General features: G+C 50.1%; 39 protein-coding genes (2 of these 39 running past the window's edge). 20 read left to right on the top strand and 19 right to left on the bottom strand.

The genetic code is table 11. From position 1 onward, the window contains the following. The 8 genes from D0C36_RS15800 to D0C36_RS15765 form a co-directional block, all read right to left on the bottom strand. Window positions 1-3,366, bottom strand: partial view of an FG-GAP-like repeat-containing protein gene (locus tag D0C36_RS15800; protein WP_117392564.1) — the 5' portion only. It extends 1,347 nt beyond the left edge of the window; the window shows 3,366 of its 4,713 coding nt (coding positions 1-3,366); the start codon lies at window positions 3,364-3,366; its stop codon lies off the left edge, out of view. 175 nt (window positions 3,367-3,541) lie between these two features. After that, window positions 3,542-4,117: an imm11 family protein gene (locus tag D0C36_RS15795; protein ID WP_117392563.1), complete on the bottom strand. Its 576-nt coding sequence runs from the start codon at window positions 4,115-4,117 to the stop codon at window positions 3,542-3,544. 5 nt (window positions 4,118-4,122) lie between these two features. Then, a complete protein-coding gene (locus D0C36_RS15790) occupies window positions 4,123-12,561 on the bottom strand; it encodes an AHH domain-containing protein (protein WP_117392562.1) in 8,439 nt (2,812 codons plus the stop codon). 1 nt (window position 12,562) lies between these two features. After that, window positions 12,563-13,315: a hypothetical protein gene (locus D0C36_RS15785; RefSeq protein ID WP_147322019.1), complete on the bottom strand. Its 753-nt coding sequence runs from the start codon at window positions 13,313-13,315 to the stop codon at window positions 12,563-12,565. Between the two features lie 34 nt (window positions 13,316-13,349). Then, window positions 13,350-19,976 (bottom strand): hypothetical protein, encoded by a 6,627-nt coding sequence (locus D0C36_RS15780; RefSeq protein ID WP_117392560.1) that lies wholly within the window; start codon window positions 19,974-19,976, stop codon window positions 13,350-13,352. Between the two features lie 7 nt (window positions 19,977-19,983). Then, window positions 19,984-20,295: a hypothetical protein gene (locus tag D0C36_RS15775; protein WP_147322018.1), complete on the bottom strand. Its 312-nt coding sequence runs from the start codon at window positions 20,293-20,295 to the stop codon at window positions 19,984-19,986. A gap of 100 nt (window positions 20,296-20,395) precedes the next feature. Next, the gene (locus D0C36_RS15770) at window positions 20,396-21,487 is read right to left on the bottom strand and encodes a DUF928 domain-containing protein (RefSeq protein ID WP_147322017.1); all 1,092 of its coding nucleotides are present in this window, start codon (window positions 21,485-21,487) and stop codon (window positions 20,396-20,398) included. Next, the gene (locus D0C36_RS15765) at window positions 21,487-24,498 is read right to left on the bottom strand and encodes a hypothetical protein (RefSeq protein ID WP_117392557.1); all 3,012 of its coding nucleotides are present in this window, start codon (window positions 24,496-24,498) and stop codon (window positions 21,487-21,489) included. The genes D0C36_RS15770 and D0C36_RS15765 overlap by 1 nt, the downstream gene beginning before the upstream one ends. Window positions 24,499-24,751: 253 nt before the next feature. On the opposite strand from D0C36_RS15765, the gene D0C36_RS15760 reads away from it, so the two are divergent. From D0C36_RS15760 to D0C36_RS15670, 18 genes are all read left to right on the top strand, one after another. After that, window positions 24,752-28,300, top strand: a complete 3,549-nt coding sequence (locus tag D0C36_RS15760) for a PKD domain-containing protein (protein ID WP_158557126.1) — start codon at window positions 24,752-24,754, stop codon at window positions 28,298-28,300. A 268-nt stretch (window positions 28,301-28,568) separates the two neighbouring features. Continuing rightward, complete coding sequence (locus D0C36_RS15755) at window positions 28,569-29,063, top strand: hypothetical protein (RefSeq protein WP_117392555.1); 495 nt, start codon at window positions 28,569-28,571, stop codon at window positions 29,061-29,063. 254 nt (window positions 29,064-29,317) lie between these two features. Continuing rightward, a complete protein-coding gene (locus tag D0C36_RS15750) occupies window positions 29,318-29,647 on the top strand; it encodes a DUF4134 domain-containing protein (protein ID WP_117392554.1) in 330 nt (109 codons plus the stop codon). 11 nt (window positions 29,648-29,658) lie between these two features. Then, window positions 29,659-30,105 carry a hypothetical protein gene (locus tag D0C36_RS15745; RefSeq protein WP_147322016.1) on the top strand — a complete coding sequence of 149 codons (447 nt, stop codon included), beginning with the start codon at window positions 29,659-29,661 and terminating at the stop codon, window positions 30,103-30,105. Window positions 30,106-30,111: 6 nt separating this feature from the next. Continuing rightward, window positions 30,112-35,700, top strand: a complete 5,589-nt coding sequence (locus D0C36_RS15740; RefSeq protein ID WP_117392552.1) for a helicase-related protein — start codon at window positions 30,112-30,114, stop codon at window positions 35,698-35,700. After that, on the top strand, window positions 35,697-36,188 hold the full coding sequence (locus tag D0C36_RS15735) for a hypothetical protein (RefSeq protein ID WP_233524497.1): 492 nt from the start codon (window positions 35,697-35,699) through the stop codon (window positions 36,186-36,188). The genes D0C36_RS15740 and D0C36_RS15735 overlap by 4 nt, the downstream gene beginning before the upstream one ends. A 65-nt stretch (window positions 36,189-36,253) precedes the next feature. Further along, window positions 36,254-36,598, top strand: coding sequence for a DUF4133 domain-containing protein (locus D0C36_RS15730; protein ID WP_117392551.1), 345 nt, complete (start codon window positions 36,254-36,256; stop codon window positions 36,596-36,598). Further along, window positions 36,585-37,379, top strand: a complete 795-nt coding sequence (locus tag D0C36_RS15725; RefSeq protein ID WP_147322015.1) for a hypothetical protein — start codon at window positions 36,585-36,587, stop codon at window positions 37,377-37,379. Before D0C36_RS15730 ends, D0C36_RS15725 begins: the two co-directional genes overlap by 14 nt. A 45-nt stretch (window positions 37,380-37,424) precedes the next feature. Further along, the gene (locus tag D0C36_RS15720) at window positions 37,425-39,875 is read left to right on the top strand and encodes a TraG family conjugative transposon ATPase (RefSeq protein ID WP_117392549.1); all 2,451 of its coding nucleotides are present in this window, start codon (window positions 37,425-37,427) and stop codon (window positions 39,873-39,875) included. A 1-nt stretch (window position 39,876) separates the two neighbouring features. Next, complete coding sequence (locus D0C36_RS15715; protein WP_147322014.1) at window positions 39,877-40,263, top strand: hypothetical protein; 387 nt, start codon at window positions 39,877-39,879, stop codon at window positions 40,261-40,263. Between the two features lie 8 nt (window positions 40,264-40,271). Continuing rightward, window positions 40,272-40,949 carry a conjugal transfer protein TraI gene (locus tag D0C36_RS15710; protein WP_117392547.1) on the top strand — a complete coding sequence of 226 codons (678 nt, stop codon included), beginning with the start codon at window positions 40,272-40,274 and terminating at the stop codon, window positions 40,947-40,949. 17 nt (window positions 40,950-40,966) lie between these two features. Next, complete coding sequence (locus D0C36_RS15705) at window positions 40,967-41,632, top strand: hypothetical protein (protein ID WP_147322013.1); 666 nt, start codon at window positions 40,967-40,969, stop codon at window positions 41,630-41,632. Further along, window positions 41,629-42,276 (top strand): TerB family tellurite resistance protein, encoded by a 648-nt coding sequence (locus D0C36_RS15700; protein ID WP_117392545.1) that lies wholly within the window; start codon window positions 41,629-41,631, stop codon window positions 42,274-42,276. Before D0C36_RS15705 ends, D0C36_RS15700 begins: the two co-directional genes overlap by 4 nt. Before the next feature lie 2 nt (window positions 42,277-42,278). Beyond that, window positions 42,279-43,406, top strand: a complete 1,128-nt coding sequence (traJ, locus tag D0C36_RS15695; protein ID WP_117392786.1) for a conjugative transposon protein TraJ — start codon at window positions 42,279-42,281, stop codon at window positions 43,404-43,406. Between the two features lie 2 nt (window positions 43,407-43,408). Then, window positions 43,409-44,026 carry a conjugative transposon protein TraK gene (traK, locus tag D0C36_RS15690; protein WP_117392544.1) on the top strand — a complete coding sequence of 206 codons (618 nt, stop codon included), beginning with the start codon at window positions 43,409-43,411 and terminating at the stop codon, window positions 44,024-44,026. A 40-nt stretch (window positions 44,027-44,066) separates the two neighbouring features. Continuing rightward, window positions 44,067-45,197, top strand: coding sequence for a conjugative transposon protein TraM (locus D0C36_RS15685; RefSeq protein ID WP_117392543.1), 1,131 nt, complete (start codon window positions 44,067-44,069; stop codon window positions 45,195-45,197). Between the two features lie 120 nt (window positions 45,198-45,317). Continuing rightward, window positions 45,318-46,118 carry a hypothetical protein gene (locus D0C36_RS15680; protein ID WP_158557125.1) on the top strand — a complete coding sequence of 267 codons (801 nt, stop codon included), beginning with the start codon at window positions 45,318-45,320 and terminating at the stop codon, window positions 46,116-46,118. Between the two features lie 297 nt (window positions 46,119-46,415). Further along, entirely contained in the window at window positions 46,416-46,724 is a 309-nt protein-coding gene (locus D0C36_RS15670; protein ID WP_233524496.1) for a MerR family transcriptional regulator, read from the top strand. Window positions 46,725-46,739: 15 nt separating this feature from the next. On the opposite strand, the gene D0C36_RS15665 is transcribed toward D0C36_RS15670, so the two are convergent. Next, on the bottom strand, window positions 46,740-48,005 hold the full coding sequence (locus D0C36_RS15665; protein WP_117392540.1) for a site-specific integrase: 1,266 nt from the start codon (window positions 48,003-48,005) through the stop codon (window positions 46,740-46,742). A gap of 424 nt (window positions 48,006-48,429) precedes the next feature. Between D0C36_RS15665 and D0C36_RS15660 the strand changes: the two genes are divergently transcribed. Then, complete coding sequence (locus D0C36_RS15660; protein ID WP_317126777.1) at window positions 48,430-48,654, top strand: GIY-YIG nuclease family protein; 225 nt, start codon at window positions 48,430-48,432, stop codon at window positions 48,652-48,654. Window positions 48,655-48,706: 52 nt separating this feature from the next. On the opposite strand, the gene D0C36_RS15655 is transcribed toward D0C36_RS15660, so the two are convergent. The 8 genes from D0C36_RS15655 to D0C36_RS15620 form a co-directional block, all read right to left on the bottom strand. Then, a complete protein-coding gene (locus tag D0C36_RS15655) occupies window positions 48,707-49,423 on the bottom strand; it encodes a LytR/AlgR family response regulator transcription factor (RefSeq protein ID WP_117392539.1) in 717 nt (238 codons plus the stop codon). After that, window positions 49,402-50,463 (bottom strand): sensor histidine kinase, encoded by a 1,062-nt coding sequence (locus tag D0C36_RS15650; protein WP_158557124.1) that lies wholly within the window; start codon window positions 50,461-50,463, stop codon window positions 49,402-49,404. The genes D0C36_RS15655 and D0C36_RS15650 overlap by 22 nt, the downstream gene beginning before the upstream one ends. Before the next feature lie 246 nt (window positions 50,464-50,709). Continuing rightward, window positions 50,710-51,186, bottom strand: a complete 477-nt coding sequence (locus D0C36_RS15645) for a hypothetical protein (protein WP_117392537.1) — start codon at window positions 51,184-51,186, stop codon at window positions 50,710-50,712. Then, on the bottom strand, window positions 51,176-51,436 hold the full coding sequence (locus tag D0C36_RS15640) for a hypothetical protein (protein ID WP_147322012.1): 261 nt from the start codon (window positions 51,434-51,436) through the stop codon (window positions 51,176-51,178). The genes D0C36_RS15645 and D0C36_RS15640 overlap by 11 nt, the downstream gene beginning before the upstream one ends. A gap of 176 nt (window positions 51,437-51,612) precedes the next feature. Next, window positions 51,613-52,923, bottom strand: a complete 1,311-nt coding sequence (locus D0C36_RS15635; protein ID WP_117392784.1) for an OmpA family protein — start codon at window positions 52,921-52,923, stop codon at window positions 51,613-51,615. Between the two features lie 73 nt (window positions 52,924-52,996). Next, window positions 52,997-53,842: a sugar transferase gene (locus D0C36_RS15630; protein ID WP_117392535.1), complete on the bottom strand. Its 846-nt coding sequence runs from the start codon at window positions 53,840-53,842 to the stop codon at window positions 52,997-52,999. Window positions 53,843-53,886: 44 nt separating this feature from the next. After that, on the bottom strand, window positions 53,887-54,690 hold the full coding sequence (locus tag D0C36_RS15625; protein ID WP_117392534.1) for a polysaccharide biosynthesis/export family protein: 804 nt from the start codon (window positions 54,688-54,690) through the stop codon (window positions 53,887-53,889). A 4-nt stretch (window positions 54,691-54,694) separates the two neighbouring features. Further along, window positions 54,695-55,855 carry a DUF1972 domain-containing protein gene (locus D0C36_RS15620; RefSeq protein WP_117392533.1) on the bottom strand — a complete coding sequence of 387 codons (1,161 nt, stop codon included), beginning with the start codon at window positions 55,853-55,855 and terminating at the stop codon, window positions 54,695-54,697. 308 nt (window positions 55,856-56,163) lie between these two features. On the opposite strand from D0C36_RS15620, the gene D0C36_RS15615 reads away from it, so the two are divergent. After that, window positions 56,164-56,829 carry an acyltransferase gene (locus tag D0C36_RS15615; RefSeq protein ID WP_117392532.1) on the top strand — a complete coding sequence of 222 codons (666 nt, stop codon included), beginning with the start codon at window positions 56,164-56,166 and terminating at the stop codon, window positions 56,827-56,829. Here D0C36_RS15615 and D0C36_RS24920 read toward each other — a convergent pair. Together D0C36_RS24920 and D0C36_RS15605 are read right to left on the bottom strand one after the other, a co-directional pair. Next, window positions 56,826-57,368: an acyltransferase gene (locus D0C36_RS24920; protein ID WP_117392531.1), complete on the bottom strand. Its 543-nt coding sequence runs from the start codon at window positions 57,366-57,368 to the stop codon at window positions 56,826-56,828. The two genes, D0C36_RS15615 and D0C36_RS24920, sit on opposite strands and share 4 nt — an antisense overlap. A gap of 9 nt (window positions 57,369-57,377) precedes the next feature. After that, window positions 57,378-57,671 carry the final stretch of an acyltransferase gene (locus tag D0C36_RS15605; RefSeq protein ID WP_117392530.1) on the bottom strand. Its footprint extends 453 nt past the window's final position, so the window shows 294 of its 747 coding nt (coding positions 454-747); its start codon lies beyond the right edge, outside the window; its stop codon occupies window positions 57,378-57,380.

The following is a 57,671-nucleotide window of genomic DNA, read 5'->3' as shown; positions in this document are numbered from 1 at the left end:
CCGGCAGTAAGCATGCCCCGGTGCCGTCGCCACCGCCCGCTGCACATCCCTGAAATCATTCGTCGTTGGTCCTGTAGTGCTCAATTCATCATCCGCATAGGTCTCTGCATTCGGCCCTTCATAATTTACCGGGCCGATACCCTGGATATAGATCACCGCGTTCGGGCGCAGCACCTTCAGCCGCTCCACCAGCGTGTTCAGCTCATTGTAAAAAGCCGGCAATGAAACATAATTCGCATAATCGTTCACCCCCGTCTGGAACCAGAACTTATCGACATTGTAAGCAGCCAGTTTTTGTGCAAAAGCCTCCAGCGCCGACGCATTATAAGTATCCGAATGCAGGATACGCCCGGCATATCCCTCCGAATACACATCCCCCGTAAAACCATAGGTCGAATCCCGCATGATCTTCATCATCCAGACATTGTTCTGTGCATCCGAGGAGATATTGAAGCCCGAAAGGATCGAATCATGGATGAACAGCATACTGCCCGCCGCCACCGTGGTGGCAGGCACCACCGTCGTTGATGAGGCAGGGAAATAGACCGCCCGCAGATAAGTGCCGCTGCGCCGCACATGCGGGTCCAGCAACACATTGTTCTGCGTGTAGGTACCCTGTCCCGGCATCATCACCTCCACCGTCTTCATCCCAGGCGGCAGCGCATCCGACACGTATTGCACATTCTTGGATACATCATTACCCTCTACCTGATAATAATTATAGAGTTTACCATTCACAAACACCGCAGGCCCCGAGATACGCGACCCGAGGCTTCCCGAGAACGGCACATAAGCCGTCGGGATGTTCCCCGCCCCCGGCACCGCCGTACCATAGGTTCCCTCCTCGATCATCGTATAGGCATGCACCAGATACGTATCATTCACCGGGTTGAAGAAGTTGACCGTATCCGTAATCCGCATCACCACCAGTCCCAGCGTGGCCGCACCCGCAGGCGCCGTTACACTATAGACCGTATCGGGACCGCTGCCCGTTCCCTTTGTCAGCGTCAGCAGACCGCTTACCGGCTGCCCCGAGGCATTGTACCAGACATATTTCGGGCTGGTCGTGTTCAGCCTCGAGATCGTATAGGTACGGCCCGGCTTCACCTTCGTGGACAGGTTGATGCCCTGCCAGCCTTTCGTGGTATCACCACTCGTCTTAAAATCTTTATTGTACAGCGTCTGCGAAAAAGCATACAGGTTACGCACCGTCTTGTCATACGTATCGCGCACATATTCGATCGCGATCTGGTTCGCATCCGTCTGGAATTTCATCCGCGAGAAAGCCGAATGCTGCAGGTATTTTTTCCGGTCTGATGAAAACTGGTCACTGTATCCCGCCCAAAGTGTTTCCTTGTTCCCGATGAGGGAGGCCGCATCCGCACGGTAACGCGTATAATTTCCCGTCATCCCCGCCTGCTGCAGGTTCAGACTGATGTTCTTTTTAAAAGTACCGCTGGCATTCGCCGAAGAATTCCCCCCGTTGAACACGAAGGCCAGGATATATTCATTCTGCGGATAGATACTACCCAGGTTCCAGCTGAAATCCTGGTAATTCGCCCCCAGCGTAAAGGTCTTGCGCTGATTGATCCCCGCGTTCCAGGTCGTGATCAGCTGCACCTCTATCGTACCCGATCCCTTTGCGCTGAAGGTCAGCGTCCCTTTCACCGGTACCAGAGGGTTCACACTTCCCTGTGAGGAAAAATACACAAAACGCCCCGCGTTCGCCGTCGTACCCGTCACCGTTCCGCTGCTCACGCCCGCGATCGTATAACCCGGGGGCGCTTCCTGCCCCCATTCCGCATCCGTGATGTCCGTATTCACAAAACTACCCAGACTGGCCGCAGCCGTCGATTCCGGTAATGCAGCAGGCACCTGCACCGCATTATAATTATGCAGTACCGACACCGTGTTCTCCATATCGTTCGCCGTGATCATATCCGGCTTACCGTCCAGATCAAGGTCTGCCACCACCAGAGACAGCGGCGTATTACCTGAAGGAAAATCCACCTTCGCTGTGATCGTCGAGGTAGAGATCGTGGTCCCCGTAGAAGTGTTCCGGTAGACCGAGACCGTTTTATTGTTATAGTTCGCCGCAGCGATATCCGCCGTGCCGTCCCCGTCGATATCCCCCATCCCGATGGCCACCGGCTGGCTGCCCGTCGCTACCGTTACCGCCGCGCTGAAAGAAGATTGTGAAAGTGAGTTAGGTGCCGTCATCGCATTGCGCCTGATCAGGATGGTGTGCGTACTTACCGCCGCATCATAACAACCGATGATCAGATCTGGCCGTGCGTCATTATCGATCTGGCTCAGGAACACCGTTCCCGGCTCTCCGGGGACTGCAAGATCCACCTTTGCGGCAAAAACAGAGGCCACAAATGCCCCTCCTGTGGATGCCGTACAGCGCACAAGCGATACCGTGTTCTTTGCAAAACTCCCCGCAACGATATCCCGCTTGCCATCCCCGTCGATATCGCCCAAAGCCACCGAGGCCGGATTCGCATTAACGGCCACATCATATTTGGCGACAAAACTCAGCGTACCCGCAGCCGCCACCGTATTACGGATCACCGATACCGTACCCGCAAAATAATTTGCCACCACAATATCCCGCTTACCGTCATTGTTCATATCCGCCGCCGCCAGCGCCAGTGAACCGCTGCCCGTGGCATAATTCACTTTCGTGCCGAAAGAAAGCACGCCGCCCGTCGTCGTGTTCGGAATCACCGACACCCAGGCGTTGTTATGATAGACTACCGCCAGATCGATCAGGCCGTCCTCGTTAAAATCCCCCGCCACCAGCGCCGAAGGATTATTATCCACCGCGATATCCTGCCGGGTAAAAGAAGATGCCCCCACCCCGTTCAACGCATTGGAATTATTCAGCAGAATCGTCACCGAATTCCCTGTCGCATTCACCACCGCGATATCCGGCGTACCGTTCCCGTCAAAATCCCCCACCGCAGCCGATACCGGATTATTACCCACCCCGAAATCGATATTCGCATCGATATCTGAGGCCACGATACTGTTCTTGGAGGTAAAGGTCTGCCTGAACGGCAGCGGAGAATAGCCCGTCAGCTTCAGCGCCGTGTTCGTCACGCTCACCGGCGCATAAGCCGCCCCGGCAGGTACCGTCACCGATAATGACGTCGCCGTGGCCGAAGACACGGTCGCCCGCACCGGCCCGAAATAAACTGCGTTGTTCGCAGCAGTGGTATTAAAGTTACTGCCCGTTATCGTCACCGCCGAACCCACCTGCCCCGTATAAGAAGACAGCGAGGTCAACGTGGGCACCTGGGCCATGCCCAGCCCTGAAACCAACAACAGCGATAAACATAAATTTATCTTTTTTAAGATCATGACAAGGTGGTTAGGTATAATCTTTAGGTTAATTATTATTTTTACGGGAACTATTCGTTATACCGAAACTTATACTTAGTACTCATTTTTAACTTGTTTAAGGCTGCAACAGGCACAAGTATTCATTAGCATAATCCTTCCCTACATATACTCGCGCTGGTGAGGTAGGCAAATTTCAACTAATGTTAGTCAGCTTTTTATATTTCACCCCAGTAATGTTATTTGTTTCAAAAGCAAGCTTTATTTTTTCACTTACTATGACTAGTCGGTCGAACTTTTTAAGTCGAAAGATATTTGCGTCAAAAGGAATCTTGTCATTATTCAAAATCAGCCTTTCGAAAGATTTATATTTCCCAGCTTTATCAGGACGGACTGGGTCATCTTCCGCCCACTTTGTAAAAATTGATTTGCTTTCATCTACACAGTCTATATCTTTATTCACCACCATCAGGTAGTGATCATTATTTACTTTTGCTTGTTCATCAAATCTGACGGGAATAAATTGCGCTTCCTTATCGCTCAACAACGCTTTTACTCTTTCATTTATGACAAGCAACTCAAAATCCGCCATTGTAAAATCTAATGAAATTCCCTTACTTCGAACAGTTACAAAAAGTTCCTTATCTGGAATATTGACCGTTCCAGGCTGAACGTATTTCCAAAAGTCCCATTTATCGTCGAAGTTAATACTTCCCAAAAACCATCTTTTCTTTGGGACATACAACTCATCCACCAGTTCATAATATTCCATAACTATTATCCGCCTGTAATTAATTTATTTAATCGTGTTCCTTGTTTTGACACTTCCTCACTCAATTGATTTAAAGTTGCTTCAAATGCTTTTAAATATTTTTCACCTTTCAAACCTTCGACGGCGTCAATCAAACGATTATAAATCTCTTTGTGATATTCATCAGGGTGTGGACCTCTATGTCCCAATACTTTAACTTTATTAATCGCATCATTTAACTTATAACCAGCTTCTTGAAATAAAGGTTCGAATTTTTTTGACCACTGCTCACCTCTCTTATAGTTTTTATTTGTAAAAATATGATGTATTGCTTCTTTTAAAGCCTGATACTCGCCAGGCGCTTTGTTGAATAAGCCAGCTGAATTTTTGTAACCTCCAAGAATATTGCTTAAATCTAATACGTCTTCCGTTGATTCTTTTATTCCTGACCAGCCTTTACCAGTCTGCTCGTTCGATGATTCTTGGTAAAAGGTTATTCCATATTCACTTTTATCATATACTAATGTAGTTCTTCTGTATGTATTTTCTCCTTTTGCATTCGCGACAGCTTTACGCCATAAATTTCCCAGACCATTAGCTGCCTGCTTTAAAGGATATGCGGCATCACCTTCATTTATCACATCAAGCATGTTTGGGCTAACATTCTTTCCATATTTCAACGACTCCAAACCATCTAAATCTACATTTTCAATAGGGCTATCACTCGCGAATTGATAAGGCGTTAACTCTGGATATTGAGCACTTATCGGATCCAAACTCAAGAATTTCCCCACTCTCGGATCATAGATCCTCATTCCGTAATCCTGCTGTGCTCCGGCGATCTCATTCCCGCTTGCGTCCAGCTTCACCTCATTATCGTTCTCCTTCCCGTTAAAACCATAACGGTACTTGGACGCATTCGTTGCGGTGTACTGCCTTGCCGGCTGCACCATACCGAAACTGTAATAATCCTGTGCACTGATCACATCCGGGAGATAAGTCACCGGTAGCCCCGTCCCCGTCTGCAAACGCTTATCGCTCACTGTAGCGATCACATTGCCCAGATGATTGCTCAGCTCATAAAAACGCTTGCCCACCACACCCGACTCATTCACCGGATCTGTCGAACTGCCCGTTGCCACACTGATCTGCGGCGTCCACATACCGATACGGCTGCTGCCATACAAATGCTGCTCCTTCCAGTTCGTTGTGCCTCCGGCATTATCGTAAACCGCCAGCGTATTGCCCTGCGCATCGCGTACATACCAGGTCGTCACATTGGTACCCGCCAGCAATTTGCTTACCCGGTTACCCGAAGGATCGTAGGTATAGGTCAGGTTACCCGATGCTTTGGATACCGTCAGGATCTTTCCATACACACTCCAAGTGATCCCCGTCAGCTTTTCCGAGGTCGCCTTCGTCATGTTACCGATCGCATCGTAAGCGTAATTGGTTGAGGCCTGCGTCACCAGATCGCCCGCGTAATTGCTGGAAGCAATCCTGTCCGTGATGTAGTTCAGCCTGTTATTCGTCAGCCTGCCGTTCCCGTCCCTCGAATAATTATAGGTCAGCGAGTCGATCGTCGGTGCCGTCGCAGCCGAACCGTGACGGTTCAGCGTCAGGATATTGCCGTTACCATCATACGTATAGGTCTCCCCGAACAACTGCGTGATACTCGTTTTATCCCAGCTGCCGCTGATCCCCGGATGCTGACGCGTGGTCTTCAGACGGTTCAGCTGGTCATAATGATAGGTATAACCCGTCATCGCTCCCCCGCCCAGATTCGCCTGCCTTACCGCCAGCGTAGAACTGCTGATATTCCCGTTATACAGGTTCTGCCCCGTGTACTCACCGGCAGAAGGCACATAACCCGCACCGAAAGCCATTGCCCCCGCCTGACCGATCGCGGCATAATCACCGCCGTAATAACCCAGCGCGAAACCCATCGCATCCTTCGCCACGGAGATATGGTCGCCCGCCGCGCCGTCCGCACCGATATCGCCCGCCGGACCCGCCGCATTCAGGTCCTGGTTGTTGATGCCCTTCATCCATCCCTGCAAAGTATAGGCATAATCGATACCCTGTACCCGCCCGCTGTCAGAACCCAGTTCCAGCCTGGCCAGCGGCCCGTGCAGATAATAGTCATAATGCGCATCGGCAATTTTCGTCTCTTTGAACAGATCGCTGGTCCCGAACGAACGCAGCATCGCCTTCGGCCCGCTGTAGGCATCCGTCAGCCGGTTCTCCGCATCATAGATATATTTATAATAATACTGGTCCTTCTGCCCTTCCTGGTAGCGCACAAAGTTCACCTTCCCGCTGATCAGGTCGTACTCGTAACCGATCTGTTTTACCCCCAGCGTACCGATCTGCTGGTAAAGATTAGCAACGTTACCGTCCAGGTCATAGTCGTAATACGTCGCGTTCTGCACAGCGCCCGTCTGCGTCGCACGGTAAACCGAGGCCACTACCCGTTTACGCAGATTCCGCTGCAGCGGTTTATTGTCTTTTTTAAGAATGGTCAGACCTGAGATACCCGTCAGGTTTTTCTGATCATCGTAAAAAGTACTCGTGATCTGCACGTTGGCCGTCGCACTGTTAAAGGCCGTCAGATCGGTCACATAACCCGGCGCAGGCAGGCCTGCCGCAGCGTTCTTTTTCTGCCCGACCTCCGTGATTCTCCCGAGGTCATCATATTTCGTGTAACTGTAATCCGTCGTAGCCAGTTGCTTATCGTTCTGCGATACCAGCAACCGGCTCAGCTGATCATACCAGAAACGGTTGGTACCGCCGTCGGGTGAGTTCTGCAGCACCACCTGATTGGTCGCATTATACTGGTAATCCGTCACCAGCGTATGTTCCGGATAAATACCCGTGATACGCGTTTCCTGCGTACTGCTGCCCCCCACCGTGGTCTCCGACCCCGCCGCAGGCACATTGAAGCGTGCCCAGTAGGCATCCGTATTCAGCGGCATAAAACAATCATTGCCCGCATTGTTCAGGATCTCCGCCGGATACAGCAGGTGATTATAGATCCGCATGTGCTTCAGCGTCGTCAGCTTGTCCGGATAAACAGCCGGCAGCGCATTATTCACCACCGCCGCTTTAAAGCCGTTGATATACACGCTCAGTTTACCCTTCTGCAGATCGGTGGACTGCACCACCAGATGCGTCCAGGCCTGCAGCGCCGGCAGACCCGAAAGACTTACAGTTACCCTGTTGGCATTATTGAACTGACCGGATGACGGATTGCTGAAAATATCCACCCCAATCGTATTGTTGAGGATACTGACCTGGAACAGGTATTTACCGTCCTGTGTGGTCTTTGCCAGCTGGTTACCACTGCTGCCCGTATTGTACAGCCACAGCTCCACGGCCGTATTGGCACCCGAAGCGATACGTGTTCCCAGATTGCTGAAAGCCGTATTCACATCCGCATTGGCGGTCGGGCCCGTGTATGGCGTTCCGCACACAGCAGCATCACCCGAACGCAGTTGCTGTACCTGCGCGATCTGCGCATCCGTCAGCAGTTTTACCCCCTCAGGCGGAACAGTACGCACCAGGTTATCGGCCTGGTCATAATAATATAAAGTAAAGTGATAGATCGTAGCCAGCGCCTTGTTGGTTACCGTCGGCTGCGCACCCGAACAGGTGCTGATGTAACCACTTCTTATCAGGTTCTTCTGATCGGTAACGTAAGCTGCATATAAAGAAAGGCCATCCGAAGCCGCCGCTTCAATACGGCTCTGTATCTCCGCATACGGACTTACAGGCACCTCAAAGCTCACTGACTGGTTACATAACAGACCCGTATGACTGGCCTCATAAGCCAGATATGCCGAATAACTGAGCGAGAAACCGAATTTCTGGTTCATGTAATTCGTCAGGATCAGATCGTAATTGGTGCTGGCACTCGTCAGCCCGGGGATCTCACCTAACATCGCCGTTTTCGCGGAACTGTAAGCCGTCCAGTCCAGACACGCGCCGTTCCCCGGCAGCAGAAAGTACGGCAGTGTGATCCCTTGTGGCAAGACCCAGTTACAGGAAGCAGAGGCCGACTCCAGCATGCCCAGTTCCGCCTGGGTCAGCGTCATCGCGCTGCCGTATTTGCCCTGCAGATAGGCGAACTTCGCAGCAGTACCCGTATTGCTTGTCCCCGCCTCTTCTGTCGCCAGCTTACCCGCTATCTCCGCACTGCTGTTGTAAATGGTGGTTGGTACAGCACCTGTCACCGGCTTTGCATAGGTTTCCGCACCTTCCAGCAGCCAGGGGTTGAGCGTTGGTGTGAATGCGCCGTTACTTAGTGCGATCGATTTAATAATCGCCGCAAAATCAGTATACGTATTGGATACATTCGGCTTTGCCGTGCTGGAACCATAGATGTGGTCTTTATCACCGTTAGCCGCGCAATAAGTGATTAGCGCATTTCTCAGGTTATCTATCGTTGCTTGCGGTTTGCCGGCAAGGCCCGGTGCCAGCATCGCCATCCAGCGTTCGGCATTGGCTTCGCAGTTCGCACGTATCACCGTGTCCAGTTTCAGTTTGGCCTTTGCATATGCAGCAGCTGTATCTAACGGCATACCTGCATAATTCTCAGGATCGAACCGTGATATTTTTGACTGATAAGCCAGTGAGCAGCCAGGTACAACCGGAGGCGTTGTTGGTGTTGAACAGGTTGGCACAACACCTTGAATCCGAGATGTCCATCCAAGACGATTGTCAACCCCATCAGTTACTTTCAAGCGGGTGCCGTTCACAGGATCCAGTACAAAAACTTTATCAAAAGTTTGCGTGCCGCCTCCGTAGTCTTTCCAGAAGGTAAACCGGCCATATAGTGTTGTACCCGGACAAACTTTCAACCCTGGTCTCATTCTGATCCAAAAAACTTCCCCGAGGGCGCCCTGCAGAGCACTTTCATCGTAAATAAAAAAATCTGTCGTACCGCCATAGCCGCCTGTCCCGCCTGTACCTTGCTCAGCATCCTGTATAGGCGGCGGAGTCACATTCTGACTCAGTGGAATGTACGATGGCGTAGTGGCTGTTGTGTCGACACCTAAAATGTAATAAGCTGCCGGCAAAGAATATTTCGGTGTGCATATAAAGGTTCTGTCGGATCCTGCAGGAATCTCAAATCTGGGAAGAGTTGTGAGTCCGAACTCACTAAAACCAACATAGCCATAAACTTTGCGGGTTACCGGACCGGTAAGGCAGCGTATGGTCATGAATTTTTTCGCTGTGTCGGTACATGTACCGGTGGCTTGCGCAGTTGGGATATCCGCCGCAGAAATATTTTCAACAACAAACGATCTGATGAAATCTGCCGGCAACGTTGTCCTTGGTGCAGGAGACATCCCCACCGGACATTTACCCGCACAAGTACCTGCATTACGGACGATCTTCAGATAATTTTTCTTCAGATCAAGATACAGATCGCGATATCTGATCCAGTCCCTGTCCGGGACACGGCAACTTACCGGGGCAGAATTATCCCACTGTCCTTCTCCCTGGTAAAGATTAAAATCAACAAATCCCGTCAGGCTTTTAACAGATGCCGAGGTAAGACCTAATACGTTCACACTATAGCTGTTCAGGTCTGCCTGCATATTACCGGCCTGTGCATAGCCTAATCCACCGGACTTAAAGAACGGATCACCCGCAAGCAACCAGGCAGCATTTGTATAGTTGTAAGACAGCCCCGGCTGTATCGTTCCGATATCCGTTGCTTTGCCCACTCCTGCAACCTTCTGGTCCCATTTCTCAGACACGATATTTAATTCGCAGAAATCCAGCTTGCATTTTTCGGGGTGATAGCTAATGAACAACCCCGCCCATTCGTCCTTCCAGTATTTCACGAGCATTTTCAGCGTAAATGCAGCGTCATTCACCGAAATTTTTGACCCGTTCTCCAAAACGACGATCTTGCAGGGCGGCGGATTGCCCACACCCGTGTATGGACTACAACTGCTTAAAGTATCCGGGTTACTCATGACCGGGAATACCGTCCGCCAGTTGACCGCAATCACGTTAAGTGCTGGTTCCAGCGCCACGCCCGCCGTGTCAAACAAAGCGTATTGGCCGCCGGGCGAAACATCCTTCAGCATTTGCTGACGGATCTCCTCACAGGGTGAAATATCACAGTTCAGTGCGCTTACGCGGGCATCAATCAAATTGTAGGTATTCTGAACAACGTTCTGATAATCGCTTAATTCCGCAGCTGATAATTTTGCCGTATCGATACCCATAGCGGTCACTTTTGTGCCGTACATTGCCCTGAATGCCGCAAAAGTCCCTAACTGTGCACGGGCTGTTTTACAGTCACTGAACATTCCTGAAAAATCAAGCGCCCCGAGTCTCGCCCGCACAAAGCTCCATTTACTGCTGAGCACACCGGCACGCTGCCCTCTGTTGAAAAGCGTATCCGTGTAAGCCTCCACATCCTGCCTGTTCAGCGCAAATTCGAAGGTGATGTTATATTCACCCACCGTCGCAAAATTCAGTCCTATTGTATTGGTATAAGCCGCTTCAGGCGTACATCCGGTGGCAATATTCGATTTGACCCCCACCGGATAGTTCTGATTAGCCAGAGGAACACCCGGACTGCAGGGATCCGTCACCTTTACATTCAGGTCGTAATAGCATTTCCCGCACAACTGCCCCGCCTGAGAAAAGGCATATACCAGCTGCGGCAGGTTAAAGCGGATAGTATCCTTACCTGTCACCGTAGCCGTATAAGTTGTACTGGCTGTCAGTTTAAGCGTACCGCCGTCAAAACTGAACTGATCCGGCTTCAGCAGCGTACTCGTCTGCCATTTCTGCGGCGTCTTCGAGGCAAGGGAATCCATACCTTCAGGTGCTGCACCTGTAAGTGCGGTTGCAATCGTCTTACCGCTGGCATTCAGATAACTTACACTGATCTGGTAGTTAGGGTCGATGACCGTATTCTTTATATAGTGTTCGGCATAACCTACGTCACTGCCGAAGATCTGATCCAGTTCCCACTGTTCAGGCTTTCCGTAAAAGTATTTCGTTGTTCTGCTCTTCAGACCGGTACCCGGCTGGAAAGCCGGGCCAACGCCGCCCTGAAGACGGGTGCGTCCGGTATTATCCGGCGTGTACTGGGTTACTGCCAGCGGATATCCCTGCGCATCAGGGGTATAAACCTGAAAAGGTCTGCTGAGTTTGAAGGCACTTCCCGGCGAGTAATATTTCGAGGCACCCGAATCGGCAGACAGGGCTCCCGGAAGAAATTCGCAACCTGCAGCAGAAGGGTCATTGATGTCAAGGTAGCTGTATACCGCGCCATTGATGTTCCTGTTCAGCCCCGGGAAATAATGAAGCACCGGTGACGGTCCCGAGGCTACCGGTGCAGGCAGCACCGTTGCCACGGGACGGCCGAACAGGTCGTATACTTTTTCCGCCACTACGGCCACATTATCGCTGTTGTTGATGGTAACGGTCTGGCGGTCCCGCAGTGTACCGTCAAAATAACTGATCACTTCTTTCTTTTTACCTTCTTCCGCAAAAGCCGCCGAATACTGCCAGTTAAGGTCAGAAGAATGCCAGCCGGCCGTGATATTCCAGGCAGCGTAAGCACTGGTCCCCTGCCGGTAAGACCATGCACCGGTCTGCCGGATGCCTTCTTTGGTATACTGTACCCCTCTTATCCTCGCAGCCAGATAATCATCATTGGAGATCAGCGTGACCACATGCGACTGTCCCGCAGTGGTAACCCTCGTTGCATTGTTCCTGAACAACTGATCTGCCTGCGAATCCGCACCGGCGGAACCTGCGATCATAGCTGTCGCAATGCTCTGATTTACATCGCCTGCTGAAAGCGTTGTCCATTCCACGTCATATTCTTCCGCCCCGGATATTACGTCCCAGTTCAGCGCAAGTTTGCGGCTGTTAGCCGTCAGCGATACCGCAGCAAATTTTGACTGTGCCGTCAGACTGAACGGATAGATACGGTCAACCGTGACGGTATTTCTCAGGATCACACCGTTAGCGGGCGGCAGAGCATCGCCGGAACTGGCCACCCCCTGACTGTTAATGGTTACTTTAAGTCTGTAAAAGCCATTAAAAGCCACAGCTGCTATTCCTTTATAGGTCACCCCCTGATTAACATCATAGGTAACGGTCAGATCTCTGGTAAAACTGGAATCCGCGGAAGCGCTTGCCGGGTTTTTAAAGCAGTCAACCGTCACGTTTATCTTATAACTGAAATTGGAAGTGATCCGGACCTTATCGTTAACCCGCAAGACCACTTCGTCTGACACATTACGGAACTGATAGCTGCCCCATGTACCATTATTCAGGAAAAGCGGATCTGCATTGTCCAGTTGTTTAGGCAGTGAAAAAGGTCCGTACAGCGATTTGGAATACGGTTCTATACCAGCCATCAGCTTTCCGGCAAAAAGCAGGCAGCACATCATTAAGATCCTGAAAAATTGTAGATATCCGCGCATATCAGTCGATATTGATCAGTTGATAATTCCTGAACCCGGCAGCCGGAACCGTAATGCCGTTCCGGACGGCTATTACGCGATCCTGCTGTAAATAATCCGACGGCTTCGCTTTCGGATCATAACCATTCAGCTTCAGGTCCACCGTTTTTGTGGCCTGCCCTCCGTTGCCGTCTGCATCTTTGACCCGCGCGAAAACACGCACCACCTGCGAAAGCACCGGATCAAAGGTCAGCGCATATTCCTGACAGGAAGCGTGGCGCGGATTGAGCAGACGGAGGGTCCTGACCTTACCTTCCTGAGAAGTTGTAAGGCTATATCCTTCACCGGTCATTGCACCGTCAAGCATTTCCTGACTGATCACCGAAGGCGTTTCGATGGCTTTTTGCCTGCCCCATACGATCTTCTGCTGTGCATGGTCGATGTAGATATATATCCCCCGGGCGTTAAGGGTTTCCGTGCTTCCGTAACGGAAGTAACAATCCTGCCCTTTCCTGCAGATCAGATAATCAACCATTGGGCCCTGCTCAGGCGAAATGCTGCTGTCCTGTACGGAAAATCTCCCTTTTAAAGCGCCGTTCAGCGAACTGAGGTCAATCGTTTTTGCCCAGGCCCGTAAAGTATCCAGTTGGGCAACGTCATAAGACGGCTTTGCCTTAACTTTAGCCTGATCTGTATTTTTTATCGCTTTTTTTAACGGTAAAGCCGTTCTGTATGCTGCTGCCGCCGCTACCGCCAGCGCCAGTACAGCTGTCATCACCAGACGTTTTCTCAGGATATTCTTTTTCATATTACAATGTCTTTTTTTGTGAAGAGCGGGTCTCCTTAACGGTCATCACCCCGCGTTCCGTTTCCTTTTTTACACGGATCAGCGTACCCTGTGTATCATATTCATAAAGGGTGGCGAAACCGTTCTCATCCAGTTCAGCCATCAGGCGCATGGTCGACGGGTCATAGCTGTATGTTTTCATCATCGCCGCCACCGGATGAATCCGGATATCATCCAGATATACCGTTGAACTTACTGACGGATAAAAGGCGACCTGCAGCGCCTGTCCTGAGGAAGAAGGCGTTGTGAAAGACCCTTCGAGTAACTTCCATCCCTCTACGAGGGCTTTAGTGCCGAGTGTCCTTTGCTGACCGTTGACAAACATCTTCACCTTAGCAGTGGTATCAAAAGGCGCATCATCCTTTACCCAGAGGTTGACCATATAATTCTTCGCCGGTAACGGCTGAAAGCCCGTAGTGTAAGCGGCCTTGTCAGTGCTCTTAACAAATTGTTTATCCCCGTTAATATCAAGGTAAATGTCCCGTTTCTCATCCGACAGATGTACAAGGGTATTCATGACCAGCGAATCCTGTGTCAGCGCTGCGCTCATCATACCGGTATGAGAATAGCTGTTCTGCGCTCCCGACTGGATATAGCCACCCGTTTTAGCGTACACAAATTCCGTTTTTTCCGGCGCTACTATATATCGCGGGGTACCCGGCCGGAACCAGCTGTCTTCCAGACTATTGCTATATATCTCGCGATACCGCGCATTGCAGGCTACGGCAGCCGGCATTTCACCGTTAAAGTCAAATTCAGCGGCACTGTTTCGGCCCAGGGCATCCTTATTCTGCAACTCCTGCCCGAACTTATCATAGAGTGTTACCGTATTGGCGGTCACCCAGTTTGACATTTCGGGGCTGTTGTTCTGACCCCACACACCGGTACCATCCGCCGGCCTCGCATAATAATTATAAAACCCTGACAGATAACCCGCCTCTTTTATATTGAGGGCGTTGGCCGATCCCGGAACGGCGTTGGTATAAACACGGTTCTTTTGAAAAACCTTTGTTTTGTAGGGCCTCCAGTTACCCTTAAAACCATATACATACGGATTGATCCCCACTGGCGGTAGCTGGCATGGAGACAATGGCGTTCTCAAAAGGTCTGAATACCTGTATTTCCAGTAAGTAGAACCATTCTGAAGGGTATATACAATGGCGCTGTTGTTCAGCTCGGTAAGATTGTTTGTGGAAAACAGCACCTTCAGCGGCGGACTGGCAGCTTCTATTTCAGTATTTGTGTTATCATAAACCTCCACGCCGGCGCCGTTCGGATTTCCTGAACCATACCCGGTTATTTCCATTCTGACCGTCACCCATCCTTTTGGAAGTGTTACAGAGGTTATATGCCATGCCCTCGGGCTGTCATGTACATTCTGGGCAAACCAATAACCGTTGGTTCCGGGGCACATACTGCTGAAAGAGAAGGCAAGTGTTGCCGAAGCGCCATATCCGACATAATAAGACCCTGCCCTTGGCGCGTAAAATCTGGTATAGATGCCCATGTTCCCGTTACCTCCCTGGGAATATAAAGCGCCCGGACCACCTGACTTATCCCCTATCAGTGAATAAGTTTCTCTCTGCGCCCAAAAACTCACCCTGCCCTGATCGTTAGAACCGCCTGGTGTCAATAACTGGCTGTTCAGATAAATATTTGGCGTTGTGGTGTTATGCCCGCCCACATATATATTGAAATCATACGGATCATCCGAAGGCCCCGGCTGAATGACCGGCGGTTCGGAATTCCAGTTCTCATCATAGGTTTTTGCCGATGCATTGATCACCCGCATATCCGTCATATCGCCCTGATCAAGCGCCAGCCGGTATCCGCCGTCAGCCGGGATGACCGGGTTTCTGAGCATGACCAGTTCATTCATCGTTGCATCCAGCTGGTTATGAGAGCTGCGGATAACCTTTATATGATTACAACTCCATGAGAGCATGGGGTTACCATAGCGGTCCACGATCGTCCTGATGTCGAAGTCCGTATACTGCGTGGTCTGCCTGCGCGGCACGACCCAGTAGCTTTTGCCGCTCTGCAGGTCAATGAACTGGTCACCGTAAGCGAGGTACGGATCCATATTTGAACTCAGCTGCCCCGAAGCCGAGGTCGTCAAACCGGCAAGCACCATCCCGTTACCGCGGGAGCCCGGCCCCATGCCCGGATATCCCCAGTACGCAGGTATCTTTACCGAATATATGTCCTTTTTGAATTCGTTTCGTGTTGCGGTAACCAGCGGCTGCCCTGTTTTGGCATCATATACCAGATTCGCCGTGCGGATACTTGATCCGTTATTTTTTACTACCACACTGTCCACCACACCGTAATACTGGCTGACCTTTACCGCACAGGCAGAACGGAACAGCTTATACTCTGAGTTGTTGCCCTTTGGCCAGTGAGGAATAGGAATAGGAAATCCGAATGCCGGAATGATGTCCACACCGATATTGATGCTCTGACCATCGTTGATATTTTCCTGCTCCCTGAAATCCGTAAAAAAGTCGATATCTCTTCCCACCACCTGATTTTGTTTAACGATACCCGTTTCCGGGTCAGCCACACTCACCTGATTACGCAGCCTCATGGAAGAACCGTTCAGCGGCAAAGTATTATAGTAAGTGACCGTAGAGGCGATCTCAGCCCCTGCCTGATTATACGTCCGTACAGCCTTTGGCTTACCGTGCATATCATTCAGCTCAATGCTGTATCCTTGTGACATGGTCATCTGCTGTACACTGGTCGTGTAAACGATGCCGTAACTGTTGGATGGTTTATCCTGAATAGACTGTAATTCCGTGGAACGGACCTGCACCGGAAAGTCCCTGGCTGTATAAAATTCATTCAGGGTATAACCCGTCGGACCGGCCGGAAAAGCATTACCTGCGGCATCCAGATCAGAAACGCTCACCCTGCTGTATACCACAGACGGCGACGGGAAAAAAGATTCTCCGAAAGGCTCCTCAATATCCAGCAAATTGCTGATCGCGCCTTTATTGCGCTGCATGTAGAACAAGGGCTGGCGCAGCGGGTTCTCGTCATTACCGACAGCCGGTTCGTAACTGGCCACACCGCTGCTGATCAGCTGCCCGTCCTCTGTTACGGTATAATCATAAGCCTGCCCGTAAGTTCGCCCGCCTGCCCAGCCGTCACTTATGGATATCTTTTTGACCCTTACGCCGCCACCCAGCTTATGACCGTCTGCTTTAACGATGCGAACGAAACTTTTGGCCTTGATGAAGGTTGAGGCAAAAGGTTTGGGACTGGCTGTATTAGCCCTTTGATAGAAATTTTTATTGAGTTCTGAAAGATTGGATATGGCCGTTTTTATTGCAGCGATAATACCATTTCCATCCTGGTTCGCCGCGTCGCCCCCCACTCTCCTGTCAAAGCCCGGGTAAGCATAGCGCGGGTATTCTTCCTTGATCTTTTGCCATGCAGCAAGAATGACCGGATTTATAGTGATCCCTGATTCTGTACGGTCCTTAAAAATGATATTCGCCTTATGTGCAGTGGTAATACTGACTTTCTGCACTTCAGCAAAACAGCTTACATAATCATCTGTACGGCTTTTTGCATTGCTCAGCCCTGTAGCGAGCGTAACCAGAAACTTGGTATATATATAAGGCGACCCGTTGAGGTAATTCTTTTTGAACCACTCTGTTCCTTCAGTCATTGCTCCCTGGTCCCATGGCAGGCTGATCTGTATACCCTTTGCCAGATGCAGGCTGGCATCCGCGACCGCGTTGCCATTCTCTGCGATAAGTGAACCAACCGGCGTCATCACCATAGCCTTCCTGTCCTGCACGTAGGCATAATCATCGGCCTCGTAGCCCACATCGATGCCCCCTCCCGTAGGCAGGTCGATATGACTCAGATGCCAGAGCGAAGCAGCCTCTCCCGCCCTCGGGACCACATCGGCATTGGTGCCGCTCAGATTCTGAACCGAGTACGGGAACTCATCATTACCCAAAGCATTGAAAAACGGATTATCCAGGTTCTGGCGGTAAATGCCCCAGCGGTCGGTACTTTGTGTGGCATAACCCGCACCGGTCACTGCGGCACCGGTATATTTGGTCACACTAGTACGATAACTGAACTTATAAGGGAACAACTGGCCTTTGGTCACCCCGCGGTATTCGAACCATACCTTTTTGAGGGTCAGTTTACCGTTATTAGGCGAGACCCCCACAGTATTCGGGACCCCGGGGCAAAGCGAATAATCATAATCGAACTTCACCACCTTGATCGGCCGGCTCTGGTCTGATTTGGCATAAAGCCTGATCTCTACCAGCTTTTTCTGCTTTACCGTACCCTTGTTACCGCTGAGCAGGTCAAGTGCGCCCAAAGCGTCATCCCTGTCCGCCGTAATGAAATAGGCGATTTTTGTTTTCGACTCGATCGAATGCACATAATAAAGCTCTTTTTCTCCGTAAATAATACTGGCCTTGTCGTCATCCGCATCGGCCATCAGCCCTTTGTTCAGCGTCGCATTTTTATAAGGGGTACGCCAGCAGAATTTCGGGATATAAGAGTAATTGAATTTGATAGCTGTTCCCTGATCATCATCGGTGATCCCATCGCCTGATATATCCATATAATCGGGAGACAATATTCCGGATAACAGGTAACTGGTCGCATAAGCCGGCGTTGTACTTTTATGGTAATAATTATCGATACCCTTATTTTTTCCTAACTGCGCCTCTGTGAGTCCGGCTGCGAGAGAGACCTGATCACGAGATCCCGAGAGAAGGGTATATGCTCCGTCTGTTGCCGCTCCTATCGCAAAGGTATATTCCGCCTGTTTGGTATTGTATACCGGAATGCCGTAGACCATCCTTCCGCCGCCGGGATCGGTGATCGTCATCTCAGAAAAATGATGCCCTTTCCGGTAATCGCCAACCCTGTTTATCACATGTTCTGTTTTCCCCATATCCGAGCCGGCCTGCAGGAAATCGTAATATTTTATTTTTTTGTCCAGACCTGATGTTGCACATTCCGCTGCGGTCAGATAACTGATATTGGTCCGCTGCGGCTCTCTTTCTGTTTTTTCCAGTTTCGAAAGCGATGCATCCTCCACAAATGCCTTATTGGCGGTCGCACTTTCGATCTTTACCGCCACCGGCGTGGAACTTTTCACCGGATTTGCCAGAGAAGGGCTCTCTGCCGTCCGCTGACCGATCTCTTTAAAGAAAACATGCTGGCTGCGCGGGCTGGCATCAGAAGGCGACTGAAAATCGCCGGCGGCCAGATAATTGTTCTGACGGGTCCACTTCCGGGAACGCGTCTTTGATTTCTGGTCATAAAGAGAGGCACCGCCGTGAAAATAAGAGCCGAAACCTGCCTCAAAACCAAAATTCTTTGAGCTGACCGTGTTCTCGTTAGCGGGGTCAAAGAACACGCCCGACCCGCCGCGGAAAAGCCGGAACTGGCCGCTGCCCGTCTGACTGGTGAAGGAAAAAAGATCAGGCAACGCCACCGGCAACGCCAGCTTGGGCAGTTCCGGTGTCACCGGCACATCTTTCTCGCGGGTAAAGTCCATTAGCGCATTGGGTATATTTTTACCGGCTTCCGCATAAAGGAAACCATAGGCCGGATTTTTGATGCTTGGTGCCGCTGGCTGGCTGATCGTACGATAACCCATCCCGCCCCCGCCGAGGTAACCGATACCTATTGCCCCGCCCAGGTCAACGCTGACCGCAAGATAATCGGTCTTATAGGGTACCTGTATCGCCGGCTGGACCGGCTCCGTGTTATAAGAAATACTGGAACCGGCAACATCCATCATATCAGATATGGAATTATTCTTATTCGGGTCGGTATTCTTCGTATCCTTGGTAACAGAATAGCCGTAGGAAGTACCCAGCGTGAAATTTTTCATGCCACCACGCGTGTTGTAACCCAGGGATGCACTAAGCCCCATCGTGGTGCTCATCGCATCATCCACTTTGTTCTTGATGCTGAAGTTCATATAAGGAGAAACGTCCACACCGGATGCGGTACTCGACATCAGCCCCACGCCCAGACCTGCGGTCAGGGCACCGTCACTTTGTTTACCCAGCGAGATACCTGGATTTATACCGATCTCAGCACCTATACCGGTATAGTTATCGTTGAAGATACCGAGCGTAAATGTCCCTTCACCTTTTACGAAGGACTCTTTGCCGCCGATCTCTGCCTTCGCGCGCAAACGCCCCCCGATGGTAATATGGGGTTTGGTATAATGTGCCGTTTCCGCTTCATCTCCCTTCATGTCATCGGGCAGCCCGCGTAACTGGCGGTTGATACTGCCGACGTTAAGGTTCCAGCCAAGCCCTACCCAGGTGGCCTCGTCATCCATACCCGTGCCCGACTGATAATTCAGGTTCACCGGATAACCGTCGATATCAAGTAGCGGGATGTTATATTTAAAATCACCTGTCGAAAGATCGACCATATCGCTGACACCTGCCGGCTGGAAACCCTGCATTTCCGGCTGCGCCGGACCCGAGGTCAGTGCCAGTGCGGCCTGCGGCAAAAACAGCTCGGTGGTCACCAGGCCCAGTAAAAATAGTGCGATCGTTCTCTGCCTTTTGTAAAGTAAGGTCATCTGGTTATCAATAAGCTAGTTTAAACTTGTATGTTGCTGTTCCGGCCGCCCTGTCACTGTAAACAAGCTCCGCAGAGTCTGTCTGCATCTCACGCCCGAACTGAAGTATATATTCAAAATTATCTTTCGCCCCGTTGGCCACCGGCTGCACAAGCAAAGGGTAGCGCGGCCTTCCTTTCTCATTCAGGTAAAAGCAGCTGTCCATCCGGTACCAGAAATGATCCGCACCCAGGTCAGGATGGATCGTCCGGAAGGTTGCCGAAGGCACCAGCCTCAGCCGGTAGGCAACTATGGCGGTGTCTGCCGGGTCACTTTTCATCCGTGTCACCTGTACCCGCATATTCGCGTCCTGCTGCTCCCTGAAATCGTGGTCAGAACGGCCACAGGCCGTCAGAGAAAATAACAGCATCGTCAATAATTTAATTTTTGACCTCTTCATACCTGAATCTTAAAGTTCTGATCACCCCGTTCGGCAGGGTGATCTCCATGATATAATATTTCCCGTCGCGGAAACGGCCGTTCTCCGCCAGATCGATGATCACATAGTTGTAACCGTTCTTCAGCTGATGTTCCCCCATTCCCTTTATATTTCCGGAAGGATCATCAGCCGGATGTACACGGAACTTCATCGGCTGTTCACCGTAGGGGTTACCGATCCCGAAGCGCAAAACCCCTCTCGCCACATACAGATTACCCCGCGCCAAATCCTCTACATCGCGGTAGCTCTCCCCTGAATCAGGTGCTTTCTTCACGGAATCACGGCAGTTCATCACAAAAGACCACACCTCTGAACGCGACAGGATGGTCTGCTCTTTATAAGCCGTTACCTGCCAGGCGTATTTTTTCCCCGTAACGAGTTCCGGCGCAATGGCAGGGTAAGGCAGGACCGGTGCGAACAGGTCCCGCTGGTTCAGTACCGGCAGGTTATAGTTCAGCGCCTCGGTCGGGCTCTGCCCTTTTTTGACCTCGCTCAGCACTAGCTGGTAACTTGCACCCGGTACGGCAGGCAGCAGTGGCTGCCAGGTCATCACGGGTCTTTTATCACAAATCGTATCCCTGTTATAGGGCTCTATCAGGTTCATATCCGCAAAGGGTTCAAGCGTGTAGGCAAAGCACTGGTCCTCTGCGGGCATATCGCTGTTCACTGAACGGATATTATAACAATAATCGTAATCGCCCTGCGGCAGCATGCGGGTACGGGCGATCATGTTGCCGGTCTTATCCGCTGAGAACTCCACCGAAGCACCCGTGACCGCTGCCTCAGGTATCGTATTGTTTCCGGGAGCAGCCGTAAATTCCGGTGTCCGGATACGGATCACTGTACCCGCGACCCGTTCGGAAACGATGATCGTCGCCCTCACCCGCACCGGACCGTTCGGATTGATCAGCTGGAAACCGAGCAGGCCCTGTACGTTCCGCCCATTCAGTTCCGGAATAAAATTGACCGTTACCTGAGCGGATACAGACAGACAAAAACACAGCGACAAAAAAGTAAAGAATGCTCTCATCATCAGTAATTGATACGGTATTGTAAACTTAGTTCGGCACGACATGCAGCGTACAGATCAGGATACAGCGGCCTGATCAGGTTCTTTCGCGCGTCAACAAATGCTGAGATATTAAATCGCTCATTCGCCCTGTAGGTCAGGTTCTGCCGGATCCCCGCCTGCCTTGCCGTATTTGAATTACTGAGATAGGTCAGCCCGGACGAAAGCCCCAGCCGCTTGCTCAGTTTGTATTGTAAAGATGCATCTGCATTCAGCATATCCCCGATCAGGCTGGCCGTCGCCAGTTCCTTATTATAAAACACGTTTGCCGTCAGCACATTCTGGTCGAGCACAACGCTCTGCATATAATTCATCATAAACATTTTTGTGCCCGGTGTAACCGCTGCCCCGCCGCTGTTCAGGCTTTGTCCTGAAAGTAACAGACGGCTCACGGACAGGTATTTGCCTATTTTATAATTGGCATTTGCGCCAAACTGTAACTTATTAAAGCCGTACACGCGGTCCGACACGCCGTCGATCCGCTTGTCTGTGTTGTTCATGGTATATTTTGCGGTAAAGTTCAGTTTGCGGCTCATCTGGTAACGGCCGTCGAACTGGAACTGCCTGGTCTTCCACCTGTCATCAGAGGTAAAACTGATAGGCTGGTTATTGAAATCGGAACGCAGGGTCACCTGCAGCTTTCTGTCCATAAAAGCTTTCCGGAAATTGCCGCCGAATTTCGTCCTCGCACCACCCGGCCCGCTGGTACCCGGATTCTGGTAGCCCGTACCTGAATAACTCACATAGACATCCTCGGAAAGCCCCTGCCCGGGCAGATCGAGATGATGGGCCGCCCCGAAAGACATGGCGCTGAAAAGGTCTGCAGCGGCATCATAGTTCATGCCGGCCTTCCGGTCCAGCAAAAGATCGGTACCGATCTGATACTTATTACTGAAAAGCGTCGTCGAGCGGGAGACATCGAGATCCAGGTCGCCGGCCTTTCCCATTTTCATCATTTTAGAAACCGTCATCGCGACGTTATTGCCGGAGATCGACGGAAGCGCGTAGTTCCGGCTTTCTAACCCTCCACCGACAGAACCGATCACCGTAAATTTCAGACCACCTGAAACCGGGTTCCTGATCTCTGTTCCCAGATAGGTTATCCTCCTTTGCTGATTGAATACCGATGCATTGAAACCGGCATCTTTGGCAGAATTCAGATCCGTGACGGTACCGTAACCGGCGGTCAGCGGATACCTCCCGGTATTCAGGGTCACATGTCCGCCCTGCATCAGCACATCCTGGCTTTTGACGAGAGAAGAGGGCTGGTTACTGAAAGAACCCAGTTTAAGAGCGGAAAATTTAGAGAGCAGACCCTGCGCCATACCCGAAGGCCCTCTTGTATAAAGCGAACGTGCGTATTCGGTCATCCCCTGCCCGTCCCCCTCCTTCTCCAGCAGGGCCTGTACCGTCAGCAAACGATCGACATCGATCCCTTTTGCACTGAGTTCCTGCTTCAGCCCTGCTATAGAGGCTGCTATACTGTCCGCCTGTGTCCCGAGCTGCAAACGTTCGGCATAAGAAAGCGCCACGCGCGCTGCAGGCCCGGCGGAAGAACGGTCAAGCGGCAGGTAGTTCATTCCCGCAAGACCGGCGATCTGCTTTTCCGTGCCGGCACGTTCCTGAGAAAGGATCCTCTGCGGATCGATGACATTATCCTGTTTTGCAGCGATCATCAGCGCTTTTGCCGCATCCTTTACCGCGCTCTCCCTGCCTGCCTGCCTGCTGCGGCTGACCGCCGAAAGGAAAGCGTCGAGATCAAAGGCAGACTGCCCCGTCAATGCGTTATAATGGTATTCCGGTAACTGCTCTTTATCTTCCGGATATTGCAGGCCGCGGATCTTTTCCGCGATCTGTTCCTCATTCATCAGACGAAGCGCCGAGCGGTTATCCGGAGAGGTAAGGTATGCTGTCAGTTTTGTATTATTGCCGATAGCGGAAAGTTCGCTTTGCTTTGCATTCAGCAGCTGAAGCCCCGGTAGCGCGGCGGCCGGAAGCAGGCGTGAAGGTGCACCGGTAACTGCTTTTCCCTGCCGCGTAGCTTCATCCATGATCTTATTTCGGATCTGTTCCTTTGAAGATGAGAGCAGCTCCGCCATTTTGCCCGGCTTATCCAGATAAGCAGCGATCAGCGCATTCGGCTTCTTCCCGTTCATCATTTCTTTCCCGCGGGTCAGCTCCGCGCCGAGCCTGCTTCTGGCATAATCGGTCATGTTCATGCCGGCAAGCGATGAAGCACCGATCTTCCGGTACTCATCGATCTCGCTCGTCAGCATGCTTTTCATGGCATCAGGATCAAGATCAAATTTGAAAAGAGCGTTCCCGTTCATCTGACCGGTGGCCCCGATACGGGGCTGAGTGGAAAGGTCGATATTCAAAGGCACGCCAAAGACGGCTGCCGTACCGCGTACACTGACCACGTTGATGAATTTATCGCCGCTGCTGAGGCCGGTCAGCGCGGACACCGGATTATAACGGACGGCATCCTCCAGCGCAAGGTCAAACATGACCGGCTGCCTTTTCAAGATATCCGCTTTTTTCCGGATGCCGCCGATGGCGGAAGCCGCACTTCCGCTGAGGCGTTTCGAAGTCGCGTTCAGACGGGAAACAACGGCATTACCCGGCAGTTTCGCTGCCATTTCCTTTTTAAGATCACCCGCCGAAGGAACAGCCGCAGCTGCCGGCAGGTTTTTGAGGCCTTTTAAAGGATTCGTAAGGACAGGAGCTTTCAGGGCTGCTTTCAGCGATCCCCGCAGGCTGTCAGCCGCATTTTTTATCAGGACAGTGGGCAGCCGTTTTTTCGACGTATCGGTTTTTAAAAATGAAACGGATATTCCCGGCAGGGACATCAGCTGGTGAAGATATTGTCTGGTAAGCGCGGAGTCAGCGCTTGCCGGTATTTGCTGTGCCCTGCCCCGCAATGGTTGCAGCAGGCATACAGCTGCGCTCAATAAGCAAAAAAAAGCTATCTTCATGCAGGGCGGTCGTGTAAGGTTTAGTAAAAATCCAGGCCCGTGCAAGACAAGTGCCTGAATAACTGACGTAAAATAATGTAAAAGAGCTGTTACATGCAAATGATTTTCGCAAAAAATAAAATAAATATTTTTTTATAACGTTCTTAGAAACTTTTGTAACAAAATAGCGTACAAAGTCCTATTTTTATTTTTTCAGGCAATGCAATTAATTGCTTTTTGAAAAATTATCATCAAACCTTATCAGTCCGGTACCTTGTTCAGAAGCCTCCGTTATATTGTCCCGCTCATTATCCTCAGCTGCGTCCTGTTGTCAGGCATCCGCGCTGCCGCCCAGGTAACCAGCAATGCAGGTAATGAGTTCTGGACCGCCTTTCCTACGCACGTGCCGGATGTAAACCCTGACGGGTCCGCAGCGCTTGCCAAATTCAGTATTTTTATCACCAGTAACCAGGCATCCTCCGGAACGGTAACCGCAGGTTCTTTTACGCAGCATTTCACCGTTGCTGCGAACGGCGTCACGGAAATTCTGGTACCCAGGCCCGGCATTTATATAGAAGACGCCGAAGGTAACCGGGTACTGCCGGGTAGGGGTATCCATATCACCACTGACGCCGGACAGCCCGCCATTGTGGTTTATACACATATTTATGCCGCGCAGCGCTCTGCAGCCGCATTACTGCTACCCGTAAACGCACTGGGCCAGAAATATTACAGCATGAACTATGCACAGCACCGGCTCGGTAAAAATTTCATGCTGCTGGTGGCAACGGAACCCGATACCCGCATACGCATTATCACGCCGTTCGGCGATTACATACCGGGAGGTATTTTACTGGCGAATCCCGGTGATGTGTATGAACTACTCAATGACGTTACGCTTACGGGATGGATCGCCGTGGTGGACGACCAGACCTCGGCCTGTAAGCATTTCGCGATGTTTTCAGGAAGCAGCGGACTGGCCGCAGGTGTGGACTGTGATTTCACCGGTACCGTTGACCCGTTGTTCCAGCAGACGCTTCCACCCGAAAGCTGGGGATACACCTACGGCTTCGTACCCTTCAGCACCGCCAGCCCTAATTTTGCCAACCCTGTCAGGACCGCAGGACAGCGCGTCACGGTAATCGCCAAGGAAGACAACACGGTGCTGCGTATCGGTGGTACGATCATCACCACCCTGAATGCGGGCGGTGTATATACCACCTACCGCCCGCTGAAAGAGGCCGCCCTCATACAGGCCAGCAAGCCCGTTGAAGTGGCCCAGTTCGCCTTCTCGCAGGATTGCAGTATGGACCCCCGTATGGCAGATGAAGACAGAAGTTACAGCGATCCGGACATGGTGATCCTCAATCCGGCAGAGTATCGTATAAAGGATATCACGCTCTTTTCCTCCAATAAGGAACACATTCAGGAGCAGTATATCAATGTGTTCATGAAAAGTGCGGCAACCGCGTCCTTCCGCATCAACGGACAGTTACCGGCCCAACCTTTTAAACCCGTTGGAGGGGCGCCTGAATACGCTTATCTCCAGCTACTTGTAGACAGCACGCAACGCACTTTTCATCTGCAGGCCGATGACGGCTTCAATGCTGTCGCTTACGGTTTTGGTAAGTGGGAATCCTACGCCTACGCAGCAGGAACCAACCTCGGCAGCAGTCAGTCGCTCATGGCCGTTCGGACCACAACAGGTGAGACGATCGATTCGGCCTGCGTTGATGACCAGTATAAGTTCCGGCTTTCGCTGCCTTTCCCTGCTTCTTCCATTACGTGGCAGGCCGATCCCTCTGAGACGGCGGAGACCATCAATACCCCTGTCCCGGTGATGACCGACCTGAATGGTGTACCCGTCTATAATTATGACCTTCAGAAAACGCCCGCATTAGGCAACGCCGGCACCCATCACCTGAAAGCCATTGCCGCCTACCCGACAACGATGGGTGGATGCAGCAACGGCAGCCAGACCATAGAGGCTGATTTTAAAGTACTTGCTTTACCCGTTCCCGATTTCAGCTATGCTCCCGATGCCTGTACGAGCGGTACAAATTTCACCGACCGTACTCCTGCGACGGACCGCATCAGTTCATGGATCTGGGATTTCGGCGACCCTGCAAGCGGGGCGGGCAATTCTTCTGCGGTACGGAATCCTGTTCATCAGTTCAGCAGCGCAGGAACCTTTCAGGTGCGGCTGACAACTACGAGTGCTGCGGGATGTACGGCCACAAAGACCCGCACTGTGCAGATTACCAAAGCCGTTTATCCCGGTTTTGAGGCTCCTGCTGTTGCCTGCCCCGGCAAAGAAACAGTTTTGAGCGATACCAGCCGCTCCACAACATTTATTATAAAATCAAGGGTCTGGATCTTCGGGGACGGGACCAGATCACTGCCACTTGAAGAAACCTCGGTATCACACCGGTATAACGGGCCCGGCAGTTACACGGTACGGATGGTGCTGATCAATACTGCGGGCTGTACATCGGATACGGTCAGCAGAAATATCAGGGTCACGGCACCCGCCATCGCCGGTTTTGAAGCTTCGCTGACCTGCACGGAGGATCCTTTTACCGTCTTTACGGATAAAAGTACCGGCGAAGGACTGCGTTACCGCTGGGACTTCGGCGACGGGCAGAGCCTGCCGCAGAATAACTACTCCGGCGAAGCATCGCCAAAGCATCACTACAGCCGCAGCGGCAACTATACCGTAAAACTTATCGTGACCGGCGAAGCAGGGTGCAGCGATACGGTATCGCATATGGTCACGGTCAGCAGCAGCCGGATCAGGGCATCATTCAGCCCGCTGCAAGAAAACGGGATCTGTGAGGGGCAGCCCCTGCAGGTGCGCGACCTGTCAGCCGTTCAGGATTTTGGTTCTGTCAGACGCCTGGTATGGGTAAAAGATGCACTGAACAAGCCTGCAGAAAGAGAAGTTATTGACCAGCCCGCTGAAGGGCGGATCTATCAGTTCAGCTACCCCGTCTCAGGAACAACACAACAATACCGGCTCAGGCTGATCGCCTACGCCGGCGGGATCTGTGCGGATTCCACTGAACAAACTATAACTGTATATGCAAAACCGCATGCAACATTTGCGCAGTTGCAGCCTGTATGCATTGATGCTGCTCCTTTTTCTTTAGCCGGAGGGGCAGAGAACAGCGGAGAACCCGGTACGGGCATTTATAAGGGCATAGGGGTAAGCACGGCCGGTCTGTTCGATGCTGCCACAGCAGGGACAGGGGTACACGAACTGTTTTATATCTTTACCAATATGGCTGGCTGCGCGGACACGGCAAGGCAGACCATTCTGGTACGCAGCGCACCAAAGGCTCCGGGAACGACCTCTTATTCCATCAGCGCCGGACAAAGCGTACGCCTGAACCCCGGCGGCACTGAACCGGGAATAACATATAGCTGGACGCCGCTTGAGGGGCTCAGTTCAGGCAATGTCGCAAACCCGGTGGCATCGCCCGGAAAAACCACTGTATACAATTATCATATCACTGACGGATATTGCGATACCTACGGCAGCATTACCGTAAATGTCAGGCTGCTTATAGAGATCAATAACAGTTTTTCTCCCAACGGGGACGGCATTAACGACCTGCTGAACATTAAACATATGGAAGACTACCCCGGCGCCGATCTCCGGATCTGTACACGCTGGGGCACTGAGGTTTTTCATCTCAGGGCTAACAGCGGGGCCTGGGATGGTACCTGGAAAGGTAAACTTCTGCCGACAGGTGTCTATTATTATGTGATCACTGTTCCGGGTTATCCGAACCAGTCAGGCAATATTACGCTTCTCCGTTAAGCCGTTACGGCAAATGAACCTCTTACACCAAACCGGAGATCCGGACCTTATTCCTTTTATTAAAAAAAAGAAAGAACAAACTCATCCTTCAGTCCGTGCATCTTCGGGCGTGTCCGCCTGTCAATATCTAATCCTCTGATTTATAACAGGCTTCAAAAAAAACACCGGACTTCAACATCATCATGAAGTTTCAGCGGATAGGTAAAGAATGCACTTTTGTTTCTGAAAACGACGGGGAAATAGGTCCCCGTTCGTCAAGGAAATAACTATGAACTCTATACTGAACGGCATCAGCTGGACCCTTTATTTCACAACCTGCTTTATAGCTGCGCTGGCAGGTTACGCATTCATCGCATGGAAATATTACCGTACGGAGATCCGCGACATCCTCAACCGTCTGTCCGGCAAAACCGATCGTGCCGGGGAACTACCTGCCGCACTGCAATACCAGCCGGAGGAACAGTTACCGACCGAAAAATCCGGAACCACAGATAACACGCAGGAAGCAATTGCTGAAGAAGAATTTAAAGGGCCTGTCCGCAGCCTCGCCGTACGTTTACATGCATGTATCGATGAGGCTTCCGATGAAGCTTTTGCTCCCGCCATGCTTATACCCAAGCTAAAAAAACTCCTGAACGACTATCCCGACGTCGCTTTTACGCCCGAACGGGAAAAGATCAATGCGCTCATCGCCGGCGAATGCGAAAGAACCGGCACGGCACTGCTGAGTGAAAGTGAAGTGGATACGTGGTGGAGCGCATAGCACCCGTGCCTTCCCCGGCCCCGCGACCTGCGGGGCCATCGAGGGGAATTTGACAACAACAGAATAAGCTGCACCGGCCCCGTGCTGTAGAGCCATCAACCGAAAGGATGGGTTACGGACGCAGCCAGATTTCCCGCCCCTCCCGATAGCCTCGGGAGCGGGTAAGGGGAACCTTGTCCAAAAATCAACAAAACGGCGAAGCCCTCCTGAGGGCCAATGAAAATAAATATTAACCCGAAAAAACGATAGTGAAGATGAAAACGTGCAAAAGAAAATCGTGGGGCAAAGCCCAAAAAACCGCTGCCCTCAGCATAGTATTAACCGCCGCTTACCTGCTGGCCAAAGCCCAGGATGGCAACGCCGGCATCCAGCAGGCCAACACCCAGGTACGCAGTTATTTTGAAAGCGGCACCAACCTCATGTATGCCATCGGTGCCATACTCGGTCTGATCGGCGCCGTCAAGGTGTATTCCAAATGGAATGCCGGAGACCAGGACACTTCCAAAGTAGCCGCCGCCTGGTTCGGCTCCTGCATTTTCCTCGTGGTCGTGGCCACCATCATCAAATCATTCTTCGGCCTTTAAGATCAATGCTTATGAAAACTTTACTCGCCGGCAAGCTACACAGCTATATGGTGCAGCACCATACCGACCTGCTCATCGCCCTGCAGGAAGACCACCGCCTCAGCCATTACCTCAGCAGCAAAGTAGACTCCATCAGCGGATTGATCGGGGACCTGCAAAAGGAGAACCGCCCGAACTATGTGATCGAAGCCCTTTGCCTCGAAGAACTCACCCGCGACCTCCGGCCATCCCGCTTTAGCTGGATGCGCGAACTCCTGGAAGCCGAGTTCCCGGAAACCCATCAGCAGATGAATCGCAGCGGCATCCTCACCTATGAGCTCATTAATCTCAGCGGTGCCTGTGAACCCATTTTTGAGGTCTTTGGTTTTGGCGAAGAACACGAAGACCTGCCCGCCCTGCGCCACGCCGTCACCGGCATGATCGCCGAATATCTCGAAAACCAAACCCAGGAAAAATAAAAAATTATGCCCTTTAACCCGCTCAGGCAATTACGCGACAATATCGAAGCCATCCGCATCGCGCTGGCTTACCGGCCCGGTGATGAAATTCTACCGGAGGCCATCACGGCACTGCGCAAATATGCCGGCTTCGGCGGGTTAAAGGCCGTTATGTTCCCGGCCGGTGAAAAAAGCGAATGGGAAAAACGTAATGCTTCCAAAGCCGACCTGCAGCTTTACCCATCCATGATGGAACTGCACGGGCTGTTAAAGGAACAACTGGAAGAACCGGATTACCGCAAGTCCGTACAATCCATGCGCGACAGCGTACTGACCGCCTTTTATACCCCGGCAGTTGTACCGCAGACCTTATTCGCAACGCTGAAGGAACAAGGCATTAGTCCGAAAAAACTATATGAACCCAGCTGCGGGGCCGGTATATTCGCCGAAGAAGCGATCAAAGCCTTTCCCGGCCTGCAGCAGGTCAATGCCGTAGAAAAAGATATCCTGACCGGCAAAGTTTTGACCGCCCTCGCCTCGACCTTCGCCGTCAGCACCGAAGTACAGATCAAAGGCCTGGAGGAAACCTCCGGCAAGGAAAACGGGCAGTATGACCTGATCGCCAGCAATATCCCATTCGGTGCCTTTAAAGTATTCGATCCCGATCACCGTGATCCCGCCATCGCCGGCAGCATCCACAATTATTTTTTCGCCAAGGGCCTCGACAAACTGGCCGATGGCGGCCTGATGGCTTTACTGACCACCGACACCTTTCTCAATACGCCATCGAACCGGGAAGCGCGCAGCTACCTGTTCGAACGTGCCGACCTGATCAGCGTGACAGCGATGCCGGATAACCTGATGAAAGACAATGCCAACACGGAAGCACCCAGCCACCTCATCATCGTGCAGAAAAATATCCATAAGCAGTGGATGAGTGAATACGAGCAGCTCGCCCTGGATACCCGCAGCCAAAGCAACGAATACGGCAGTTACCCGCTCAACCTGTACCTGGTTGGCGACGCGAGCCTCATTGCCGCTGATACCGTCCGTCCCGGCCAAAACCAGTACGGCAAGGCCCGGCAGGAGATCTGGCAAACCGGCGTGATGGAGCAGATCGCCGCAAAACTGGGTGAAAACATCCTCAACGGACTGAAAGAGAATTTTAATGCGGTGGCTTTCCGGCAGGCGCAGGATGGTCTGAATGATCAACCGGAATTCATACCGGAACAAAAGCCCACACTGACCTATAGCGATATGCCGGAAAAGAAAGCTGAAACTACCAGCGTGCAGCTCGGACTTTTCGATACCGCCCCCTCGGAAAACGCCAATCGCGCCATAGACTACCTGAAGCAACCCGACCTGGGTACCGTGATCGCTTCCACCGCCCGAACATTGGGAACCATCAGTACGGCCGACCGTCCGGGTCATGAATTGCTGGTGCTGATCACCGCCAAACAACGGGACAGTAAACAATACCTGTATAAATTCTTCGCCAACTTCCGGGAACATATGCTGCCGGAGAACTGGATGAACGGCAGCCGCTTCGCAGAGGAATTGCAGAAAGTGGCCCCGGCCCTGCAGCAATATAACCATGATTTCAGTTTCCACGGCGACCAGAGCCTGAAGGAACATTTCCGGTTCGGCAAAAATGCCGAACAGTATTTTTACGCATTCGAAAATTTCCATGAAACCGGCAGCCTGGTCATGCTGGAGGGTAAAGTCGGAACCATCAGCCGGATCAATGAAAGCCGCACCCAGGCTTTGTTTAACCCGCTGCCATCCCAGTCGGATGCCGCTTTTTACAGCCTTTACGTTCCCCTTCGTGATCATTACCTGCAATTATCTGCCGTTGAAACGGCAACCGCCATGGCACATCCGCAACTGAGAGATGCATTAAATAAAGCCTATGAAAACTTTACGCAGCGTTACGGCGAACTGAACCGGCCGGTCAACCGCCGGCTCATCTTAGCGGATGAACTTTTTGGTTTTAAAACGCTGGCCTCGGTAGAGCGAAAGGATGATGTGCACTATCTGAAGGCAGATATTCTGGAGCACCCGGTCTTCCAGGCGCAGGAACCCTATACGACAGATGATCCCGTAGCTGCTTTGGCGCGCTGCCTGAACGAAAAAGGCCGGGTGGATACCGGCTTTATCGCGCACGCTACAGGGCTTACAACCGAAGAAGTGATCATCAGCCTGCGCAGCCATATCTGCCTGAACCCTGCCAGCCGGGAATGGGAAACCGTCGACCAGTATCTCTCCGGCAATGTAGTGCAGAAAATGGAACTGGCTGTAATCGCCATAGCGGAAAATCCCGCTGATGCCCATCTGGCGCATAGCCTGCAGGAGATCACCCGCGTACAGCCCGAGCCGATCCCTTTTGAACTGCTGGATTTTAACCTGGGCGAACGCTGGTTTCCCATGCGCTATTACGAGCGCTTTGCCAGCAGCTTCTTTGAACTGCCGGTAGACATCCATTACATGCAGGCCTCCGACAGCTTCAAGGTCAGCACCCAGGGTACCAATGTAAAGATCAGCCAGGAATTTGCCATCACGCCGAAAGAAAGCAACCGCAAGACCTATGGCTACACCCTGCTGGAACATGCCCTGGAAAACACCTCGCCGTATTTCAGCTACGAGGTCAGCCTCGGCGAAGGCAAGACCAAACGCTATCCCGATAACGAGGCCATTCAGCTGGCAAATGAAAAGATCGAGCAGATCCGCACCGGCTTTGTCAACTGGCTGGGCGAACTGCCTGCGGATGAAAAACAGGCTATCCGGAAACTATACAATGACACCTTCAACTGCTACGTGCTGCGGGAATACAAAGGCGACCACCAAACCTTTCCCGGCCTGAACAAAAAAGCCTTAGGCATCGAGGATTTGTATAGTTCGCAGAAGAACGCTGCCTGGCGCATCGTGCAGAACCGCGGCGCGCTGATCGATCATGAGGTTGGCCTCGGCAAAACCCTGACCATGATCGTCGCTGCGCAGGAAATGAAACGCCTAGGTATCGTGCATAAACCCATGATCCTGGCACTGAAAGCAAATGTCAAGCAGATCGCGGACACCTATAAGAAAGCCTATCCGGCCGCGAGGGTACTGGCACCCGGCGAAAACGATTTCACGCCCGACAAACGCCTGCGCCTGTTTCATGAGATCAAGAACAATAACTGGGACTGTATCATCCTGACGCATGATCAGTTCGGCAAGATCCCGCAATCACCGGAGATCCAGCAACAGATTTTTAGCAGCGAACTGGACAATGTGGAGGCCGACCTGGCCACGCTGGAACTGGAAGGCGGCAAGATATCGCGCCGTATGCTCAAAGGGCTGGAGATCCGGAAGAAAAACCTGGAGGCCAAACTCAAAGGTTTGGAAGCCGATATCGCCGGTAAAAAGGATAAGGGCATCGACTTTAAGGAAATGAACGTCGACCATCTTTTCGTCGATGAATCCCATAAGTTCAAGAACCTGACCTTTACCACCCGCCACGACCGGGTGGCCGGACTGGGCAATATGGAAGGCAGCCAAAAGGCGCTCAATATGCTTTTTGCCGTTCGCACCCTGCAGGAAAGATTTGACAGTGACCTGTGCGTTACCTTTTTAAGCGGCACGCCCATTTCCAATTCGCTTACGGAGATGTACCTGATCTTCAAATATTTGCGCCCGAAGGAAATGGAGCGGCAGTCCATCCAGAACTTTGACGGCTGGGCGGCGGTATTTGCCAAAAAGACCACCGACTTCGAGTTCTCGGTCACCAATGAGATCATTGCCAAAGAGCGCTTCCGACATTTTATCAAGGTACCTGAGCTGGCCCTGTTCTACAACGAGATCACGGATTACAAGACCGCGCAGCACATCGCCCTGGATAAGCCTGCGCTGGATGAGCAACTGGTCAACATCAAACCCACGCCGGAACAGGAGGATTTCATCAGGCGTTTGATGCAATTCGCCAAGAACGGTGATGCCACCCTTATCGGCCGGGCACCTTTATCCGAGGAAGAAGATAAGGGCCGGATGCTGATTGCTACCAATTACGCCAAAAAGATGGCGGCGGATATGCGCCTCATCAACGCCAGACTGTATGAGGACCACCCTGATTACAAGGTCAATGTTTGCGCCCGGAAATTAGCGGAACTTTACCGCGACAGTACGGCGCAGCGTGGGACACAGATCGTGTTCTGCGATATCGGCACACCGAAGCCGGATGCTTTCAACTTGTATGACGCGCTGAAAAACAAACTGGTCAGGGATATGGCGATCCCGCCCCAGCACATCACTTTTATCCACCAGTGGACGGATAAGCAAAAGCCTGATCTGTTTAAAAAGATGAACCGCGGGGAGATCCGCATCCTCATCGGCAGCACGGAGAAAGCCGGTACCGGCCTGAACGTGCAGGAACGGATGGTGGCCATGCACCACCTCGATATTCCCTGGAAACCCAGCGAACTGGAACAGCGAAACGGGCGCGGTGCCCGCCAGGGGAATAAGCTGGCCAAATCGCATTATGATAATAAGGTAGTCAACTTCATTTACGCCGTGGAGCAGTCGCTGGACAACTACAAATTCAACCTGCTGAAGAACAAACAAACCTTTATCAGCCAGATGAAGAACTGCGAACTGAATGTCAGGACCATCGACGAAGGCAGCATCGATGAAAAAAGCGGCATGAACTTTTCGGAGTATATCGCCATCCTCTCCGGTGATACCTCCCTGCTGGATAAGACCAAACTGGAGAAAAAGATCGCCGTGACCGAAAGCCTCCGGACCGCGCACTTCCGGGAGATCGCCCGTGCGCGGTATACGCTGGAAAACCTGGAAAAGGAAACGGTTAGCACGACGGCAATCTTAAAAGCGCTTACCGCCGACCACGAAGCCTATCATCAGGTACTCAAACTGGAGAAAGATGGCAGCAAAGCCAATCCCATACAACTGAAAGAACTGGCCAGCGCGGATGCCAAAACCATCGGCAATTACCTGATCCGCCAGTACCAGGCCTGGAAGCCGGCAGATGGCGAAGCGACCACTAAAGAACTGGGCGAACTATACGGCTTCAGGTTATATATCCGCCATGACCGTGAACAACAGCTACTGGAAGGTAAACTCTTTCACAGCGAGTACAATACCTTGTTTGCCGAAAGACCGGGAAGTATCATCCATTATACTGCAAGTTCCGGTGTACCCAACGTTGACAACCCCAAACTGGCGGCCCGGTATTTTATCAATGCCATCGATAAGGTGGACGGCCTGCTGGAAAAATACACCAAAGAACAGGCGGAACAGCAGGCACAGTTACCCCAATTAAAGGCGCTGCTGGACAAACCTTTTGAAAAAGATAAGGAGCTGATCGCCATGAAAAGCGAACTGAATGTCCTGGAAAAAGAAATCGCCCGCAAGATCCGGGAGAAACAGGAAGCGCAGCAACAGGCCGAAGGTTTGGGTAGCACCATTCCTGCGGCACCTGCTCTCCAGGGACCGATCAACAAAAGCCTGGAAGAAGCCATCGTGGTTTCGCTGGCAGGAGAACAGGCTTACCGCCAATCTACGGAAAAGGAAACGGTCATGGCCGAAAACACCGGCTACCGACGGGCGAAAGGAGTGCGGATATGATCTGCCTGTTCACACACATCCGCTGCCCGCTGCACCGGTACACGTTTTCGGTCAGGCCGATCCGTGAATGGGTGGAAAACGTGTGCGAAAGCAAAGTGCTCAACCTCTTTGCCGGTCCCACCAAACTCGCGGTCGATGAGCTCCGCAATGACCTTAACCCGGAAATGCCCGCGGAACATCACCTGGATGCGCTGGAATTATTGCGCAGCTACTCCGGTGATCAATTTGATACCATCCTGCTGGATCCGCCCTACGCTTTCCGTAAAAGCATGGAACTCTACCAGGGAATGGTTTGCAGTCCTTTCCGGCAACTGAAGGATGAGCTCGTTCGCCACCTGAAGCCCGGCGGGCTGGTGATCACTTTCGGCTACCACTCGGTGGTCATGGGCAGGACAAGAGGTTTCAGGCTGGAGCAACTGGCGGTTTTCAGCCATGGCGGGGCTATCCATGATACCCTGGCCAGCGTGGAGCGCTTTGCACGACCCTGACCATTTCTTCCTCACCAACCAACCATTCCTGAACAATAACCCTAAGCAGCAGAAAATCAAAATACATGAACAGCAGCATCTACAGTATCAATAAAGGCATTAACAAAAGCATCGAGTTCCGGGGACTGCGGGCGCAGTATATCTGGTATTTCGCCGGGCTGGTGCTCGGCCTGATGATCGTTTTCGCAACCCTCTATATCCTGGGTGCAGGAACGCTCATCTGCCTGGCCGTCTGCGGTTCCGCCGCCGCGTTCGGCAGCATCAAAATCTTTGCGCTCAGCCGGAAGTACGGTGAACACGGCCTGATGAAGGCCATGGCCCGCAAGCGGGTTCCACGCGTACTCAAGTCCTATGGCCGGCGCTTTTTTCAGCAATTAAATTATAAGGAGAAAACACATGGCAAAGCTTAGAGAACCCGCCATTTTTCAAATGGAAAATACCCGTTTCTATGTCGACCTGGACAGGCAAACCCTGCGCCAGACCGATAAGCCGGATAATGAAATATCCTTTATTAACCAGATGCAGGATATGGGGGACCATTATATGCTGGCCTGGGATGACGCGACCAAGAACGCCGCCGCAAACCCGGAAAACGGAGAGCTGCTGACCATCCCGCCATTATCCGTGCTGGATCCTGAAGGCATGTCGGAAAAATATGGCATGTCTGTCTCCGAAATGGCAGGCAAATCCGATTTCGAGATCATCGTTGACCAGGACGCTATAGCTGCAAGGCGGAATGGGATTTTACCGCAGATCGATATGGCCGGGGAGAAATTCATCATCGACCTCCGCTTACAGGAGTTGCGCCATGCGGAATATTTCTTTCCGGTCATCAGCCTGAAGTCGCTGGACCTGACCGATGACGGCTGGCACTACGAGGCCTTTTACGAACCCATCATGAAACAGGTCGTGCAGCTGGACCCCAAACTGACGGAATTTCCCGATGGCGTGATCAAAATTAAAATACCCAATGAATTGGGGATGGATCCGGTCGGGGCAGCCAGAATCTACGGGATGGCCGAACGTGATCTCCTGCGCCGCCACCCCATCCAAAAGGAACTGAAAGCCGAGGTCATTCCGCTCAGCGAAACCCAGGTGCCGCGCCTGATACAGCAAAACCGCGAACAATTACAGCGTGAACACGAGCAGATCACCCGGAGAATGAAGCCCGTCAAACGACCCGGATTTTAAGTCCGCGCACATTCAAGAAAGTACTACGTGAAGAAGATTAGTGAAATGGAAAAACAATTGAAAGAAATATTGCCTATCCTGGGTATTGAGCAGGATGCCATCCTGTCCAAGCAGGGAGAATTTACGCTGGCTTTCCGCATCAGCCTGCCGGAAGTATTTACCCTGTCGGACGAGGATTACGAAAACCTGCACCAGGCCTGGGTCAAAGCCATCCGCGTGCTGCCCAAAAACAGCGTTTTGCATAAGCAGGACTGGTTTCTGAAAAAAAGAATTCAACCGGATAAAGCCGGTAGCCGTCCTTCATTTCTGGGCGAAGCCAGCGACCACTATTTTAACGGGCGCGAATACCTCGAGCATGACTGTCTTGTGTACCTGACGCGCAAACCAAAGGGAAGAAAACCGTCTAGTTCCCTGTTTTCCAACCTGGTCAGGCCCTGCCTTGTACCCAAGGATATGCTGGGCGCGCAGGCCATCCGTGAATTTCGCGACACCGCGGCCCAGTTCAAACGCCTCCTGGAAGATACCCGCCTCATCCGGGTTTCACCGTTAACGGCAGCCGACCTGCAAAGCCAGCTTAAAACCACCGGGTTGATCGAACGCTATTGCTTCCTCGCTGAACAGGAAGGGCAATCCCTATTTCAGGATATCACTTTGGGCGAAACATTGCGCATCGGAAGCCGGGAACTCGCCATCTATACGCTCGGCGATACCGAAAACCTGCCTGCCCATTGCGGTTCCCGCCTGACCTATGAAGCCTATTCCACCGATCAGACCAAATTTCCCGTCAGCTTTGCTGGCAGGCTTGGCCTTTTACTGAACACCAGCCACGTGTACAACCAGTATATATTTATCGGGGACGCGCAGGCGACCCTCAAACAACTGGAAAAGAAAAGGCTGCGCCTGCAATCCCTTTCGGCCTACTCAAGGGAAAACGCCATCGCGCTGGATGCCACCAATGATTTTCTGAACGAGGCCATCAGCCAGCAGCGTTTGCCGGTCAAGGCGCATTTTAATGTCATGGTCTGGTCGGATGACCGGGAAACATTACTTGCTAAAGGCAACCAGGTCTTATCGGCCTTAGCCGCCATGGATGCCGCCGCCAAACCGGAGACCGATGGTGCTGCGCAGATCTGGTGGTCGGGTATTCCCGGCAATGCCGCTGACTTCCCCGTCAACGATACCTTTGACACTTTCGCTGAACAAGCCGCCTGCTTTCTGAACCTGGAAAGCAATTACAAAAGCGCCAAACCCGGTGAGGGTATCCGCTTCTGCGACCGCCTATCCGGCCGTCCCGTCTATGCCGACCTGTTTGATGCGCCCCGACATGAAGGCATCACTTCCAATATGGGCACGCTGGTCTGCGGGACATCGGGAGGCGGTAAATCGATGACGGTGAACCATATCCTGCGCTCGCTCTATGACCAGGGTGCGCATTGCGTGACTGTCGATATCGGCGGCAGTTATTTAGGACTATGCGATACGGTTAAAGGCTATTATTTTACCTACACGGAAAACGACCCGATCCGTTTCAATCCTTTTTATCTGGGCAGGGGCGAAGTGCTGGACACCGAAAAAAAGGAAAGTTTGAAGGCGCTGCTGGTTTCCCTCTGGAAAGGCGAGAACGAAACCTTTAACCGCGCAGAGTATGTGGCGCTTTCCAACGCCTTACAAGGTTACTACGAACACTTGTCACAAAATGCCCCGGTTTTTCCCGGCTTCGATTCTTTCTACGAGTACCTTGAGCGCGATTACCGCGCAGTGTTACAAAGCCATCGCGTGAAGGATAGTGCGTTTGATATGGATAATTTCCTCTACGTATTGCGTCCCTATTACAAGGGCGGTGAATTTGATTACCTGTTGAATGCGCGGGAGAACCTCGATCTCCTGCAACAGCCTTTCATTGTATTTGAGCTGGACCAGATCAAGGATCACCCGATCCTTTTTCCGGTGGTGACGCTGATCATTATGGAACTGTTCATTTCCAAGATGCGCAAACTGGCCGGTGTCCGCAAGGTATTGACGATTGACGAAGCCTGGAAGGCCATCGCCAAATCCGGCATGGCCGAGTTCCTGCGCTATGCCTTCAAGACCATCCGTAAGTTCAACGGCATTCCCATCGTCATTACGCAGGAGCTGGAAGACCTGGTGTCATCGCCCATTATTAAAGACGCCATCATCAATAACGCCGACATCAAAATCCTGATGGATATGCGCAAATTCCAGGGCAAGTTCGACAAGCTGCAGGATACCCTCGGCTTATCTGATAAAGGCAAAACGATCCTGCTTTCGGTCAACAAAGATCACCGGGAGATCTTCATCGACATAGGCGGGCAGATCATGAAAGTCTATAAGAATGAACTCTGCCCAGAGGAATATTATGCCTTTACCACCGAAGGGAAAGAGCGTGTAAAAGTACAGGAATACGCCCGAGAGCACGGCAGCATCGAAGCCGGTATCGCCGCGCTGGTGAATGAAAAACCATCAAAAGAACAATAATATGGAAAAGCGATCAATGATCGGCCGTCTGCTGACGGCTTTTAAAACAATGCTGGCCTATGGTTGCCAGCACGCCGGGAGCCTGTCCATGATGGACAGCGCCTATACCCGTTGCAGCGGTAACATGCTCCCGGATAACCCGGCGACAGCCATCCTCCGTATCCGCCCCTGCGGGCAGTTGTATGAGATCACGCGCGGAAGCTATGAGAACGGGCAGTTCCGCGTGAGCGAAAAATGGCTGGCTACCTATGGCTGGCATTCCACCGGGCACCTAATCGCCATCGGGCGGACCCTGTATATCATTTTTGACCCTATCCGCAAACTGGTGCTCGTCGAACATTTTCCGGACGATGGACCTGTCACACTGGAAACCTACCATCAAATATAGGAGGTGATATGAAAAAAATCATCTTATCCGCTCTGATGTACATGGCCATTTTCTTTCGGCCTGTAAACGCCAAAGCCCAAATACCGGCGGTCAGCGCCTTTACCGGTCTGATCAAAAAGGTGATCGTGGCCATCGACCTGGGCGTGCAGCGCCTGCAGAACAAAACCATCGCCCTGCAAAATGCGCAGCAGCAGATCGAAAAAACACTTCACCTGAACAGCCTGAACGACATCTCCGGCTGGCTGGATAAGGAGCGAAACCTGTACGCGAACTATTACCAGGAACTGGCAAAGGTCAAAAAACTGCTGGCCGATTACCAGATGGTCAAAGATGTGGTGAACCGGCAAAAGCAATTGCTGGCGGAATACCGGCAGGCCAGCGCTTTATTTAACCGGGATGCGCATTTTTCTGCCGCCGAACTGCGCTACATGGGGACGATCTACGAAGGCATTTTGCAGGAAAGCCTGCGGAACCTGGAGGCCGTGACTACAGCTGTGACCTCGCGCAGTACGCAAATGGATGACGCGGACCGCTGGCTGCGGATCGATCAGGCTGCCAAAGCCATCCAGCTGAACCTGGACCACCTGCGCCAGTTTAACCGTCAGAACGTTTTGCTCAGCCTTTCCCGTGCCAGGGACGACAGCGACCGTTCGGCAGTCCAGCGCCTTTATGGTCTCCACGATTGATCATCAAAAAAAACGATATGAAAATGAAATCATTGATCTTAGCCATTTTGTTACCGGCCTGCCTGATCGCAGGTAAAAGCCAGGCGCAATCCTTTTCCTTTGGCGACCTTTTCGGTCAGCAGGGCAAAAAGAAAAAACTGATGGCGGCACAGGTAGGCGGCATTTATACCTACCTCGACGCGCTGAAGGGCGGCTACAACATCATGCATCATGGCCTTGACCTCGCGCATGAACTCAAAGGCGGCACCTTCGGCCTCCATCGCGATTACTTCAGTTCGCTGGAGCAGGTCAGTCCGACAGTGCAGCAAAACCCCAAAGGCGAAGCGATCACCAAACTCTATCAGGAACTGACGCAGCGCCTGAACGTGGAGATCAGCTGGCAGAAAAAACAGGGGTCGCTGAAAAGCAATGAACTGGCCTACCTGGAAAAAGTAGCGGCCAACCTGAGCAAACTCGCGGAGCAGGACATGACGGAATTGAAGAACCTGCTGACCCCCGGAAAATTGCAGCTGACCGACCAGCAGCGACTGGACCGAATGGATAAACGCTATGCAGCCATGAAGGATAAAGCCGCTTTCGCAGCTTCCTTTACGGCCAAAACACGGGCACTATCCCAAAACCGGCAACGCGCGAAAGCGGAAAATGAACAGATCCAAAAACTTTACGGCATTTCCAAACCATGAAAAAGCGATTAAAAATATGGGTACTGATACTGCTTTTTGCCGGCATGTTACCGCTGACGACGCGGGCGCAATCCGTAACGGACTGCATCGAGCAACTGATTCTGGATTACCAGAAACTGGCGGGCCTGAAAAGCATACTCTCGCAGATGTACTCAGGTTATGATGTACTGCGTCAAGGCTACGGGGCCGTAAAAAATGTATCTCAGGGTAATTTTTCCCTGCACCAGGCCTTCCTTGACGGTCTGTTACTGGTCAGTCCGGCCATTCGCAAATATCCAAGGGTGGCGGATATCATCAGCGACCAGGCTACCCTGTTCAGTGAATATAAAATTGCCGCAAAGCGCTTTAGCAGTTCCGGCAGGTTTTCGTCTGAAGAACTGCAATACCTCACAGCGATCTACGACCAGCTTGCCGAGGCCAGCCTGAAAAACCTGGACAAACTGAGCATGGTCATGGGCGATAGTCAGCTGCGGATGAGCGACGCCGAGAGGCTGGCCGCTATCGACCGGATCTACCTGGACAGCCGAAACCAGCTGAGTTACCTGCGCAAGTTCAACGATCAGGCCGGGCAAATGATCCTCCTGCGGGAAAAAGCGGCTAGGGATAAACAAACCGTTAACAGCCTTTACGGCATCAATCCATGAACATGAAAAAAAGATCATTCCTATTTACCCTCCTGACGCTTTGCGCCAGCCTGTTGCCGCAGTTCGCGCACGCCGAAGGTGTTGCAGATGACCTGCATAGTTTGCAGGGCGTCCTTGCACAACTCTATCAGCAGATGCTGCCCCTTTGCCAGGGGATGATCGGTGTCGCCCGAGCCATTGCAGGCTTTGCAGCCTTATGGTATATCGCGGCCCGTATCTGGAAACACATTGCGGCCGCAGAACCGGTAGATGTTTATCCTTTACTGCGCCCCTTCGGCATGGGCATTTGTATCGCGGCATTCCCCGCCGTCCTTGCGCTGATGAATGGCGTGCTGCAACCAGTGGTGACGGCAACCGAGAATATGGTTTCCCGTTCCAATGCCGCCATTGCCTACCTGACCTCCCGGCCGGATGAAGATGCCGACCTTCCTGCCGGACAGCAAAATGCCGAACCGGATAAATGGTACCAGTACAGCCATCCTGATAATGCCAATCCCGACGGATCAACCGCCAATCCGATTTCCGATGCCTTTTCCGGCTGGAGTATCAAGAACATGGCCCGGAAATGGATCGCGGAAGTGCTCAATGTCCTGTTTCAGGCAGCAGCGCTGTGCCTGGATACGATCCGCATCTTTAAGCTGATCGTGTTGGCTATCCTCGGGCCTCTTTGTTTCGGGCTGAGCATTTTCGACGGTTTCCAGCATACCCTGAAGCAATGGCTGGCACGCTATGTCAATGTATTTATGTGGCTGCCGGTTGCCAATATCTTCGGTGCCATTATCGCCAAGATCCAGGTGAACATGATTGCGCTGGCGCAAAGCGGGCAATTGCAGGGGAACGACTTCGGCAATACCAATACAGCTTATCTGATATTTCTCGTCATCGGCATTCTCGGCTACTTCACCGTGCCTAGTATCGCCAACTATATTATGAATGTGGGTGGTCATGCGCTTTTCAATAAAACCTCCGCGCTGGCCTCGATGGCGGTTTCCTATCTCAGCGGATCGGTGATGCAAAATATGTTTACTTCCAATTCGCAGGTCAACACCCAAAACAGCAGCAGCAAACAAACCCAGTCCAATACCTACAATACGGAAAAGCTGAAAGGTTCGTCCGGTAAATCTCAATAATTATGTTTAAAAAATTCAGAAATATCGAAACGGCTTTCCAGCATGTCCGTGCTTTCACCATCGCCATTATCGCCTGTGCCTTTCTGGCTATTGGCTTTACGGTGTACCAAAGTCACCGGCTGATCGCCACCATCCAAAGCAGGGTGTATATTCTGTTCAACGGTAAAGTACTGGATGCGTTAGCCGCCGACCGAAAAGATAACGTCGCCGTTGAAGCCCGCGACCATATCAAAACCTTCCATGAGCTCTTCTTTACGCTGTCCCCGGATGACAAAGCGAACAAAGCCAACCTGGGTAAAGCGCTGTACCTGGCAGATGAAACGGCCAAACGGGAATACGATAACCTCAGTGAAAGCGGCTATTATGCCAATATCATCTCCGGCAATATCAGCCAGCAATTGCATGTGGACAGTGTTAACGTTGACCTGCGCAATTACCCCTACAGCTTCAAATGTTTCGCGACGCAAAGTATCATCCGCACGAGCAGTACCGTCACCCGTAGCCTGGTGACCACCGGCGAATTACGGAATATCGGCCGGAGCGATAATAACCCGCATGGTTTTCTCATCCAACGCTGGGCGACAATAGAAAATACGGACCTCAAAGTCATCAACCGCTAACCTCGAAACGCAGTCATTATCAATCATCAATAAAAAGATTATGGAAACACTCACCCTTCAACAAAAACGCAAACGCAAGGCCTTGCTGGTCTTACCCTTAATTGTATTTGCCTTCAGTACATTATTGTTTAAAGCCTTCGGTGGCGGGCAGGCCTACGCGGATCCGAGCCAGACAAGGTCGCAGGGCTTTAACACCCATTTGCCTGATGCCAGACTGAAAGATGAGCATGGCCTGGATAAAATGGGGTTTTACGACCGCGCAGCCGCAGACTCTGCCAAACGCAAACAGGCAGAACAGCTTGATCCTTACGCCAAACGCCTGTCGGATTCTGCGTCCGTTACTGCGGACACTGTTTTTTCCCCTCACCAGCCCGGCATTTTTGGGGATGACGGAAAGCATGAAGGCAGCGGTGCGACGGCCAAAGAAGTTATGCTTCAAAAAAAGCTGACGGAGTTACAGGCAGTTATTAATAAACCCGAAGTATCCGCTGGGGATAACAGCGCGCTTAACCGTTCAGCGTATGCGCAAAGAAAAGTTTACAGCGAACCACCGCTTACCATCCCTCCACCTGCGGAAGATCCCGAACTGAAACAGATGAATGGTTTACTGGAAAAGCTGCTGGACATCCAGCATCCTGAACGAATGCTGGAAAAGAGTAACCACACGGCTTCACCAAAGGCGGCAACAAAATTTCAGGCCATACCAGCGGTAATTGATGGCAATCAAAAGATTGTGCAGGGTACGGTTATACGGATGCGTTTGCTGGACAGTATTCGCCTGAACGGACAGTTGTTCCAGAAAGGGCAACTGATCTATGGCAGCGGTGACCTGTACAACCAGCGGGTAAAGATCAATATCAAACTGATCCATCTCGGGTTGAACATCATCCCGGTCGACCTGACCGTTTATGACCGCACCGACGGTATGGAAGGGATCTGTGTGCCTGAAGCGGTAACCGGTGATGAGCTGAAAGACGGTATGGTTAACGGTGTGCAAACCATGGATATGATGACCATGGATCCATCCATGTCGGCACAACTGGCAACTGCGGGAATCAATACGGCCAAGGGGCTTTTTTCCAAAAAGGTTAAACGGGTTAAAGGAAAGCTGAAGAACGGGCATGAGCTCTTGCTGAGGGATAACCTGCTTATAAAATCCAATCAACAATAATTAACCGAATCGTTCAATTTAACATTTAAAATTATGAATCAGTCAAGTTATCAGTACAATGCCGACACGCTTAAGAACCTGGGTTTCGGCGAAGAGATCGCCAAAGAATTGCATACTAAAATGGATCAGAATCTGACAGAGTTTACGCTAAAACATCATCAGGAATTTGGCAAAGATAAGATGGAATCGGTACTGCATTTCTCCAAAGGAGATCAACAAGATAAAGACATCACCTTTTTCAATCGTTTTGAGTCCACGCTGAAAAAAGAAGGCCTGGAGGATTTGACCCAGACATTTTTTATTGGAGCTAAACATAATTACACGCTTAAAGAGCGATATAACATAATGGATGGCAGATCGGTTTACCGGGAGCAGCCGAAAATGGAGCCGACCGAAGAAAACGGGGTAACAAAAATGAAACCGACCGGCGAAACCTATTACGCGTGGCGTGGCCTGAATTTTAAGGAAGCAGACAAGTATGGCAATTTCAATCCGAAGATCATCTTTTGGGACCACGAAAAGGAATTGCAAAAATATCCGATCAAAAATATACTGGAAAAATATGATCGTGCCCGTATTATGCGGCCGCTGGAAAAAGGCAATCGGGTATCTGTTACCCTGGTACGTGACGGGCAGGAAACACAGGCGCAGGTAGTAGCTAACCCTCGTATGATGCGTCTGGACTTTTATGATGATAAAGGTCAGAGCCTTGTTGTACGAAAAGTAGATAAACAGGCCGTCAGCCAAAGCCAGGAAAAGGAAATGACACCACAGGAAGTACAAAAAGCAGCTATTGCCAAAGCAGCGGAACAGGCTCAGGCCAATACCCCGGTTCAAAATCAGGCATCGGGAGCTAGACAAAATGAGGCTGAACAAAAACAGGAGCAGGGACAACGCCGCAGGCAGGGGGTGCACGTTTAGTCATGGAGTTCTGCAAGCCTCTATCGGTTTTTTTCGGGGCGGTGAAAAACGACCCAAGAATTTCTATCACCCATATTGGCTTGTTCGCGACTATTTTGGAGTATTGGCAAACGAGAGGTTTTCCGGTACCACTTTGTGCCTATGCGCATGAGATCATGCCGATGGCCAAAATATTGGCCAATACAACATATCACCGATGTATCCGGGATCTGCATGATTTCGGATACATCATTTATCAACCATCCTACAAGCGCAATGAGCGCAGCCGGATAATCTTAAAATGCGGAGAGAAAAGTGATGAATAACATAGAGGTTATCTGTATGCAAAGCGATGCGTTTTACAAGTTACTGGAAGAGGTCATCGCTCATTTTAAAAAGCCGGTCGCTGAGGTCCCGGACACCTGGATTTCAGCCTCTGAGGCGATGGCAAAACTGAAGATCAAAAGTAAAACGACGCTGCAAAAGCTAAGGGATGAGGGCCAGATACGGTTTACCCAACCGAAAAAGAAACTGATATTATATGATATCAATTCGATCAACGAATACCTGAATGATTTTGTTTATGAATCATTTGAATTGCCGAAAGCAGAGCAAAGGAAGGTTTAACCCTTCCTTTGCTTGTTAAAAATCCAGTATGGCGTCAATTGCACTATCCGCCTTTTTGTAAGAAAAATTTGACTGGTAATTCATTGTTGTTAATATACTTTCGTGACGATACATCTTCTGCAATACCTTTGGATGAATTTCCTTCTCTTCGGCTCTTTGCGCAAAGCTATGCCTGGCTTTATGTTGTGACGCTTTTTTTGCGCTCCCGATCATGCCCATTAAAAGATCCATCGTTTTATTAAGGCGTTTGCTGACGAATGAAATTCTGCGGCGAACTTCAAAACGGTCATCGAGTGATGGCAGATCTTGCAGATATGGAAAAATCAGTTTGTGGGGGTTTTCTTTGACATTTAAAGGATACTGCCGGATGATACGCAGTGCTTTTTCGGGCACTTTTACAGAGCCCCACTCGCCATTCTTGGACATTTTATAATGTAACCTGCCATTCTGAATATCTGTCCATTTTAAGAGTAAGCAATCGGTAACCCGCATTCCGGCGAAATAGAACTCTGTTAACCAGATATTGCGGGAATCGTTATAAATGACTGGATGCGTTGTGAGGTCAAGTTCTTCCAGTTGCTTAATTTCATATTCCTCCAATCCGATCTTTGCAGCACCGGTTAATTTAATGGATATATTTCCTTTCCCTCCAAATGGATAATAATCCTTACTGACTACCTTTGAGCTGATAGCTCTATTATAGATTGTCCTAATCACAATGATATGATTAGTGATTGTACGATCACTTAAAGGTTTTGGTGGTTTTTCTTTATCATAGGAAAACTTTTTAGCGACCTTTAAATAGATAGTGTACCGTTGTAGCAGGTCAACAGTAATTTCTTCAAAGCTTATTTTTTGATTGTTAACAAACTCATAGAATCGCTTAAGCCGTGTAGTATCCGCTTTGAGCGTATCGTAGTTGCCTAACGCTTTTTGATCTTCCAGGTAAATCTTGGCCACATCCTGAAAGTATAATTTTTCTTCCTCAACCCGCTTTAAACTAACTTTAACATCCTTGGCAGTAACATGGCCTTTTGTTTCCATTTCCAAAGCTTTATCATTGGCTTTGGCTATCTCATTTAATATGAAATTATTTAACCTGGTTGAATTAGGATGGGACTTATTTACCCGTTGCGCTTTTTCATTCCATTGATCCAAACTATCGAGTTTTTGCCCGGTCATAATATACACCTGTTTTCTGTTTACAGTAATACAGATTGAAATGGGGAATTTGCCATTTTTTGTTGGTCTTTTCCTGATGTAAACCCTTACGGTTGCCATAATTGAACACTTAATCAAACCCTACTTTACCGTTGGTAAAGCTATTGGTTTTGGTCATACAATGTTCATACAGACCCTGTATTGATATGGGATTATGTGGTTTAACATGATTTCAAAAACCGCGTTTAAGAGCCATATAAGCGGTTTTTGCATTTCCAAAAACCATTTCTTGAGCGATTCATAACCCTAAGGTCGGCAGTTCGATCCTGCTCCCCGCTACTTTGTTTAAAAGCATCAGTTGATTACTGATGCTTTTTTTGTTTGACACATCCTGAAATTTTAAATGCGACTGGGTAACTCGGATGGTTAGAGCGTAGGATTTATATCTGGCGGACGGCAGTTCGATCCTACTTCACAACGATCTTTTTTATTATCTTACTTCATGTTTACCGTTTATGTATTGTACTCTGAGAAGTTTGATTAGATCTATATTGGCTTTACATCCGATATGCACAATCGCTTTCTCTCCCATAATAAGCTGGCAACAAAGGGACATACAATTAAATATCGCCCATGGGTTATAGCATATACCGAGGAGTATGGTAGCAAATCCGAAGCTATGAAAAGAGAAAAGCAACTAAAATCAGCTAACGGCAGGGACTTTATTCGGAGTGAGATAAGGAAGAGCTTTGGCATTTCGAATGATTAAAACACTACGCTCATATCCATCAATTTTCAAACAGCAGTTCAATCTCCTGCCCCTACTTCTTCAGCATCCGTTTATCTATTCTCTCAAAAAAGGCGGTACGGTATTGTGCGCCTACCGGTACTTCGGCACCGCCATCCATCCAGATACGGTTGCCTTCTATGGCGGTTACACGCTCGAGGTTAATGGTATATGAACGGTGTACTCTGAAAAATTTGCTCGCGGGCAGTTGTTCCGTCAAGTCGCGGAGCGAGAGGTAAACCGTGATGGTTTCTTTGGTAAGATGGATCCTGATAAAGTTGTTAAGGCTCTCGGCATAAACAATATCGGCAAGGGCTACTTTCACCACCTTGCCTTTGTTGCCTGTTTGCACAAAAACGGATTGTGGGTTATCGGCAGGCGTTGCAGTGGCTTTGGCAGGCTGAGAATGCTTCACCCGCTCAACAGCCATTACAAAACGTTCGTAACGGATGGGTTTCAGCAGGAAATCTGCAGCGGCAAGGTCGTAGGCATCTACGGCGTATTGCGGGTGGCCGGTAGTGAAGATAACGCGGTATTGGTTCCCGAGAATCTTGAAAACATCAAGGCCTGATAGTCCCGGCATATCCACATCCAGGAAAAGAATGTCTGGTGGTTGCGCAGTTACTTCCTGCAGGCCTATCACGGGGTTGTGCGACCAGCCGCCGAGCTGCATGCCGGGCGTTTTAGCGATATAGTCTTTCAGCAACTCTACCGCATGTTCCTCATCATCTATGATATAGCAACTAAGCATAACACATCAGATTGGATAACAAGATCAGTATAATAAGTCTCTTCGGTCTCGTTCATGCGCAGGCTAAAGCCGTCGCCGTAGGCATGCTGTAGGCGCATACGACTATTGGCGAGGCCCATCCCCGTCCCCGGCATGCTGGCAGCATTGCTGAGTTTTTTGTTACGTGTAGAAAAGCACAGGTTACCATCTTGCAATTGCAGGCGTATCACCGCGGGTTGCGACGCATCTTCCAGGTCGCCGTATTTTAGTACATTCTCTACCAGGGTAAGCATCACCAGCGGAACAACTTTTAATTCGCCGGCATCCACATCGCACTCAAACTTCACCTGCAGGCGGTCGTTAAAACGAACCTGGTTCAGTTGCAGCAGATCGCGCAGGGCCGCTATCTCATCGCGCAGTAAGGCAAGGCCATCCGTATCTGAAGGGCGTAGCGAGTAGCGTGTAATATCTGCCAGCAGCAGCACCGCATCGCCGGCTTTGCCCGATACTTTGTAAATGGCGTTATAAATAAAGCTGAGGGTATTAAAAAACAAATGCGGGTTGATCTGCGCGCGCAGCACTGCATTGCGCGATTGCAGCAACTCCTGCTGCAGCAGAACATCCTGCCGCTCGTGTTGCCACTTTTCGCGCTCCAGCTGCAAAACCTTTTCTTTTGAGCGAAAAAGATTAACGCCAACACCGTAGATAGACGATATCCCCATGAAATACAGGCAGCGGTACAGGCTGCCCACCAATATCATCTTCATGGGTAGTATAACGCGGGTTGCAACCGGCATAAAATTCCACAGAAACAGGTTTTCGGCATGATTGAGGATAATGTAGCCGGCAATTTCGCAAAGGGTAAGCAGGGCTTTTTGCTTTCTGCTGAGGCTGCTTGTTATGTTTGCAACATGCACATAAAAAAGCAGCATGTTAAGCAGATAGTGGAAAACGTAGTCGGAAGTTGGTGCCACGCGACCGGCCAAAACATACGATGTAGAAATCTCGTAGGTAATAAAAACAGCCCAGGCCAACATGTGATAAACGTACAACTTCTTCAACTTCACAATGCTAATATAACCGTTTACCCCCCGCAAACCACCATTTACATTATTTTTTTCGGAACCACACGGCAGCATGGTATTTTTAAAAGTGCAATCCGGAGAATTACTCCTTCCGGTTTTTTTGAACCTAAACCTTATCGCAATTGCAAAGTTGGCTATTGAACCACGGTTGGCTATTTAGCTTTTTGCAAACGACACACGCTGAACGTGTGCGCAGGGGAAGGAGGCACCAGCGAGGTCAACCTACAAGCTATCGTCTGTGACACCCGCATTCAATCGCATAGATATTAGAGAAGCCCTATCTGTTAAAGCGCCGTTTCTGTAGTGGTACTGCACCAAAATCTTTTGCTTCTTCTTTTTATTTATCCAAACAAATTCGTTCCCGACCCGCTTATATCCGGAATCTTTATCGAATTTATTGCACAGAAGATCAATATATTTTTGACCGGCAATTAGCTCTTCAGATTTAACACAGACGTTACCTTTCAAATAATATGTAGAAAAATACATACCACCTGATGTGGTAGTAACCTTTGGGAAAGCAATATCTATTTCACAAGAACCCTTTCCCATTGTATCTATACCTCTAATTTGGCCGTTTCTCTGACTACTGAACGATAATATTTGTTCTTTGCTTTTACCCAGCAAGGTCTGAGCATGCCCAGTAAAACAACTCAGCAAACTCGCCAGGCAGGTTATCCAAAACATTTTATTCTTCATTACCGAATGATAAGGTATCTGTAGTATTCTTTTTAATCAATTTTATTAAATAGCTATTGTGCTTTTTTATAATAGTGTCGCCAACATCGAATTTCATATTAGAGCGCCATATCAGATGGAAGGACTCATATTCCTTTCCTTTTACAGTAAAGTGAGCGATGCTTTTCTTGTAATAGTAAACAGCCTCTATCGGGCCGTTAATATCCCATATATAGGCTTTGCGTTTATCCACCATCAGCTTGAGGTCCATGCAGCAGAAAAAAATCACAGCAAGCCCAATTCCTAAATATTTCCAACGCATCATAACCAATAGTAAATCACCAGCCTAATATAAAAAAATCCGGTGGTTTCAACGCGTACAAGCTCGTTAAAAAGGCCGCTTCCCTCTCAGGAAGCGGCCTTTTACATTAACTATATTTCTCAATCTTAAAACAACGTGAACTCAACCCTGCGGTTCATCTGGCGGCCTTTAGCTGTTTTGTTGGTAGCTATTGGCTGGGTATAACCGTAACCGGTAGCCTCAATACGTGATGCATTTGCACCTTTTGATACGAGGTAGTTTTTAACCGCCTGTGCCCTTGCTTTTGACAGTATCATGTTAGCCATCATTTTTCCGCGGTTATCGGTATGGCCGGCCAGTTTAAGGCTGAAATCTTTTTTGATCAGCAGTTCGGCAACACGGTCAAGCGTTGGGTATGAGCTTTCTTTAATAACTGCTTTACCGTAAGCAAACTCAAGGTTTTTAATAGCATCACCAATTACGCGGCGATCATCAATGGTTATAACCTCTTTCTCTTTAACTACCGGTAACGGACAGCCACCGCCATCAACCTTAACACCGGCAGGTGTGCCAGGGCATTTGTCGTATTTGTTGGCTACGCCATCGTTATCATCATCAGCCATATCCCTTTCGTCCTGCAGACGTTTTTGCTCGGCGGCGGCGGCCTGTGCGGCAAGTTGTGCATTGGTTTCTTTCACTTCCTCATGCACTACGGCCACGGTGCTGAAATTCTCAAGCGAGCGCGAGTGTTTTTTACCGAACCTGTACTCTATACCCAGGTGGCCGTATGACATGTGATCATGCAAACCGCTTTTGTAGCCGTCAAAGTTGTTGGTACGCAACGAGTAAACGGTATATCCCAGGTCGATGTTAACTGCTTCTGATACACCGAACTTAAAGCCTATCCCGATTGGCAGATACCAGCTTTTTCCATCGCCATTCTCGGCAGTCATTGCGCCGGCAACGGGCGGCGGTATATTACGTACCGTTGTACTGTATGACATGTAACCCACACCCGCAGTTAAATAAGGCACTACTGCAGCGCGCTTGATAGATAAGCCGATATTAGGTATAGTGAAATATGCACTAAGGTCTGCCGCCCAGTTGATATTGGTTTCGTAACCGCTATCATCCCGGCCGGGTGTGCCCTCGGGGATGTTATTTAACCTGGAACCGTTCACCTTACCAAACAGGAAATTAGCCTGTAAACCAAACGGCGAAAGGATCTGATATTTAGCAAAGGCCGAGAAGCCAAATTTTGAATTGGGCTTACCATAATCTCCGTTAGTAGTGCGGTTAAAGGGGGTCCAGTGGGTAAGGAAGCCCCCGTTTGCACCGAGAGAAAATCTGCGCAGGTTTTGGGTGCTGGTGTCAACACCGGCAGTTTGGGCCATCCCCATACCGGAGATTGCCATTAATGATGCGATAAGGCAACATTTTTTAAATGTTATTTTCATGATGGTAAATTTTTTAGGTGTTATCATATAAAGAACTATCGTATATGCATGAATTCACAAACCGTTAATTAGATCAATAAGCATTTTTGTTGCCCGCAAGCGTATACACCACCGTTAAGAAGATGATATACATATCCAGCAGAAAGGTCCAGTTTTTGAGGTACCATACATCCGCCTCAACGCGGTTAAGCATCTCATTTACAGTAGCCGTACGGCCGCGCAAACCATTGGCCTGTGCCCAACCGGTTATGCCCGGTTTAACTAGGTGCCGTATCATAAAAATATCTATCAGCTCAGAGTATTCTCTGGTTTGCGAAAGCATGTGCGGCCGCGGGCCCACTACAGACATATCGCCCATCAGCACATTAAAAAACTGAGGCAATTCATCCAGGTTGGTGCGCCTTAAAAATGCGCCTACCCTGGTTATGCGGGGGTCGCCCATTGCAGTTTGTGCAGAGTCGCAGTCTTTATTGATGCACATACTCCTGAACTTATAGCAATTAAATGCCCTGTTATCGCGGGACGATCGTTTTTGTGAAAAAATCACCGGGCCTTTTGATTCAAGCCTTATCAGCAAAGCGATAATGGGGAGTAGCCAGCTTAACACCAGGATGATGACCGCCAGAGAGAATACGATATCAAATGCCCGCTTGCTTGCCCTAAACCAATAATTGTTGGTGTAAAAAACATTCTCGTTATCAATCTCTAACAGCAAACCATTAAATGTGAAGGCATTGTTGATAAGCATGTGCGTATGCGCCGGGAAAGTGATATGCGGATACGACTGACCAAAATATCGCATCAGTTCTTTATCGTGCTCAACCCGTAACGATGGTTTAAATAATTGCATATAACTGCTGGAAAACCCGTCGTGTACCAGGATAGAAATGATTCGGCTAAGGGATGTAACTCTTTCCATAAACTGGTTTATTAACTATTAAACTTGTTTCAATAAGCGTTTTTCTATTTGCGTGCTATAGTGAATATCAGCAGCGCCGTGTTTAAAAAAAGTAGCCCCGGTTGCACTATGGTAGAGAAATCCTGCATCTTCTCGTTCTTTATAGCGCGCCTGTTTTGAGCCACATAAATAATATCCTGGCTTTGCAAGATGATGGCCGGGTTTGATACCGTCCTGAAATCGCCAAGGTCAAAATACATCACCTGCGGGTCTTTCATACCGCCGCGTACTATCTTCACCTTCTTCTCGTCACCTTTATCTGTTAAGCCCCCGGCTTGCGCCAGTATATCTATCAAATTGGTTTTATCGCTCACCAGCATGTAGCTGCCCGGCTGCCTCACTTCACCAAATATGGAAACCTTAAGGTTCATGATCTGCAGATCAATGATGGGGTTCTTAAGCACCGTGCGGCCATACAGCATCTGTATCTTTTTACTGGCTTCTAACTTGGTTAAACCGGCTACTTTAACTTTCCCTAATGCAGGCAGCGCCACGGTACTATCATTCTCTACCTGGTAGGTTTGCGGCACGGGGGCATTAGGGGCCGAGCCTGTGCCACCGGTAGCGCTGCCGCCGGCAGGTACCGTAACCACATAGTTTATATCCTGCAGGTTGCGCATCTGCAATATGTCCTGCGTTTGTATCTTATACTCAGGGGGTGCTACGCCCATTGATATGTTCCTGTCATTAGCGCCATGCGTTTCAAAAAGCAACTGGTTTTGCTTGTATGAACACGATGCTGTAAGCATCAGTAATACGCCTGCAGTAAAGGCCATCCGATAATTGCTCAACCACTTTTTAGTAGCCATTTTCTTAGTTGTTTTTTAGTTGGAGTTTTATTTGCGCTTCCGCAACATTTTGCGGGTTTAAAGCAGCCCTCTCCCTCACTATCTGTTCAAAATGGCTGGCGTAAGAATTAACTATATTATCGATGCTGTAAAAATTCTCTATCCTATCGCGGTTATTAGCTATCATGTGATCGTAGTTGCCTGATGCCTTGTTCACATTCATTAAATGTTCTGCAACGTCTTTGGCAGTGCTGAAGTACTGCGCATTCTCATTAAGTACAGCGCGGTTAAAAACATTATCATTGGCACATATCAAGGCGTTTGATGCCATAGCCTCAAGCAGCGATGGATTAGTGCCACCAACCGTATGCCCGTGGAAATACAGGTTAGAGTAATACCTAAGGTTATTCAGCTTCTCGGCGCGGAAAATGCCGCCTAAAAAAACGATATCCTGGTTATATTTAAACTTGTTGACCAGGTAGCTGCCAAAGGCATTGTTGGTATCGCCAACCACCAGGAACTTTTGCCCTGTTTGCGCCTGCGAGTAACCATCCAGTATCACCTCAACACTATTTTCAGGCTCCATCCTGGCTATCAGTATGCTGTACCGGTAAGGCTCAACGTTATATTCTTCAATGGCCGACAGATCATTGTTATTAAACAACGTAGCTCCGTAGGGGATGAACACAGGTTCTTTACCGTACTTATTTTTGATGTAACGCTGTATCTCGGTAGAGTCAGCAATAAGATGGTCACTGGTGAGCACGGCAAGGCGTTCGGCGAGGCGCAAAAAAGCTTTGGCCCTTTTTGAATATTTAGCACGGTTCCATTCCATGCCATCCATATTGGTAGTTATTACCGATTGCTTGGGTAGCAACCAGCCCCAAACAGAGCTGCTGGTATAACCCAGTTGCAGTATCACATCAAAATTTCTTTTACGGGCATCCCTTATGCAGTTCAGATCATAAAAGAACTGGCCCGGTGTACCCATTTTATATTCGGGGTCATAACAGTGGCATATCTCCACCCCGTTCCATTGCTTTTCCTGGTAAGGATGGTTGTGCGAATTATAAACCGCAACTTCAAATCCTCTTTTTACTAAACCAACCGACAAGTATTCTGCACATTGTTCAAACCCGCCGTAGTTGTTGGGGATGCCTCTTGTTCCAATGATAGCGATGCGCATGGTATTTAATTATTAGTAGACGATATTCCTAAATACCTGATAGTAATTTAGACGTTATTTGATCATTAGGGGGCCTTAATCAATACTCTATATTACATCAAAAACCGCTTAAAACATGTGAACAAGGCCTATATGAACGAAATGAACAAGAATGAACAGAGTGAACAAAACAGACCGTTGTGTTTTGAGTGAATAGTTTCCATTGCTTTAAATTAAGACAGTAGAGCAGTTGGGAAAACAGCAAAAAAGGGCGTAACATTTATTACTTTTTCAGAGGATACCCAAAACTTATTTAACAGGCATAAACTATGAATAACGTCCTCAAATTTTTAACAAGGATAAACCTGAAGACGATTCGTTTTAACTTTAAGTATTTCCCTTTTAAAACGGCAATTAAATTCCCTGTTTTTATATCTAACAACGTTTTTTTGCACCAGATGAAAGGCCGGGTTATCATAAACGGCCCTATAAAAACAGCCTTGGTACAGATAGGATATGGCAAGATCGGCATCTCAGATTTCAAGCGCTCGCGGGCAATTTGGGAAGTGCATGGCGATGTGGTTTTTAACGGCCGGGCGTTTATTATGCATGGATGCAAACTTAACGTGGCTGCAGGTGCTCAACTCATTTTTGGCGATGATTTTAACATGAGTACCGAGTGCGCCATTGTAGCACACAAAAAGATACAGATTGGTAACCACAGCGGCATATCATGGGAGAGCCTGGTAATGGATACAGATTTCCATCATATTGCTGATGAAACGGGCACTGTGTTTAATCACCCTAAAGAAATTATTATTGGCGATAATGTTTGGGTGGCATGCAAATGCACCATATTAAAAGGAGCGGTTATCCCTAACGGATGCGTGGTTGCAGCAAACTCGATGATAACAAAGGCCCTCGTTGGCGAGAAAAGCATTTTTGGCGGCAATCCTATAAGGGTACTCAAAACCGGGATATCCTGGTGGTATTAAATGATCGGCAGCACGTAATTGCCAAGATCATAAACCAGGTTTGGGTTACGGTCGGCAACTTTTTTGGCGGGTACACCGCCCACTACAGTGTACGGGGCAACATTACGGGTAACTACCGCGCCGGCAGCTACAACCGCTCCCTTACCAATGGTAACCCCGGGCAATATCACTGCCCGTGAACAGATCCAGGCATAATCTTCTATGGAAACGGGTGCACCGGCCTGAGCAAAATCGGGGCTGTTATAATCATGGTGCAGCGTCCAGATCATTACCTCGTTGCTTAAGTTTACATTGCTGCCAATAAACAACCCCATGCGGGCATCAAGCATGGCTTTATGGCCGATGATGGTGCTATTGCCTATTCTCATTTTCCATGGCGAGCGTACCTCAAACCCACGGTACAGGCCTACCTTTTTACCTATGCTTGCCTTCAACAATCTTAACAAGGCTATCCGCAGGCTATGGAATGGTAAAAGGGCGATGGTTCCACATACGATGTAGATACACGAGCCTTTGAATTTTGCAAAGCCGTTTGCCATGGTGAAAGTTTATGCGATTTTTAATTCTTCTTTTATTAACGTCGGCTCTACTCCCGCTACCCTGCCTTTTATTACCTTTGCAGGCACCCCGCCCACTACCGAATTTGCCGGAACAGACTTTATTACCACACTACCGGCTGCAATTACGCAGCCCTCGCCCACCGTTACACCATCAAGGATTATTACATTAGCGCCTATCCAGCAATTATCTTGTATCACAACGCCTTTACGGGTTACCCCTTGGTTTTTAATGATGATATCTGGATGGCAATACTCATGGTTCTCAGAGAATATTTTAGCGCC

The sequence above is a fragment of the Mucilaginibacter conchicola genome (assembly GCF_003432115.1).
GTDB classification, from domain to species: Bacteria; Bacteroidota; Bacteroidia; order Sphingobacteriales; family Sphingobacteriaceae; genus Mucilaginibacter; species Mucilaginibacter conchicola.
Note: the sequence above shows the minus strand (reverse complement) of the source record. Positions and strands in the feature narration are given on the sequence as shown.

What these genes read in the sequence shown, in the direction of transcription:
- D0C36_RS15795 (WP_117392563.1), bottom strand. Translation starts at nt 4,117, where the DNA reads ATGGAATATTATGAACTGGTGGATGAGTTGTATGTCCCAAAGAAAAGA.
- D0C36_RS15790 (WP_117392562.1), bottom strand. Translation starts at nt 12,561, where the DNA reads ATGCGCGGATATCTACAATTTTTCAGGATCTTAATGATGTGCTGCCTG.
- D0C36_RS15785 (WP_147322019.1), bottom strand. Translation starts at nt 13,315, where the DNA reads ATGACAGCTGTACTGGCGCTGGCGGTAGCGGCGGCAGCAGCATACAGA.
- D0C36_RS15780 (WP_117392560.1), bottom strand. Translation starts at nt 19,976, where the DNA reads ATGACCTTACTTTACAAAAGGCAGAGAACGATCGCACTATTTTTACTG.
- D0C36_RS15775 (WP_147322018.1), bottom strand. Translation starts at nt 20,295, where the DNA reads ATGAAAAGTGACCCGGCAGACACCGCCATAGTTGCCTACCGGCTGAGG.
- D0C36_RS15770 (WP_147322017.1), bottom strand. Translation starts at nt 21,487, where the DNA reads ATGATGAGAGCATTCTTTACTTTTTTGTCGCTGTGTTTTTGTCTGTCT.
- D0C36_RS15765 (WP_117392557.1), bottom strand. Translation starts at nt 24,498, where the DNA reads ATGAAGATAGCTTTTTTTTGCTTATTGAGCGCAGCTGTATGCCTGCTG.
- D0C36_RS15755 (WP_117392555.1), top strand. Translation starts at nt 28,569, where the DNA reads ATGAACTCTATACTGAACGGCATCAGCTGGACCCTTTATTTCACAACC.
- D0C36_RS15750 (WP_117392554.1), top strand. Translation starts at nt 29,318, where the DNA reads ATGAAAACGTGCAAAAGAAAATCGTGGGGCAAAGCCCAAAAAACCGCT.
- D0C36_RS15745 (WP_147322016.1), top strand. Translation starts at nt 29,659, where the DNA reads ATGAAAACTTTACTCGCCGGCAAGCTACACAGCTATATGGTGCAGCAC.
- D0C36_RS15740 (WP_117392552.1), top strand. Translation starts at nt 30,112, where the DNA reads ATGCCCTTTAACCCGCTCAGGCAATTACGCGACAATATCGAAGCCATC.
- D0C36_RS15735 (WP_233524497.1), top strand. Translation starts at nt 35,697, where the DNA reads ATGATCTGCCTGTTCACACACATCCGCTGCCCGCTGCACCGGTACACG.
- D0C36_RS15730 (WP_117392551.1), top strand. Translation starts at nt 36,254, where the DNA reads ATGAACAGCAGCATCTACAGTATCAATAAAGGCATTAACAAAAGCATC.
- D0C36_RS15725 (WP_147322015.1), top strand. Translation starts at nt 36,585, where the DNA reads ATGGCAAAGCTTAGAGAACCCGCCATTTTTCAAATGGAAAATACCCGT.
- D0C36_RS15720 (WP_117392549.1), top strand. Translation starts at nt 37,425, where the DNA reads ATGGAAAAACAATTGAAAGAAATATTGCCTATCCTGGGTATTGAGCAG.
- D0C36_RS15715 (WP_147322014.1), top strand. Translation starts at nt 39,877, where the DNA reads ATGGAAAAGCGATCAATGATCGGCCGTCTGCTGACGGCTTTTAAAACA.
- D0C36_RS15710 (WP_117392547.1), top strand. Translation starts at nt 40,272, where the DNA reads ATGAAAAAAATCATCTTATCCGCTCTGATGTACATGGCCATTTTCTTT.
- D0C36_RS15705 (WP_147322013.1), top strand. Translation starts at nt 40,967, where the DNA reads ATGAAAATGAAATCATTGATCTTAGCCATTTTGTTACCGGCCTGCCTG.
- D0C36_RS15700 (WP_117392545.1), top strand. Translation starts at nt 41,629, where the DNA reads ATGAAAAAGCGATTAAAAATATGGGTACTGATACTGCTTTTTGCCGGC.
- traJ (WP_117392786.1), top strand. Translation starts at nt 42,279, where the DNA reads ATGAAAAAAAGATCATTCCTATTTACCCTCCTGACGCTTTGCGCCAGC.
- traK (WP_117392544.1), top strand. Translation starts at nt 43,409, where the DNA reads ATGTTTAAAAAATTCAGAAATATCGAAACGGCTTTCCAGCATGTCCGT.
- D0C36_RS15685 (WP_117392543.1), top strand. Translation starts at nt 44,067, where the DNA reads ATGGAAACACTCACCCTTCAACAAAAACGCAAACGCAAGGCCTTGCTG.
- D0C36_RS15680 (WP_158557125.1), top strand. Translation starts at nt 45,318, where the DNA reads ATGGATCAGAATCTGACAGAGTTTACGCTAAAACATCATCAGGAATTT.
- D0C36_RS15670 (WP_233524496.1), top strand. Translation starts at nt 46,416, where the DNA reads ATGAATAACATAGAGGTTATCTGTATGCAAAGCGATGCGTTTTACAAG.
- D0C36_RS15665 (WP_117392540.1), bottom strand. Translation starts at nt 48,005, where the DNA reads ATGGCAACCGTAAGGGTTTACATCAGGAAAAGACCAACAAAAAATGGC.
- D0C36_RS15655 (WP_117392539.1), bottom strand. Translation starts at nt 49,423, where the DNA reads ATGCTTAGTTGCTATATCATAGATGATGAGGAACATGCGGTAGAGTTG.
- D0C36_RS15645 (WP_117392537.1), bottom strand. Translation starts at nt 51,186, where the DNA reads ATGAAGAATAAAATGTTTTGGATAACCTGCCTGGCGAGTTTGCTGAGT.
- D0C36_RS15640 (WP_147322012.1), bottom strand. Translation starts at nt 51,436, where the DNA reads ATGGACCTCAAGCTGATGGTGGATAAACGCAAAGCCTATATATGGGAT.
- D0C36_RS15635 (WP_117392784.1), bottom strand. Translation starts at nt 52,923, where the DNA reads ATGAAAATAACATTTAAAAAATGTTGCCTTATCGCATCATTAATGGCA.
- D0C36_RS15630 (WP_117392535.1), bottom strand. Translation starts at nt 53,842, where the DNA reads ATGGAAAGAGTTACATCCCTTAGCCGAATCATTTCTATCCTGGTACAC.
- D0C36_RS15625 (WP_117392534.1), bottom strand. Translation starts at nt 54,690, where the DNA reads ATGGCTACTAAAAAGTGGTTGAGCAATTATCGGATGGCCTTTACTGCA.
- D0C36_RS15620 (WP_117392533.1), bottom strand. Translation starts at nt 55,855, where the DNA reads ATGCGCATCGCTATCATTGGAACAAGAGGCATCCCCAACAACTACGGC.
- D0C36_RS15615 (WP_117392532.1), top strand. Translation starts at nt 56,164, where the DNA reads ATGAATAACGTCCTCAAATTTTTAACAAGGATAAACCTGAAGACGATT.
- D0C36_RS24920 (WP_117392531.1), bottom strand. Translation starts at nt 57,368, where the DNA reads ATGGCAAACGGCTTTGCAAAATTCAAAGGCTCGTGTATCTACATCGTA.